The sequence below is a fragment of the Vibrio sp. 1-Bac 57 genome (genome assembly GCF_037546855.1).
In the GTDB taxonomy this organism is placed as follows: Bacteria; Pseudomonadota; Gammaproteobacteria; order Enterobacterales; family Psychromonadaceae; genus Psychromonas.
The window spans coordinates 1-55,957 of record NZ_JALAAC010000026.1 but is presented as its reverse complement, the minus strand read 5'-3'; the positions used below and the strand labels follow the sequence as shown (position 1 = coordinate 55,957).

Below are 55,957 nucleotides of genomic sequence, written 5' to 3'. Positions count from 1 at the left end.
CCCCTATTAACGGGCAAAATACAGTTGGCTAAAATATTTGAGGAACGAAAATAGCCAACTGTATTTTGTCCTGTTAAATGGCTAGTTAAGTGTGAATACAACTATATTAATTTTTGTAGCCATCGTGGTTCTTTACCTTTTAAAAAGTAATGAATCATAGCAATTGCTGCTTGAGGAAATGTTTCACAGTCCTTACTTAAAAACTGGAAAAACAATGACTCTTTATCGATTACTTGTTGATCCATGTTTTTCATGTGGATTGTTGAATCTCTAGCGACTTTTAGATTTTTAAAAGCCTCCCACGGCTTTTTACCTTTTGGTGTAGGTACCCCTTTAATTTGGGGTAATATTATAGATATTTTTTCTTCGGTTGATAATTGCCTTTCAAGCTCTAGAGGCGACAGTGTCACTCTCTTTTTTCTACGCTTTACTTCTATAGCTTCGTTTAATTCTCTCGCAATTGTATGGTTACAAAATACTTCGACGGCCTGAAATGCGAATGTTACGGCTATCATACATTGTTCAAAATAGTCGAATAACGCATCATCATTTTCATGTTTAACAGCAAGACCATCGCCCTGAGGCGTGAGTACTTTTGAATATTCTATTTTTGCTTTACAGCGTTCAGCATTTAACGCTGCGTTTATCGCAATATTTAAAGCCATAGCAGTGGAACTTGGGAGAGTAAAACCAATATTCAGATTATCTTCTGTTTGAACTAAGCAAGATTGAAATAGAGGGGTACCAGCTTTATGAGAAGGTCCGCCTAAAAATGCAGCTGGTACATCAGCGGTAATTGTTGTTACTGCCGCAATTCTCCAATCTCCGAATCCATCTTCCATACTTACTCCGTACATTTAACGAGGCTGTAGAATTTCTCGTTCTCAGCCTGAATTTTAATTATAAAAACACAGTATTTTATATTTACTTGATATTCAAATAGATTATTCACTTTTCAATAAATGATTGATTAAATTGAGTTGTAAGAGCGTTTATGAGGTTGGATTGGTGTGGTTTAAGGGCATAACCCTTGGCTTAATGTAAACTATTCCTTAACTTCTCGTCGTTATAATTAACAGTATGAACAAGGTAAACCACTTGCAATTGCGTATTCACTTTTTCTGGGCTGCGCAGCGTGAACTTATTCAGCTCTTTATTCACCGTAATATTACCGTTCCTGACTTTAAAGAAAGTAGACTCAATAGTCGTTTGTCTTGTTTACTGAGATAGGGCTCGCCTGCCAGGACACTGTCGATTTTAATCCGTATTTTATCGGTATATGAGATAGCTTTTCCTTTAGTATTCGTTTCAAACTTAACCTGCCGCCCTGTTTTGTGGGTTTTATTTTCATGTATTGAGTTTGCAGCAGGAAACACGGCAATCTTTTAAATCCCCTAAGTAGTGAACATAATGTCGATCTGTTGTTTCGACATCTTTAACACTTAACCACATTCCTTACCTGTAGGACAATGGCGAAAACCAAGCACGAAAGTGAGATCATTGATCAAATTGGGAGCCAGTGAACGTTTAGCTATTTCCAGTGCCAGTGAATTTATAAAAAGTAGCAGCAAAGGTTCTTGTCGTAGTTCTAAAACCAAAGGGATCAATATAGCGATCAGTAATGCATTTTTAGCCAGACAAGGTTAGATGTCATTATAAGACTTATGGATTAATATTCACTATTCATCATGAGATGAGCCGTATGCAGGGTGGTGTGGGGCTGAAGCTTAGATACTTCCGGCTACCTGATTAGGCATTTGACTGCTTTAGAATGCGTTTTTCTTCTACCGCATTAACGATTTTCAAATAAGTAAACTGATACGATTTATTCCCCGTATTTATAGCGTCTCGAATTTGTTCAACGAAGTCCCATAGAACTGTTATCCACGCAAAGGAGCTATGATTGAATACATCTTGGGTAATCATAGTCGTAGTTAGGATTGAGTTGTGTAATACACTTATCTGTGTTGGAAAATCTTCTTGGGACTCTATTCCAGTAATTGTAAAATAATCTTGCTGACCATCACAGGACATCGGATGAACATGCATTGAAGCAAGGTCATAACCAAATTTGTACAAAAAATCCATACCCATCTCTTTTGCAACTTGTTCCGCTTTCGGTCTACGCCATTTTGGTTTTTTTTTAAGAAGTAATTTGACTCTTTCCGACATACTTTCAGGAAAAAAATAGACTTGAGATGTTTGCTCAATCGGGAATCTATTATCGCTTTTTGCTAGATTATTAGCTTGGGCTTTTTTATAAATAGACCAGTCATCAAATAATTCAAATTCATCATTTTTAGCTATATGCTCTAAATGAAAAAGTCGATCCATTTGTAACCGGTAAATAGCCCAACAATCCTGATAATTCTGCATACCCCAAAGAGAAAATACACCTTTTAAACTCATTGCCGACTTAGCCAAGAAATTGCGCAAAATGATGTCTTTGGTATCAAGATGATCTTCTTTAGCGAATTCGAATAGTAATAAACCGCATATATTTACTAATGCGTCTTTGATTTCATCGTATTCGTCAATCGTTCTATATTCGCTCATACACTTCCTGATGCCTAACATCTTATTAGATAACAAAATGTCACCTTTCCAGCGGAAAGATGGCAAACATCAAATGATTAATAATAGATTTAGACTACTGCAATTATCATTTTAATCAACAATTTAAAATGAAAGATGAAATATAAGTCATGTAGAAAGATGACAAAATTCAGTATTTACGACGGAAAGATTGCAAAATCCTAGAGTATATAAATAAGCATATGTTTCTTTGTTGTAAAATCAATGAAGCGCTATTCTATTTGATTGAAAAAATTATCCCAAAAAATCGACAAGTCTGCAACTCCTACACCGTAGAGCTTTCCCAAACAATGAATAACTTTCAGCAACAGCAAACAGGACGTTTGCTGTAAGTTCATTTAGCACATGGATGTGCATATGATACTGGCGCGTTAAGAAAGTTATTGATTGGTTGGATTAGAAAACGACTCGGTGTGCCCTTTTCTTTCGTGAGTTTCTTTTGGGCAGCAAAAGAAAGTTACTCGCCGACAGGGCGAAATTAAAGCAAGTAACATTCTAAATGACTCGACGAGCGCAGACGAAGTAAAACTCAACATGGCTACAACTACCCACCGTTGAGCTTTCCCAAACAAGGAATAACTTTCAGCAACAGCAAACAGGACGTTTGCTGTAAGTTCATTTAGCACATGGATGTGCGTATGAACCGGTGCGTTAAGAAAGTGATTGATTGGTTGGATTAGAAAGCGACTCGGTGTGCCTTTTTCTTTGGTTACTTTCTTTTGGGCATGCAAAAGAAAGTAACACGCCGTTAGGGCGGAATACCAAGTGATAAACAAACTTAAAGCCTCGACGAGCGCAGACGAGTTAACCCTCAAGCAACATAACTAAAACCACACCAAACACTTTCTTACAGGTATAAAAAAAGCAAGCCGAAGCTTGCTTAATAATATCTAGATAGTGCTTAGAAAAAATTACTCAGCTGCTGGAGCTGCTTCAACTTTATCTGCTGCTTCTTTCATAGAAAGACGTACGCGACCTTGGCGATCTACTTCTAGTACTTTAACTTTAACTTCTTGACCTTCTTTAAGGTAATCAGATACTTTTTGAACACGCTCTTCACAGATTTGTGAGATGTGAACTAAGCCGTCTTTACCAGGAAGAATGTTAACGAAAGCACCGAAGTCAGCTAGACGTACAACTTTACCGTGGTAGATAGTACCTACTTCAACTTCAGCTGTAAGTGCTTTAATGCGGTTGATTGCATCTTCAGCTTGCTCACCAGAAGTTGCAGCAATTTTAACTGTACCGTCATCTTCGATTTCGATAGTTGTACCTGTTTCTTCACAAAGAGCACGGATAACTGCGCCGCCTTTACCGATAACATCACGGATTTTATCAGTGTTGATTTTCAGTGTGTGAATACGTGGAGCAAACTGAGAAATGTCAGAACGACCTTCAGAAATTGCTTCATCCATTACAGTAAGAATGTGTAAACGTGCAGCTTTTGCTTGGTTTAAAGCAATTTGCATGATTTCACGTGTGATACCTTCAATTTTGATATCCATTTGTAAAGCAGTGATACCGTTAGTTGTACCCGCTACTTTAAAGTCCATATCACCAAGATGATCTTCATCACCTAAGATATCAGAAAGAACAACGAACTCTTCGCCTTCTTTAACTAGACCCATCGCGATACCCGCAACAGATGCTTTAAGTGGAACACCAGCATCCATAAGCGCTAGAGAAGAACCACAAACAGAAGCCATTGAAGATGAACCGTTAGATTCAGTGATTTCCGATACTACACGTACTGTGTATGGGAATTCTTCAACAGAAGGCATTACTGCTAATACACCACGTTTAGCTAGACGACCGTGACCAATTTCACGACGTTTAGGTGAACCAACAAAACCAGTTTCGCCTACACAGTATGGAGGGAAGTTGTAATGTAATAAGAAGTGATCTTTCTTCTCACCCATTAGGCTGTCGATGATTTGTGCATCACGTTGTGTACCAAGCGTAGCTGTCACTAATGCTTGAGTTTCACCACGTGTAAATAAAGCAGAACCGTGAGTACGTGGTAAAACACCAGTACGTACGTCAAGTGCACGGATGCTTTCAGGATCACGACCATCGATACGTGGCTCACCTTTAATGATGCGCGTACGTACAACAGTTTTTTCTAAATCATGTAGGTATTCGCCTACTTGTTTAGCTACTAATGCTTCGTCTTCAGCTAATAATTTTTCTTTAACTTCAGTAGTGATAGCTTTGATTGCGTCGTAACGCTCGCCTTTATCACTGATTTGGTAAGCTTGTTCAAAACGCGCTTGTGCTTCAGTTGCAATCGCAGCATCTAATGCTTCGTTACGAACTGGTGCAGACCAATCCCATTTAGGACGTGCAACTTCTGCAGCGAACTCTTTGATTGCTTCAACAACAACTTGTTGCTCATCGTGACCGTATACTACAGCGCCTAACATTACGTCTTCGCTTAGGATAGCGGCTTCTGATTCAACCATTAATACTGCGTTGTCAGTACCAGATACAACAAGGTTAAGATCACTTGTTTCTAATTCTGTTTTAGTTGGGTTAAGTAGGTATTGACCTTCTTTGTAACCAACACGAGCACAACCGATAGGACCGTTAAAAGGCATACCAGAGATAGACAGTGCCGCAGATGTTGCGATCATAGCAACGATATCTGGGTTAACTTCTGGGTTGATTGAAACAACAGTTGCAATCACTTGTACTTCGTTTTTGAAACCAGCTGGGAAAAGAGGACGAACTGGACGGTCAATAAGACGTGCAATTAACGTTTCTTCTTCAGATGGGCGGCCTTCACGTTTGAAGAAACCACCTGGGATTTTACCAGCAGCGTATGTTTTTTCTTGGTAGTTAACAGTCAGAGGGAAGAAATCACGCTCTTGATCATCTGCATTTTTACCAACAACAGAAACGAATACACAAGTATCGTCCATGCTACACATTACAGCCGCAGTTGCTTGACGTGCAATTACGCCGGTTTCTAGTGTTACCGTATGTTCGCCATACTGGAAACTTTTTACAATAGGAGTCATTTTTTTTCCTTTAATAGTATTATTTTCATTTTGCTTTTTATCGCGCCGACAGTATACGTCAAGCAACGCGCTTTTAAAATTTTTTAGATGAATATTTTAAGATAAACAAACCTATAGAATCAAAAATTAACAGACACGGATTAAATGTATTAAAAAGTGTACAAATAAGTGAATACAACACCGACTTTATTTTTCGATACTAGCTCAGCTAACAGAGTACAGGTAATATATGACCAATTTACGTCTGTTTAATTGAGCCTATTAATGACCACACAATACTCCAACATGCCGATACTTTATTCACTGCAACATTGCCCTTATGCAATGCGTGCACGTATTGCGATTTTTAAATCCAAACAACCAGTATTAATACGCGCGATTAAATTAAACAACAAACCACCTGAAATGCTCGCACTATCAACTAAAGGCACCGTGCCGATGTTGGTTTCTCAAGTAGATGGAATAGACACAGAAGTAGTTGAAGAAAGTCTCGATATTATGTTGAAGGTACTCAAGGACAGCGACCCAAGTCATTTGTTATCCTCTCAAGGTAACGAGCCTCTTGCAGAAGTTATTACAATTATTGATGACTTTGAAAAACACTTTTTTGTAGCGGTTGAGGCCTATAAATTTGCCAAACGTTATCAAGAAACCAATATTGTTGAACGCCGACAAGCCTGTGAAGTGTATTTGCAAAAATTAGAAGTACGTTTATCTCAACACGCTTTTTTAAGCTCTGAGCACGAAGGTTTATTAGATATTGCCTTGATGCCTTTTGTTCGCCAGTTTTCGAAAGTAGAACGTCAATGGTATCAACAATCACCCTACCCCAAACTTCGCGCGTGGTTAAATCAATATTTACAAAGCACGATGTTTACTAAAGTAATGGCAAAGCATGAATTATGGGTTGAGAATCATCGAGATATTATTTTTGGTGATGTGAAGAAGTAAAAGCTCACTATCAATATTTGGACATTGAGCTTAATGTAAAGCGTAAGACCAACACACCTCGACTATGTATTGGTGGCTATTGTTAATGACTGTTTTTTGGTGACTATTATTGAAAATAATTATAGATAGCTATTATTTATAGCAAACATCAAAAAACTGTTTTTCTAATAACACCGCTTGTTGAAAGTAATCTTGCATTGTTTGTTGTTGCTCGACATCTGCATTATTAAATGCAGTATCTAGTTGAGAACGTAAATGCTCAACTACCGATTCAAAATATTCACCAGAATGTAAGGCAACCCATTCTCCAAAATAGAAGGGTAATGTTTTAATCAATTCAGCATAATCTGTACGTTCAAAAACAGGTTGTGCCCAACTTAAGTACACCCACTCGGCAACACACAATACTGCGATCATATTTCCGTATTCACCACTGTTAGCCGCTTTTAGCATTAACGCTTGAAAATCACGGGTTGGTTTTAATGGTTCAGGGGTGACTCGTTCAGATTGAGCAACATCTAAGATATCAAAAGATCGTTGAAAATAGGTATTCTCCGGACCTGCGATATTCCCTAGAAAATGGGCTAATGGCAAACGGTCAGGAAGAGTTGGAGCATGGTGTATAGCAGAAGCCGCTAAGCGTACAAAGTTATCAATGAAAGTATAATCTTGAGCTAAATAAATTTTCATTTTATCTAATGGCAGACTGTCATCTGCAAGTTCAGCACAAAAAGCATGGTTTGTTGCTGCTGACCAATCGTCAATACACGTTTGTTTTAATTGTTCACTTGGGCGCATTACTCTTCCTAATTCAATTTGTAATTATTAAAAGAAACAATATTACTAGTTTCAATTTATTATGTTCATATTATATTTAACCCATTACCTATAAAGTCATTTACCTATAAAGTCATTTACCTATAAAGTCTAAAAATTGAATTTTTGTCGTCACCCTCTCTTTAAACAAGCCTAAGTTTACATAAAGTATATCCCTTGCTTGTTAGCCCTTGTTCTTAGTTACCCTTTGTTGGTTATTATTTAGGTTATCAATTACGTTAATTTTTTAGAAAGTAAATTGTCACTAAGGAGAAAAGTATGTCCATGAACCCAGTCGGTTGGTTTGAAATTTATGTCGATGATTTAACCAGAGCTAAAACATTTTATGAGCCTGTGTTTGAGGTTAATTTAGAAGTACTAGGTGATCCTAATGACTCAAGTATTCAGATGCTGGCTTTCCCTTCTGATATGGAAAAATATGGTGCTACTGGCGCATTAGTTAAAATGGAACATGTTATTGCAGGAGGAGGCGGCACCCTTGTTTATTTTGCATGTGATGATTGTGCTATTGAGGCTGAAAGAGCAAAAGCGGCAGGCGGTTCGATACAACGGCCTAAAATGGATATAGGTGAGTACGGGTTTATTTGTTTAGTGCTAGATTCTGAAGGTAATATGATTGGTTTACATTCAATGAAATAGCTTAACCGTTAACAACAAAGATATTTAACCTCACTTTCAAGTTAGCAAAAGAACATTGGGTTACAAAATAAGCAAGAAAAGCGTAAGTAATGTTTATTAAATCAATTTTTCACTTTAAATTTTTATAAAAAATAACCCTGTGAATCGACAGGGCTATTTTTGTTTATTTAAACGTTAAATCTAAGCATTTTTAGGTGGTGTAAATGCAGTCAACTCTGGTCCTACACCAGTATATTTCTCAATACTGACGAGAGAAGAATTGGCAGCACAACCATTTGCTAAACGAGAAGTTGGAATATCTCTTGTTAATACATTTACTCCGCCGTTTTTACAAAGTCCGTTTTTATCCAAGTCAGGCCATCCACCTTCATGAACACAAACAGTACCTTGCTTAATTCCATCTGAAACCAAGGCCCCTACTAAGATCTGCCCACGGTCGTTGAATGCACGCACCAAATCGCCACTTTTAATGCCACGCATTTTTGCGTCTTCAACATTTATTGAAATAGGTTCACGGTTAGCAATCGCATAATTTTCACGAAGTTTTGCATAGTTGAACTGACTATGTAGTCGATCTGCAGAATGTGATGAAATTAGGGTCAGTTGACCTTTTTTAGCATTACCTGCCCATTCCCCTGGTACTAACCAAGTTGGATGAGGAGGGCAATCATCTAAAGCAAATTTTTCAATCGTTTTAGAATAAATTTCTATTTTCCCCGATGGCGTTCCAAGAGGATTCATTATAGGATCTTTGCGGAATGCTTCATGGCGAACAAATTTAATATTCTTTTTATTCGGTTTCATTTCAATCAACTCATTTTTTTCCCAGAATTGACCAAACTTAGGCATACGAATTCGAAGACGTTTGCCACCTTTTGCAGCTTCATCATAGAAGTATTTAAGCCAATCCATCTCTTCTTTATCTTCAGTAAAGATTGCACGCCCTTTGCCAGGCATTAGCAGCTCAGACATTCTTGCAAACACTTCGAAGTCACTTAAGGATTCAAACTGTGGTTCAACAACTTTCGGCATTGGCACTAATTGAGCATTAGAATAATCGCCTGTCATTGTCATATCATTGCGTTCAAATGATGTTGTAATTGGTAGTACTATATCCGCATGTTTCGCTGCAGCTGTCCAGTATATTTCTGAAACAACAGACAACTGAAGTTTCTGCCATGCTTTAATTAAACGATGTGTATCTTGATGGTGAGTAAAATTACCACCACCGGACCACCAAACCATTTTCAAATTAGGGAAAGTTAATTCATTACCATTATGCATGTATTTCTTGCCCGGATTTTCAATCGCCTCAACAATACGCGCGACAGGAATTGCATTGACTGCTTCTTTTGAACCAGAGTGTGCACCTGATAGTCCTGATTTACCAACAGTTGCTCCCATCGCAGGCAAAACAGCTGCATCACGTGTAGGATTACCACCATTTGAATAATGGTAAGAAAGACCGAAACCACCACCTGGCATACCAATTTGACCAAGCATTGATGCAAGTGTGGCCAGCATCCAATGACGTTGTTCACCATATTGTTGACGCTGCATAGACCAACCAGACATTAATAAAGTTCGATTTGCACTGAATACTTCAGCTAATTGTTCAAGTTGTTTTGCAGGTACACCACAAATTGATTCAGCCCAGGCAGTCGTTTTTTCAACACCATCCGTTTTGCCAAGCAGATAATCTTCAAACTTGTCATAACCCACCGTATATTTATCAAGGAAGGATTTATCGTGTTTACCACTATTAACAAGCGCGTGTGCGACCCCCATCATCATTGCGGTATCTGTATAAGGGTGAGGTGCTATCCATTCTGCTTTATCACCAAAAAATTCAATCGTTTCAGACCGCATAGGATCGATACAAATTAATTTTTTACCTGAATCTTTAAGCTGGCTAAAAAATTCGATGCCGGAGTTTTCGTTAGAGGTCCAAGCGACTTTCAGGGTGTTCATTGGGTTCATTCCCCAAAGCACTACAACATCAGAACTTTCTAATACAACAGGATGCGTTGTTTGTTGTTCGTAAACCTCTATAGATCCCATAACATGTGGCATAATGACTTGGCTTGCCCCAGTAGAGTAATCACCTAAGTGACTTGTATAACCACCAGCTAAACTCATGTAACGACGTAATAACTCACGCCCTTTATGTAAAACACCAGAAGATCGCCAACCATAAGCTCCTGCAAATACTGACTCATTACCAAACTCTCCTCGAATACGGAGATGTTGTTGATGAATCAACTTAAGAGCCTCATCCCATGAGACCCTTACATATTCATCATCACCACGTGGACGAGCAGGATTTTCAGGATTTTCTAAATAACTTTTACGTACCATCGGATATTTAATACGTGCTTTAGTATGCACTTGATCCGGCCCAGTCAGTTGTAGACTGTTAGGAACCGTTTTTGGTAATGCACCTTCAGTAGCGACAAGTTTTCCATCCTTAACTACCGTGTATAAAGGCCCCATACGCGATGCAGTAAGCAAGCCTTTGCCTTGCTTTTTCGCATGTGCTGGAATAGGTATTATAGAATAAATGGCGATAGCTCCCACCATTACAACTGCTTTTTTGAGAAAGCTACGACGATCTAAATCTGTCATAAATATTTCCTTACGATATTGTGATTAATGAGCTCCATCAACCATATCTTTTGCATGGTTTTGGAAGTATTTGGTTAAAACTTCTAGGTCGAAATTAGAGATATCTGTTCGTGCTCCCATCCCTTTTGCTACAGGACCCCAAGCATTAACTGTAAAATGAGCAGCTGGAATTTTGGCGTGGCACGCAGAACAGTAAACATTATTAAGTTCTTCTGCATATCTCCAAAGTGATGTAACAGAAGACAAAACTGGTGCATCAATAAGCGCCGTTATTTCAGCCGTACGCCATTCATTACCGTATTCGTCACTATTAAACTCACCGGTAACTAATTTTTCTTCACCAGAGCTTGTTAAAGAAGCAATAATTGAACGCTTACCTTCATCCATATAGATAACTTGCTCCGCTCCTTTCATTTGATACCCAGCAACCTTGACTTGACGTTTCATATTTTCGAATTTAATAACCTCTAATTTCACTGCGGGTCTAATTGTTCCTAAATCCCCCATCTCAACAGCTTCAACAGTGAAAACTTCCTTAGCTGCTGGCACTGTGTTTTTTGCTTCACTAAGCAGTTTATCAAGGGCTTCAGAATCCATTTCTACAACAGGGGGAAAGTGAGCAACTCCTTTATGGCAGTCGATACAGGTTAAATTGTTTTCTTGTCCATATTTATGCATTTTTACTGCATCTTCTGATTGTTCATAGGTATCCATAGCATCAAATGTATGACATGAACGACAGGTTGCAGAGTCATTATCACGCATGTGCCCCCAAACCATTTCAGCCATTGCTAAACGTTGATTTTCATACTTTTCTTCCGTATCAATTTTTCTTGTAACAAACTCATGATAAACATCTTTTGTGGCACGGATTTTAGTAATCAGATAATCGATAGGTTGTTTGGGAATATGGCAATCTTCACACTCTGCTCTAATTCCTTTAGCATTACTGAAGTGAACTGAGCTTTGGTATTCTTCATAGGGCACTTGCATGGTATGGCATGAAATACAAAACTCTGTCGAAGAGGTTTTACCCATTATGTAAACAGTACCGCTCAAAGAGATCCAACCTACCAAAACCGCTAAGCATAATAAGCCAAACAAATAGCGTTTTTTAATTTGCATTTTCAATCCATATTTTAAGTAAACGACATTGCAATCAGAATAAGTATGAATTGAAATATTAGGTTTGATTTACATCAACATTGATTAGCAAAAAAAAACAGTTGAGATATAAGTTTAAGCTGCCTCACAAAAACCCCTATTAAAAAGTGGTTTTATGAAATTAGCTGGTTATTTTAGATAGTCAATCAATTATCTAATTCATTAGAAATGACTAATTAATTCCTACCCAAATGCTATTCAAGGTGTAAAAATCAATAAACAGTGTGGTAAATATATCCTAAGTAAAAAGTTGAAAATACTATGGTCAAATCGATACTTCACAATCACTTTAAAATAACTTTACAACTACTTTATAAAGACGAAGAAGAGGTCTTCAGTACAATACTATCTGTGGGCAACTAGCAATCTTCTTTAATTGTGATATCAGACTAGATAGTAGAATTTAATAGGAAATAACTATTTCAAGGGGAAGACTTGTTTTTAGACCTATTGATAGGGAATTAACACAATGAATCAAACGAATGTTTATCGCCTTAAATTTTATATCATTGTTCATGTTAACGACTTAATATTATATTTTGATTGGTAGAAAAGTGTCTGCTTATTTAGGATGAGTCAAAACAAAAAAAGAGCCTTGCGGCTCTTTTTTATATCAGTATTAATATTGCTAGACTCAGCGAGTAGTTAAGCACCTAACAATAATTTATCATCATCTAACTCTTCACCATCTGTACGTGCTTGGGCAAATAGATTTAATAAATCTTTCACTTCGTAATTAGCACGTTGTTCGCCAGCTAAATCAAAGATAATTTTGCCTTCATGCAACATGATTGTACGAGAGCCATGGTCTAACGCTTGACGCATTGAATGGGTTACCATCATCACGGTTAATTGCTTTTCAGCAATGATTTGTGAGGTGATATCCATGATTAATGCCGCTGTTTTTGGATCTAATGCTGCGGTGTGTTCGTCTAATAACAGAATAGTGCTTGGCTGTAGAGCCGACATCAATAAGCTCACCGATTGACGTTGACCACCAGATAATAACCCCATCTGACTTTCTAGACGGTCTTCAATGCCTAAATTCAAACGCGCTAACTGTTCACGAAAAATTTCTCGTGTTTTAGTGTTTAGTGCAGGTGAAAGACGTCCTCTTTTGCCGCGGCCATAAGCTAATGCCATGTTTTCTTCAACGGTTAAATCACCACAAGTTCCTGCTAATGGATCTTGAAAAACACGTGCAATATCTGCAGTTCTTCCCGTTGCAGGTACTTTAGTTACATCACGCTCACCAAATAGAATTTGCCCTTTGGTACTATTGATATCACCAGCAATTGTATTTAACAGTGTTGATTTACCAGCACCGTTAGAACCAATAACAGTAACAAATTCACCTTGCGGTATGGTTAAGTCAATACCACGTAATGCTAACTTTTCAGTGGGTAAACCACGATTAAACGTAACGTGTAACTCTTTACAACTAATCATGCTTCTTTCCTCGCTGCTTGTTTAGCTTTCCATTCATTACGTAGCTTAGGAAAGATCAATGCCAAGGCAACCAGTACTGCCGTGATCAAGTTTAAATCTGACGCACTAAAACCTAAGAAATCAGCATTAAGAGCCATAGAAACAGCTAGTCGATACAATACAGAACCAACAATACAGCTTAATACGATCACATACATTGAACGGCTAGCAAACAATGATTGACCAATTATTACTGCGGCTAAACCAACCACGATGGTACCAATACCCATAGTAGAATCGGCAAAGCCATTGGTTTGAGCAAACAATGCGCCAGCTAATCCCACTAATCCATTGGAAAGTGCTAATCCAGCATAAACTTTTTGCTTGACCACAATACCATTGGCTTGTGCCATACGCTTATTAGAGCCTACAGCGCGCATTGCTAATCCATATTGTGTTTTTAAGAACCAAGCGACTAATAACCCGCCAATCAACGCACAAACAGCTACAAATATAACGCGCATATACATATCAGGCAGACCAAATATGCCTTCGAAAGGCGTTAAAATGGTCGGTTCCATGATTAATGCTACGTTTGGTTTCCCCATTACACGTAGGTTAATCGTATACAGAGCTGTCATGGTTAAAATACTGGCTAACAAATGTAGAATATCAAAACGTAAGTTTAACCATGCAGTGACTAACCCTGCACATGCGGCTGCGATGGTGCCAGCAACGGTTGCTAAAAAAACATTAACGCCCATTACAATCAGGGTTGCTGTCACAGCAGCCCCGAGTGTAAAACTACCGTCAACGGTTAGATCTGGAAAATCCAAGATACGAAAAGTAAGGTATACCCCAATGGCAACTAAGCCGTAAATGAGGCCAATTTCTAACGTACCTAAAAATGAAAAAAGTGACATATTGTTCCGTTCTTATTTAATAACTTTAGTTGCACGAGCAAGTACAGCAGTAGGTACTTCTATACCCATTTTTGCAGCCATTTTAGGGTTAACATAAAGGTCAGTTCCTTGCGCCATTTTGACATCAATTGAGCCGGCTTTTTCACCTTTCAGAATACGCACAACGATATCACCCGTTTGACGACCTAAATCGAAGTAGTTGTAACCAACAGCGGCAACAGCACCACGCGCTACGGTATCTGTATCACCAGCAAAAACAGGGATTTGCGCATCGATACCCACTTTAATAACGGATTCAACAGCACTAATAATTGTATTGTCGATTGGGCAGTAAATAGCATCTACTTTACCAACCAGTTGTTTTGTTGCGATCATTACATCCGCAGATTTTGGCGCTGCAGATTCAATCACTTCAATGCCCATTTCCGCTGCTGCAATCTTTAATGCAGCGACACTTGATACTGAATTTGCTTCACCTGGATTGTAAGGTACACCGACTGTTTTTAAGTTAGGTACAAACTCTTTGATCAAGGCTAAATGTTGTCTCACATTCACCATGTCAGATAAACCCGTAACATTACTACCAGGCTGTTTTAAAGTAGGTACTAATTTAGCACCAATCGGATCCGTTACCGCAGAAAATACAACAGGGATATTACGACTTACACTCACAGCTGCTTGCGCTGAAGGTGTTGCAATCGCAACAATCACATCAGGTTCATCACCGACCATTTTACGGGCAATTTGTGCAGCAATAGCAGGTTGACCTTGTGCACTTTCGTAAGTGAATTTTAATTCGTCACCCGTATAGCCATTTTCTTCTAATACTAATTTAACACCGTCTCGAACTGCATCTAGTGCAGGGTGTTCAACAATCGCTGTGGTTGCAACATAAACAGGTTTAGCTTGCAAACCTGTAGAGATGACTGCAGCAGCCAGTAAAGTACTTTTAATAATTGAATTTAGCTTCATAATTTAATCCCTTAGGTAATAGCAACCATAATAAATAAGTATTCTATTTATGACTAGAATCACGTATTTAATATAATCGATATAAGCTTTGTGTATAGAAGAGTTGATGTCATACCAATCAATAAACTTAAGATATTTATTTTCATTTGGCGTTAATATATTGAGCTTAACGGTACCAGTTAACTTCAATATTACCAAGTACCTATTGAAATACCTATGGGTAAAATGGTTAGTAGATCACTGTAATATTCTAATGTTCTTGTTAAGGCTAAGTCGACCATTTTATTGTCTTAATTTAAGATCAAAAATATCTATATTGATCATAAAAAATAGGACTTGAATTTTGTTTATTTGATAACAGGTAAATTTATCTATCAATTTACCTGAACACAAACAAAAAAAGAGCCCTTAGGCTCTTTTTGAAATCAGTGTTTAAGTCGAAATTAACGACGTAGACCTAATTCTGCGATTAATGCTGTGTAAGCTGCAACATTTTTACGCTTTAAGTAGTCAAGTAATTTACGACGTTGACTAACCATGCGTAATAGACCACGACGGCTGTGGTGATCATGGATGTGCTCTTTGAAATGGCCTTGAAGGTGGTTGATTTGTACTGTGTACAATGCAACTTGAACTTCAGGTGAACCAGTATCGCCTTCTGCGCGACCAAATTTTGCTACAATCTCAGCTTTCTGTTCTGCACTTAGTGACATAACGTACTCCGATATTTTGTGGTTATGTGAATAACCTATTTTAATTATTACTGCCGATCACTAATTCAGCAGTAAAGTGAAGGCCGAAGTTTACGGACTTTTCAACTTAGGTGCAACTATAAAACACGCTTATTTTAGTGCAATGATCCTTTATTAAAAAATAACTTCAACTCAATACAATGAAAGCCCTTCATGAAATTAATTTTTGCCGTATTGCTAGAAAAAATGTGCAACTAATCAGCAGCCGACTGGTTGCCAGCGATGATTTTTCTCAGTAATACTTGTACATATAGCCACGCTGTAAATATAACCACACTATAACGCTCATAATGTGGCTATATATTGCACGCTAAACCTATCTTAAAGGTTTCAATAGCTCTTTAATCACTGTACTTAAACTTAAAAATACAATTAATACCGCTAAAAGAGGAAGAGTTAACCACATACACGGATGGAGCTGTATCGGTAATTCAAATCCCCAGGTCATTAAACTTGCTAATATAATCTCTGCAGCAATAGCGGCAACAAAACCAGCACTAACCGCTAACAAACCATATTCAGCCCATAAGGTATGGCTAATACGTTTTTTGCTTGCGCCTAAAGTACGATATAAGGTGATCTCTCTTTTACGTTCGCTCAAGCTTAGACGCAATAAAGTAAAGATTAATAAGATCCCCGCCATCACACCTAAAGCAGCAAGGCCAGTCAAAGACCATGAGATTTGTCTTAATAACCCCTGTATTTTATCGGCCATGGTACGCAGATCTAATAACGTCACCGTTGGGTATGAACGTGCAAGTTCATTAACTAATGGCGTTTGATCTTGTCCGGCTCTAAAGCTCACCATCCACGTAGTTGGCAAATCAGCAATCACATCTTCGCTAAAAATAAACACGAAGTTAGGTTTTAAACTTTGCCACTCCACCGCTCGAATAGAATTAACCGTCGCCGTAAAGGGTTGGCTATTTACTTCAAAAGTAAGCTTATCGCCTAAGGTAACCCCTAACTCACTGGCAACCTCTTGTTCGATAGAAACGGTTTTTTCTCCCGTCCATTCTCCAGCAATCACTTCGTTATAGACCGGTAACTGTTTCGCCCAAGTAAAGTTAATTTCACGTTTTAGAATACGCACATCTTTATTTTGGTAAATAGCGAGCTCGGTAGTGCTGACTTCGTTGATATCCGTAATTCGGCCTCTAATAATTGCAAAAGCTTCACTACGTGGTAATTGTAATTGATCGATCTGTTGTAAGTAACCTTGCTGTTGTTCAGGGCTAATGTTAATAGCAAATACATTAGGTGCATCGGCAGCTAACGTCTGCTCCCAGTCCCCTAATAGGTCACTTTTAATTAACCAGATTAATGCCACCAGCATCAATGAACCCGATAAAGCAGCCAATTGCATCATGCTATTTTTAGGTGAACGGTTGATACGACTTAACGCTAAACTAAATGCAGCACGCCATTTCAATTTACCTAGCGCTTTTAATAACCCGTAACTGAGTGATGCGAGTAAAACAAATAACACCAATAAACCAATTAACACCATCCATACTAATTTATTACTACCGTAAAATACCACCAAGGCAGTGATCGGTAAGAGTAGTAACCACCAACTCGTTTTTGAATAACGTGTGGTCACCTGTTGTTGAATAACATTAATTGCAGGTGCGTCTAACAGACGAGTTAAGGGGATCAATAATGCAGGCAAACCAATACAGAGTGCCACACCGATAGCAAACATAAATGGTTGTAAGCCAACAGTTGGTAATTGTTTAGGTAAAATATCAACCAATGGTAGGCGTAATAAGAACTCTAGTAATAATCCTGCAGCACTACCAACAACAAAAGCAACAACAAACATGATCAGCACTTGTGTACTTAACCACACTCGTAACCAAGCGCGACTAGCCCCCATACTTTTTAACATGGAGACGGTTTCGCTACGATTTCGAGCATAATGTAAACAAGTTAGGATCAAGGTAACGGCAGCCATTAAGATCACCATCAAGATGGTTAATGATAAATACTGCTTAGCTTTTTCCATCAATCCGGCAGCACGACTTTCTTTACTTTGATCAACCCAAGATTCACCTGCTTGTAATTCATAATCCTGTTGCAATTTGGCTAATGTGCTTAAGTCTCCGTTAATAAATAACCGGTAGCGTACACGGCTCCCAACCTGCACTGCACCAGTTTTATCCAGATCGCTGGCATGAATAAATAGATTAGGAATGCTGTTAAAAGGGTTATAAGCTAATTCAGGCTCATCTTTAATTAATCCGGTAATAGTTAAATCTGCATCACCAATGGCTAAGGTCTCACCTATTTCAGCATCTAAAAGAGACAGTAAACGTGGTGCGATCCATAATTCTCCAGGGTTCACATGATGCGAGATATCATTACTTTTATTGGATAAATTTAATACTCCTCGTAGTGGATAACTAGTTTCAACACTTTTAACTGTTACTAGCTGCATCTTCAAATCACTAAATGCCATGGTCTGGAATCGACTTTGCGATGAAACCGTTAATCCTGCTTGCTTGGCCTGTTCTACCAAGGTATCGGGAATAGGATTAGAGGAACGAAATACGAGATCTGCAGCTAATAAAGAGCGACCTTGGTTAGTCATCACTTTTTCAACACGTAGCGCCAGTGTTGATAAAGCAACCACACAGGCAATAATGAGTGTTAATGCCACCATTACTGGCCATAATTGCCCAAACCAGATCTCTCGCCAGCTCCAGCTTATTATCATTTTATTGGTTTTCATTCACTTTCCTGACATTGCCCATCGTTAATAATCAGCGTGCGTTGGCAACGCTTAGCGAGGTTTGCATCGTGGGTCACTAAAATCAGTGTTGTCCCCTGCTCTTGATTCATTTTAAACAACAGCTCAATAATATTTTGTGCGGTTTGTTGGTCTAAATTGCCCGTAGGTTCATCGGCAAAAAGAACTTTAGGCTCCGTGACAAAAGCACGCGCCAAAGCTACACGCTGTTGCTCTCCACCTGAAAGCTGTGTGGGTAAGTGAGTTTCACGACCTGTTAAGCCAACTTCTTTTAAAAGTTGTTTAGCTTTCTGATTATTACTGCTTTCATCTTCACTACCACGTAATACCATCGGTAAAGTGACATTTTGTAATGCATTCAAAGAGGGAATGAGTAAGAAGTTCTGAAACACAAAACCAATTGATTCACTACGAATTTTAGCTCTTTGTTCATCGTCCATAGCTGAAATTTCTGAATCTAAGAGAGTGATCGAACCTGATGTAGGTTGGTCTAGCCCAGCAAGTAAACTCATCAAAGTTGACTTACCTGCACCCGAGGTTCCCATAATAGCAACCGATTCACCGGCATTGATGTTAAAGGAAATCCCCTTTAGGATAGATAGTTCGTTATCATTACTTATTACTGATTTAGTAATATTCTTAACACTTATAATGGATTGACTCATGATTAAACTCGTTTCCTTATTATTCTCATTGCTATTTTCGTCTTTGGTTTACAGTAACACGTTACTGATTGTAGGAGATAGCCTAAGTGCCGGTTACCAAATGCCAGTGGAGAAAAGCTGGCCAGTGTTATTACCTGAACAATTAAAACAAAAAAATCAAGAAATTACCGTTGTAAATGCCAGTATTTCTGGAGATACAAGCGGTAATGGATTAGCACGTATACCGGCTTTATTAAAAAAGCATCAACCTGATTTTGTTTTAATTGAATTGGGAGCAAATGATGGATTACGTGGTTTTTCACCCACTATTGTTAGTAATAATTTAAGCATTATTATTGATAATATCCAAGCACAAAATGCACAACCCATTTTAATGCAAATTCGAGTCCCAACTAATTACGGCAAACGCTATAGTGAGGCTTTTTCTAGTATTTATCCTGCCTTAAGCGAACAGAAAAATGTACCACTGATGCCCTTCTTTTTAGAGCATGTGATCACTAAACCTGAATGGATGATGCGTGATGGTTTACACCCAAAAGTTATTGCTCAACCTTGGATAGCAGAATTTATTGCAACCGAACTAGGCAAAATCATTAAATAATACTCAGCTAGCTAACAATAAGATCACTTAGCTAGCGATATTACTATACCCGTTATCATCCAAGGTGAAAAAATCAGCAAGCCCAAATGTAAAGGTATTATAAATTTGAAAAGAAGTGCTAACGGCTCTTAATAAATAAGTGAAAAAATTTGACTAATCAAAGCACTAAATAAAAGTAACAATAATTTAACAAAAAAGTGTTCAAAATCACAAGGTTGATTTTAAGTTATTCTAAAGTTTAGCTTTTTAAAGTAAAAGTAATTTGAAATTAAAATGAGGCGGGAATAAAAACTTTCAAATTAAAGTCTCTCCGTATTAATACCATCAAATGTCTAACAGAGGCATCCCATAGAGTAACCCGCCATGATCAAAAACCAAAAAACCGCCACGCTATTTGCGCTACTTGCAGTATTGATGTGGTCGACAGTTGCCACTGCGTTTAAGATAACTTTAACTTACTTTAGTGCATTACAAATGCTGCTTGTAGCCAGCTTGGTCAGTAGCTTAGTTTTGCTGTTTATTTGTTACCGACAACATAAAATCACTTTACTTAAAACGAGTTTTTTTAAAAGACCCTATTTCTATCTTTTAATGGGTGCAATTAATCCATTTTTATATTATTTACTGCTTTTCCAAGCCTATGATTTATTGCCTGCGCAACAAGCACAATCACTAAATTATACTTGGGCGATCACCCTCTCGTTATTAGCAGTGCCAGTACTAGGGCAAAAATTACGTAGAAATGACATTATCGCCATTACCTTAGGGTATTTAGGAGCATTGGTTATTGCCACCAAAGGCAATCTATTAGCGCTTGATTTTGAAAGCCCTACGGGTGTTGTTTTAGCTTTATTAAGCACTATCCTGTGGGCCTGTTATTGGATATTTAATAGTAAGAATGATGCTGACTCTATGATTGCTTTATTATTATGCTTTTTATGTAGTTTACCCATGGTATTACTGACAGTAATAATATTCGATGATATCAATATCACTGCTTGGCAAGGTTGGTTGGGGGCAACTTACATCGGTCTATTTGAAATGGGTCTGGCTTTTGTGGCTTGGTTAACCGCACTTAAATACGCAGAAAGCACTAGTAAAATAAGTAATTTAATTTTTATCTCGCCCTTTGTTTCTTTACTGCTATTAAGTCAAATCATTGGAGAAACTATCTATCCTGCAACTATCATTGGGTTAGTCTTGATAATCACAGGGCTACTGATCCAGAAAAAGGCTTAGCCGCGCAAATACATCGCAAAAACTAAGTTTATGTTATGTCTGCCATTAATGTTTTTTTAAGAAACCTCAACACAAAAGAAAAACGGGCTAAAACAAAAAAAGCACCAATCACAAGGATTGATGCTTTTTTAAAAGGCTATTTTATTAAACGACTTAATTACATTAGCTAATAATATCTAATAGTAATAATACCTAAAAATCGATCTAGGCATTGATTAAACATTATTTTTTCGCTTTACGTGATAATGAAAAACCAACTAACGCTAAGCCGAGAATAGCAATAGTGCTTGGTGCAGGCACATCAACAACTAATGATGCGTTATTAAATCCAGCGCCTTGGAAAACAGGCTCTTCACCAAAAAGAACAAAACCATTGTTTTCTGAGTCGCCGTTTACCCAACCTTGGATAATACTAGTAACATCAACACTGTAAGTGCCAAATGAATCTGTTTTAACGTTACCTAGAGCAACAGATTGGCTAGTTGATGAATTTGCGTATTCAAACAAAGGTAAAGAACCAGAAGCATCGCTCCATGCACTTTCAACTTGTCCTAATAAAACACTTAAGTCATTAATAGTGTTAAGACGAGAAACAAAATCAATTTCAAACAATGCAGAGAACGTTGAAGCATTAACGACATCTGACGTTAAGTTACTTAAATCAAAATCAATAAAAGTGGCAATGCGTAAGCCTCCTTGAGATTGATTACCTCGCTCACGTGCAATAATTTCAGTATTAGATAATGAACCACTATTAACAGAACCAGCTGAATTAAGGTCACCGTCTAATGAAACACTAACGATAGTATCTGGTGTTGAAGTAATCAAAGAAGCTTGTGCAGTTGTCGATATTAATGCTGACATTAAGCAAAAACTAGTTGTTACAGCAATCAACAATCTTTTTGAAGTTAACATATTATATTATCCTTTTAATTATTACCGTCATAAGTAGGTAATGCATACACTATTATTAGGCATCTCTAAAGGAGTATTAAGCATAATTCGTGCCGTTATATATATCTGTTTATTTTCAATAAGATAATTAAATTAACTCGTTGAGATCAACTTATATAGTAAAATAATCCGACACCTATTTCGGGCTATTTTTCAATTTTATGCAATAAAAACTATATTAAACCTATTTTAATGTAAAAATAATCGACACTATGTGACTAGATAAAGCAACTGATTAACTACCAACTTACCTTCCAAGCGCTAAAGCCTTGCAAAAAAGAAACCTACACAGCTAAAACCTACAAATTCTAGACATGTCTAATAGCGTATTCTTTATTAAACAATAATTTATTTCACAACACTTATATCAAAGTGTTCTGCTTTGATAAAACAGCCCACTAAATAAAGTCATTAATAACGTCACTAGGGAAAAATACGCTGAAAATCAATTGCTTAACAAAGTAAAAAAACTGATTGAGTTCTATTTAAATAACTCAATCAGGGCATTTAAACCAACAACAACGAATTGAGTTAGATTGATGAGTTATTAATATTATTTAAGGAGCTCAAAATAAGGAAGAGAGTAAAAAAGACAATAAATTAGGATCTTGAATTTTAGATAAAGAAGAAGCTTAAATTTTAGATATAGAAAAATTAGCTTTAAGCTTGTTCTTTTATGAAAATTCTTTCTTGGAATGGACTTGAACCGTCATGACCAGAATTAGATGCGGGGATTTTAATATCAAAGAGCCGATATATTAGAGACTCAAATTTTAGATATAAAAAAACCAGCTATAAGCTGGTTATTTTATGAAATTGGTGCCCGGAGACGGACTTGAACCGCCACGACCAGAATTAGATGCGGGGATTTTAATATCAAAGAGCCGATATATTAGAGACTCAAATTTTAGATATAAAAAAACCAGCTATAAGCTGGTTCTTTTATGAAATTGGTGCCCGGAGACGGACTTGAACCGTCACGACCATAAGTCGAGGGATTTTAAATCCCTTGTGTCTACCGATTTCACCACCCGGGCAAAGATTGTAATGGAGGCGGAACCCGGAGTCGAACCGAGGTGGATGGATTTGCAATCCACTGCATGGCCACTCTGCCATTCCGCCAAAACATTTGGAGCGGTACACGAGACTCGAACTCGTGACCCCGACCTTGGCAAGGTCGTGCTCTACCAACTGAGCTAGTACCGCATCACTATGTTTATCTCAAGAAGAAGCAGTAACTATTTCCCCTCTCGATGTGTGCGCATTCTAATGATTCTTCACAATGAGTCAATAGATATTATCGACTTTTTTACTTCTTTTAGGTTGTTCGACGTTTTTTTAGACGAAGCGTTTAGATATTCAGCAATTTACAGCTCATTACTCTTTTTTAATAAAGGCCATGCCGCTGCAAGATAAACAATCATCGACCATAGCGTTAATGCCGTTGCCACATATAAGAAAGTAAAGCCTACCCATTCCATTTCTATCGAGTGTTGCCAAATTAACAAAAATAACGCTAACATTTGCGATGCGGTTTTAATTTTACCAATAGATGAAACAGCAACACTTGCTCGCTCACCCAATTCAGCCATCCATTCACGTAATGCAGAAATAATAATTTCGCGGCCAATCATAATCATTGCAGGCACCGTTATCCAAATAACTGAGTAGTGCTCAACAATCATCACTAACGCAACGGACACCATGATTTTGTCTGCAACGGGATCTAAAAATGCGCCAAAGGGTGTTTGTTGATTTAAACGACGCGCTAAATAACCATCTAACCAATCTGTTACGCCTGCGAGCCAAAAAATAAAGGTGGCAAGGGGGGCTGACCAAGATATTGGTAGATAAAAGATAACTACAAATACAGGGATCAGAAGAATTCGAAAACAGGTTAATAAATTGGGAATGTTGAGCATTAAAATATCCTTTAAGGTAAGCCTGCTTATTTTTGCATTTTATGGTTTACATTTGCAAATGCTTAACTCATAAAGTAGGCAATTAATAGCAATATATTTCAGCTTACAAAATGAATCACCTCCATCTGCATTGATAAAGAGAGATAGATCAAAAAATACGGTGCATTAAATACATTACAGTAATAATGAAGATCGCACTTCGTATAGGAAATCAATGCCATTATTTTCATTGAAGTGTATCGCGATGATGTTGCAAAATGATGTTCAAAAGTTAAAAGCTCTTGATTAATCGTTAAGAGCTAACCCTACTTAATTTAAAAAACCTTTAACGCTTGTGTCCCTTATGAAAATTCACTATTACGCAATCAATGCTAATGATGCAAAACTTCATGAATCGTTTCGGCCAAACTTTTGCTTATTCCATTTAATTTAGCTAACTCATCAATACTCGCAGATTTCACTCGCTCTGAACCACCGAAATGCTGAATTAAACCGTATAGTTTGGCATTTGGCGGCGTTTCACAGCTATTTACGAATCATGCCTAATGATGCAAAACATCATGAATCGTTTCGGCCAAACTTTTGCTTATACCATTTAACTTAGCTAACTCATCAATACTCGCAGATTTCACTCCCTGTAAACCGCCGAAATGCTGAATTAAACTGTATAGCTTAGCATTTGGCGGCGTTTCACAGCTATTTACGAATCATGCCTAATGATGCAAAACTTCATGAATCGTTTCGGCCAAACTTTTGCTTATTCCATTTAACTTAGCTAACTCATCAATACTCGCAGATTTCACTCCCTGTAAGCCACCGAAATGATTGAGTAACATTTGGCGTCGTTTAGCGCCTACGCCAGCAATTCCTTCTAGCGTACTCGTTCGCCTTACTTTATCTCGTTGCTGACGATGCCCCATGATAGCAAAGCGATGCGACTCATCTCGAATCTGTTGAATCAAGTGTAAGGCAGGAGAAGTACTGTCTATCTCTAATATTTCATGGCTATCAGCCAAAATAAGTGTTTCTTCGCCCGCTTTACGTGCAACACCTTTGGCGATACCAATCAACAGCGGATATTTATCGGGGAAGTTATGCTCCAGTGAGCTAACAATCGTTTCAGCTTGACTCAGTTGCCCTAAACCACCATCAATAAAGATAATATCAGGCGTTGTTTCTGCACTTTGTAAATCTTTAAAGCGACGTGCTAATACTTGCCCCATGGCCGCATAATCATCCCCAGGAGTGATCCCTGTAATATTAAAGCGACGGTAATCAGATTTTTTAGCGCCTTCACGGTTGAAGACAACACAGGAAGCCACTGTTTTTTCACCCATCATATGTGAAATATCGTAACATTCCATACGTTGAATAGGTTCGGTCAGTTCTAGTTTTTCTTCGAGTAAGTTATAACGTTGTAGGATAGATTTTTGCTGACTTAAGTGCGTGCTTAAGGCCACATTCGCATTGGTTTTAGCTAATTTAGTAAAGCGTAAGCGCTCGCCACGCATCACTATTTTAAGTTTAGTTTTATAACCACTATGCTCTGAGAAAAGCTCTTCAAAAATTTCGCGATCACTAAAATCATCACTTAATAATATTTCACGGGGAATAGCGCGACCATTTTGCCCAGATAGGTAAAATTGACTCAAAAAGCTACTAAGCACTTCTTCTTCAGAGCTATTTTTGGGCACTTTAGGAAAGTAATTACGACTACCTAATACACGCCCCTGTCGAACGAATAACATGTGAATACTGGCAACGCCATGCTGATAGCTAAAACCTAATACATCTAATTGTTCAACTTCACCGCTCACCCACTGTTGCTCTTGTACTTTTTTCAGAGATTGAATTTGGTCGCGTCTTACGGCGGCTTTTTCAAACTCTAATGTTTGGCTCGCCACCTCCATTTCATTCACTAATTCTTCAATTACATGCTGACTTTTCCCCTGTAGAAAAGCGGTCGCTAAATCAACCTGATGCGCATACTCCTGCTCAGGCATAGCATTCACACAGGGTCCTAAACAACGCTTTAATTGGTATTGTAAACAAGGTCGAGAACGGTTTTTATAATAGCTATCTTCACATTGACGGATCGGAAATAACTTTTGCATTAAATGCAAACTTTCTCGTACCGCCCCACCGCTTGGATAAGGACCGAAGTAAGTACCTTTACGCTTTTTATTTTGCGAACGCACTAGGGTTAACTGCGGGTGTTTATGGTCACTTAAAAATAGATAGGGATAAGATTTATCATCACGCAGCAACACGTTATATTTAGGTTTATGCTGTTTGATGAAGTTATGCTCAAGAATCAACGCTTCCGTTTCGGTATGCGTGATAGTGACTTCAATACGAACAATATGACTCACTAAAGCCAATGTTTTAGGGTGTTTTTGAGTTAGGCTAAAATAACTGTTTAAACGTTTTTTAAGATTTTTAGCCTTACCAATGTAGATGATTTGATCTTTATCATCGAACATACGGTACACACCAGGCTCAGTGGTCACTGTTTTTAAAAATGCATCTGAATTAAATTTGCTCATAAGCAGAATGTGGCTCACCGGTAAAGTTTAGTCGCTGATTAAGTGTAAACTGAGGATATAAAAAAGCACCTTATATTAAGGTGCTTTTTGAATTTTTTAACAAAGTATCTGTTTATAGTGTATCCGCATCCAGCATTCCATAACGGATAGCCAAATGAGTCAACTCTACATCTCCATGTACTCCTAATTTATCAAATAGACGATAGCGATAACTATTGATAGTTTTAGGGCTGAGACTTAATTGCTCAGAGATATCAACAACACGTTGTCCCTTGGTGATCATGATCATGATCTGTAGTTCGCGTTCAGACAACACACGAAATGGATCTTCATCATTAGGTGACAACTGTGATAATGCCATTTGTTGTGCGATTTCAGGCGTTAAATAACGCTGTCCTGAATGCACGATACGAATTGCATTTAATACTTCTTCAGGGCAAGCCCCCTTACTTAAATAACCAGCTGCACCTGCTTGCATTACTTTGGTTGGAAATGGATTTTCAGTATGCATGGTTAACATAATGATTTTAATATCTTCATTGATGCGCAAAATTTTATGCATCGCATCAAGTCCGCCAATACCTGGCATATTAATATCCATTAAAATTACATCTGGTTCATTACTACGGCACCACTTAACAGCGTCTTCTCCGCTTTCAGCTTCGCCAATTACTTTCATGCCTCGAACATCATCAATGATACGGCTTATCCCTGTACGAACTAATTCATGGTCATCGACCAGCAGGATATTTATCACTAAACTTCTCCGTATGAGTAAAGAATTACTCATGATACTAATATGAGCTAATACTAATTGTAATAATTAAACGTGCTATTTTAGTTGTTAAAATAGCTTAGTTTTTGGTGGTAAGTTAAATAAACGAAATAACCCTTTATAGCAACCTACACCGCAAACTAAACTATCTTTCCGCGTAAAATTTAAAACACATACATAATACAATCGGCATAACACTGATTTAACGTGCGTCATATTACCCAAGCTAAAACATATCGTATAAATAAAATGTACGATTTGTTAACCACTTAACAATTGTTACAATAGACAAGTGGCATTCGCTCCATTATATCAAACGATTTAAAGACTTAACCTGATCTTGCACCATTATGTATGCAGTTATTTTTGTCACTTGATTATTCATCTTTAGGTTCAGGAATAAAACCTAGCGCAAAAATAAACAATCAAAATAGCGCTCATTATTACAGTCTTTAAATCGAATGGTAGCCAATACTACTAGCATAAGATCGCTAAATAAAGCGCTTACCATTTGCTACTTTTTGCTAAAAACCAGCACTTTTTCAGTTAGATAATTTATTATCAGGAAAAAAAAAGGCCGCTCGAAAGCGACCTATCCTATCATAAAATAGGTTATTTACTTATATCGTCAAAAAATGTTTTTAAGCTATTCAAAAAACCTTCTGACTTAGGTTGATGCTTTTTACTACTACCTGAACCCAGTGAGTTTTCAAACTCTTTTAATAATTCACGCTGTTTGCTTGATAATTTAACTGGTGTTTCAATAGTCACTTTACACATTAAATCACCTGTAGAGTGACTACGCACTGATTTAACGCCTTTATTACGCATACGGAACATACGTCCTGTTTGCGTTTCTGCAGGTATTTTCAATTTCACGCGGCCATCTAAAGTAGGGACTTCAATTTCCCCGCCTAACGCCGCCTCTGTAAAGCTAATTGGGACTTCACAATATAAGTCATTACCGTCGCGCTCAAACACATCATGCGGACGTACATTCATCTGTACATACAAGTCACCAGCAGGTGCACCTTGTTCTCCCGCTTCACCTTCGCCGCTTAAACGGATACGGTCGCCAGTATCAACGCCGGCTGGAATTTTAACTGATAAGGTTTTACTGCGCTCGTAACGACCTTCACCGTGACACTTGTTACATGGGTCAGTGATAATTTTACCTTTACCACGACAAGTAGGACACGTTTGATTAACTGCAAAGAAACCTTGACGCATTTGCACTTGGCCTTGGCCATGACAAGTGCCACAAGTCTTAGTATCTGTGCCTTTCTTAGCGCCAGAACCATTACACTGTTCACAATGTACTAATGTTGGAATTTGGATTTCTTTAGAGATACCTTTAACGGCCTCTTCTAATGTTAGCTCCATGTTGTAGCGTAGGTCTGAACCTTGTTGAGGACGCTGCGCTCCGCCACGGCGGCCACCACCAAAAATATCTCCGAAGATATCGTCAAAACCGCCACCGCCGAAACCACCACCGCCTTGACCTTGCTGATTAACACCATCGTGACCATATTGATCAAATGCGGCTTTCTTTTGGGGATCGCTAAGAATTTCGTAAGCTTCTTTTACTTCTTTGAATTTTTCTTCTAGCGCATCATCACCTTTAGTACGATCTGGGTGGTACTTCATCGCTAAGCGTTTATAAGCTTTTTTAACTTCTTTCTCTGACGCATCTCGGCTTAAACCAAGTACCTCATAACAATCTCGTTTAGACATGGTTATTTCTCAAATCTCTGTTTATTGAAAACAAACACGCGGATTATAGATAAATCCATAACCCGCGAGTTGAAACGATCTTACTTATTTAGGGGTTACCTAATTATTTTTTCTCGTCTTTTACTTCTTCAAACTCAGCATCAACGATGTCATCATCTTGCTTAGCTTGTGCTTCTGGTTGTTCTGCACCGGCTTCACCAGCTTGTGCTTTTTGTTGAGCAACTTCAGCTAGTTTTTGTGATGCTTCAGCTAGCGCTTGAGTTTTAGTTTCAATTGCTTCTTTGTCTTCGCTTTTAATTGCAGCTTCAAGTTCAGTCAACGCAGCTTCGATTTTTTCTTTATCGTCAGCTGGTAGTGCGTCGCCTGCTTCTTCAATTTGTTTGCGAGTGCTGTGTACTAATGCATCACCTTGGTTACGTGCAGTTACCATTTCTTCGAACTTTTTATCAGCATCAGCATTTGCTTCTGCGTCATTTACCATTTTTTCAATCTCTTCGTCAGATAGACCTGAGCTTGATTTAATCGTAATTTTTTGTTCTTGGTTTGTATCTTTATCTTTAGCAGATACATGCAAGATACCATCAGCATCCATATCGAATGTTACTTCGATTTGTGGTGCACCACGAGATGCAGCACGAATACCTTCTAGGTTGAATTGACCTAAAGATTTGTTATCCGCAGCACGTTTACGCTCACCTTGAAGAATGTGGATAGTTACCGCACTTTGGTTATCTTCAGCAGTTGAGAATGTTTGTGACTGTTTAGTTGGGATAGTTGTATTTTTATCAATAACTTTCGTTAATACGCCACCCATTGTTTCGATACCTAAAGATAACGGTGTAACGTCTAATAATAATACGTCAGTTTTGTCACCTGAAAGTACAGCACCTTGAATCGCCGCGCCCATTGCAACTGCTTCATCAGGGTTAACATCTTTACGTGCTGCTTTACCAAAGAACTCAGCAACTGCTGCTTGTACTAAAGGCATACGAGTTTGACCACCAACTAAGATAACATCATCGATGTCACCAACAGATAAGTCAGCATCTTTAAGTGCAATACGTAATGGCTCAAGTGTTGCTTTAACCATATCTTCAACTAAAGACTCTAATTTAGAACGAGTTACTTTAATGTTTAAATGTTTAGGACCTGATGCATCTGCAGTGATGTATGGCAGGTTAATATCAGTTTGTTGTGCAGAAGAAAGCTCGATTTTTGCTTTTTCAGCAGCTTCTTTAACACGTTGCATCGCTAATGGATCTTTAGTTAGATCGAAGTTCTGGTCTTTTTGGAACTCTTTAACTAAGAAGTTGATTAGACGGTTATCGAAATCTTCACCACCTAAGTGCGTATCACCATTAGTTGCTAATACTTCAAATGTTTTTTCGCCATCTACTTCATCGATTTCAATGATTGAAATATCGAAAGTACCACCACCTAAATCGTATACAGCAACAACGCTGTCGCCTTTAGAATTGTTAACACCGTAAGCAAATGCAGCAGCCGTTGGCTCATTGATGATACGTTTAACATCTAGACCCGCGATACGACCAGCATCTTTAGTTGCTTGACGTTGCGCATCGTTAAAGTAAGCAGGTACTGTAATTACAGCGCCAGATACTTTTTCACCTAGGTAATCTTCTGCTGTTTTTTTCATTTTTTTCAAAACTTCAGCAGAGATTTGTGGAGGCGCCATTTTATTGCCACGTGCTTCAACCCATGCATCACCGTTATCAGCTTTTACAATTTCGTAAGGCATAATTTTGATATCGCGTTGTACTTCTTCATCTTCAAAGCGACGACCGATAAGACGTTTGATAGCAAATAAAGTATTTGTTGGGTTAGTTACAGACTGACGTTTAGCAGGTTGACCTACTAAGATTTCGCCATCTTCTGCATAAGCAATGATTGAAGGAGTAGTACGTTCGCCTTCTGCATTTTCAATGATTTTAGCTACATCGCCATCCAGTACAGAAACACATGAATTCGTAGTACCTAAATCAATACCGATAATTTTACCCATTTTAACTCTCTCCACACTTGTTAATGTTGTTACTTGTTTAGTTGACTAACTGCACGTTGGCAGTGTCTGTTCGATACTTTATATATAAGGGGCTATTTTTTTGTTTCAAGGGCTACAAGCAAAAAAAATGACTTTTTTTTAAATAATGCTTATTGCAGTAAATCACTAAGCTGCCCTATTGTTTAAAAACAATGATTAAAGCGCTACATTTTTATAAAGCAACAAACAACCGCTCACTTGTCTTTAGGCATAATATTGATTTAATCAATATTATTTAAAGCAATGCCTTTAACCGCTCCTGCCTAACATTTAATAGTTAGGGCGATGTAGTCATAAAAAAAGGTGCTAAAGCACCTTTTTATTCATTTTTATTTTAGCCAATACTTTTACAAGCTTTTAGCTTTCAAAAAAATTATTCTGCAGCTTTTGAAACCACAACCATTGCTGGACGAATAACTTGACCGCCATTTAACTCATAACCTTTTTGCATAACAGCAACAACTTGGTTAGGCGCAACACCTTCAACCACTTGCATACTCATTGCTTGATGCTTTTCAGGGTTTAATGTTTCACCAATTGGATCGATTTGTTGAATACCGATGCTTGCAATCGCTTTCAATAGTTCAGTTAAAGTCATTTCAACGCCATCAACCATAGGTTTTAAGGTTTCATTCTCTTTATCTGCGTGTTGAATTGCTAGTTCTAAGTGATCAACAACTGGCGTTAATGCATTAGCAAATGTTCTTAAAACAGATTTACGACGGTTTTCAGCGTCAATACCTGCTTTACGGATTTCATTTTGAGAGAAAGCTTGAGCACGGATCACAAGATCTTTTTGCTCTGATAATGCTTCTTCAGCCAACGCTAATTTTTTAGTTAACGTTTCAATTTGAAGAGCTTGCTCATCAACAACTTCGACAGCAACATCTTCAGTTATTGTTTCTGCATTTTGCTCGGCAGCTTCTTCGCCTAAAACAGTTTCAATTGCTTCTTCAACAGTCTTTTTTTGTTCTTCGCTCATAATTCAATCCTACTTAATATTATTTGGGTCAGTTTTATAAGCTCTATTATGGGGATAGTAATAATAGTTTCAAGCCTGTTAATAAAAACATTTATAACAGGTATACTGAAAGTCATCATTTTTTCGCAAGTAGGCATTCTATGAGTCTGGATAATCAGCAACAATCTGAATTTAAAACCATTGGGTTAATCGGCAAACCACAACACACTGAAGCACTACAGACACTAACTAGCCTGTACTATTTTTTAGAAGCTCGTGGCCATTCAATCATTGTTGACCTGCGTTTAGCAGAGGATTTAGACCTACCACAAATACGCTATGAAGATTTAGTGGGGATTGGCCAAAAATGTGATTTAGCGATAGTCGTTGGTGGTGATGGATATATGTTAGGCGCTGCTAGAGTGCTAGCACGATTCGATATTTCAGTGATTGGTGTAAATAGAGGTAACTTAGGTTTTTTAACGGATTTAGACCCTGATAACTTTGAACAACCACTTAGTGAGGTATTAGAAGGTAACTATCAAACTGAACATCGTTTTTTATTAGAAGCGCAAGTACATAGCCACGGCCATATGAAAAGCAGTAGTACAGCGGTTAATGAAGCAGTGTTACATCCCGATAAAATTGCACATATGATCGAATTTGAAGTGTATGTTAATGATAACTTTATGATCAACCAACGTGCAGATGGTTTGATCCTATCTACACCAACCGGTTCGACGGCTTATTCTCTGTCAGGAGGCGGCCCAATTTTAACGCCAAAACTGGATGCAATTAGTTTACTGCCGATGTTTCCTCACACCCTTAACAGCCGCCCTATTGTTATTGATGCCAATAGTATTGTGCGATTAAAAATGGCACAGTCTAATACGATAGAAATGCAAATCAGCTGCGACAGTCATGTTAATTTATCAGTGTTACCTGGCGATGAAGTAATTATTAAAAAGACGCAGCATAAATTGCACTTGGTGCACCCTCATAATTACAACTACTTTAACGTGCTTCAAACTAAATTTGGTTGGGGTAATAAACTGTTTTAATACATTTAACTGACTAAAAACCAGTACAGGCTACCCAAGGTTTGTACTGGTTTAAGTGATCCCCTAACCATTACCATTCAATCTCCCCTTTCAACACGTATTTGTTATTAACCAAAACAACATTTCTATATCAATAAGAAAGTGAACAGCATTAAAAAATTAACGAAAATTAGACAAACAGCACTTTACTGTTTAAAAAAACAGTATTAAACTGCAACCACAAACTGTTTATTTAAACAGTACTTTTAAACGAGTGTTTTTAAACTACTGCTTTTAACTAATGGTCATTTCGTTGTTAATATAATCGTTAAGATAATCATAGGATATCTATTTTATGCTAAGCCAATTAACTGTTCAGAACTTTGCAATTGTGAAATTTCTAGAGCTTGATTTTCACCAAGGTATGACCACAATCACAGGTGAAACAGGTGCAGGTAAATCAATTGCTATCGATGCATTAGGCCTATGTCTTGGTGACCGCGCGGATGCAAGCATGATCCGCCAAGGTACAGATAAAGCAGAAGTGAGCGCTCGCTTTAACCTGAGTGACACACCAAATGCACTTGCATGGTTAAGTAATAATGATTTAGAAAATAGCCTGAGCGATAACCCTAACGAATGTTTATTACGCCGAATTATTACCAAAGAAGGACGTTCGCGTGCTTACGTTAATGCAACCCCTGTACCGCTTTCTCAGTTAAAAAGTTTAGGCCAGCTATTAGTTAACATTCACGGTCAACATGCACACCAAAGTTTATTACGTCCTGATATACAGCTATCGATTATTGATGAATATGCCAACCATCAACAACTAGTACAAAAAGTAAAAGACACTTACCAAGGCTGCCACTTTCTAAAAAAACAATTACAGCAACAACAGTTAAGTCAGCAAGAAAAACAAGCACGTAAACAGTTATTGGAATACCAAATCATTGAATTAGATGAGTTTGCATTAGCAGAGGACGAGTTTACAGAAATAGAGTCCGAGCATAAAAAATTAGCCAACAGTGGCGCGCTCTTAGAGAACACACAAATCAGTTTAAGTTTATTAACGGATTCAGACGACGTTGATGCACTAACACTATTACAGAAAAGTATTTCATTACTTGAATCACAAGTTCAGCACGATAGTAAGCTTGAAAGCATTGTCACTTCGTTACAAGAAGCCGTGATTCAAATTGAAGAAGCAGGCTACGAATTACGCCAATACAGTGAACAACTAGAACTGGACCCAGAACAATTTGAGCAATTGGAATCACGTTTAAGCCAAGCGCTGACATTAGCAAGAAAGCACCAAGTTCAACCAGAAATGTTATATACGTTCCACCAAAAACTTAGCAAAGAATATCAACAACTTAATAATAGCGAAGCACAAATAGAGAAACTGACGATTGATCTTGATAGCGCAAAACAAGACTATATTAAACATGCACAAAAACTCAGTCAAAGCCGTCAGCGTTACGCAAAAGAATTAAGTAAAAAGATTACTCAAAGCATCCAAAAGCTTAATATGGAAGATGGCCAGTTTGAAGTTGCAATGACTCAACACGGTGCTGATAGCCTTAGCCCTCTTGGTATTGATGGCATCGAATTCCAAGTTGCTGCAAATGCAGGGCAAGGGTTACAAAATTTAGGTAAAGTTGCGTCGGGTGGGGAATTATCACGTATCAGCTTAGCGATTCAAGTGATCATCAGCCAACGCGTTTCAACACCAACGCTAATTTTTGATGAAGTTGATGTAGGTATCAGTGGCGCAACTGCCGCAGTAGTTGGTAATTTATTACGTCAATTAGGTGAAAGTACACAAATATTTTGTGTTACGCATTTACCGCAAGTAGCAGGTAACGGTCATCAACATATGATTGTTAATAAACATAGTGACGGTAAAAGTACCAATACTAATATGCAATTATTAGATGAGTCAGAACGTATTCATGAACTCGCAAGGCTATTAGGCGGAGATAGTATTACCGAACATACATTAGCCAACGCAAAAGAATTACTAATTTCATAAATGAGTTAATTGGTTAATTGGTTAATTGCCCGCCCCCATTACCAATCAAAATGCATTACTCACTCAGGGTAATGCATCACCTACCACCTAACTATTAAACATTTAAGCGTTGTTCCGCTTTCACTTATTTTTGCAATAACAACTAATTAAGTCCAGCGAGTAGGTAATATCAATTATAACGCTGATTATGGAAACTAAGTGTAATGATACTGCGCAGATCAATGAAACCACGCAAAGCAATAACCTACCTCACAAAACAAAGCGGCGCTAAATAATCTATTAAATGTTTAATGCGGTTAGTGAGACAAAACCAAAAGAACAAAGCGGTCACTAAAATAGTTTGATATATTAAAACCACTTTTCTCGACTGGCTTTAGCAATGAAAAAATTACTTTCACTGATATTTATTATTACCCTCTCTGGTTGTTCTCAATTTAATAACTCAGATTCTGAAGACAATACGCTATTAACAAATCAGACTTGGGAACAGCAAAAGCAAGCATTACAACAACTTGATCACTGGACACTCACCGGTAAGCTGGCTATTTTTCTTGAGTCGGATCGCCAAAGTGCCAATATTTATTGGCAACAACAAGGTGATTATTATTCAATTCAACTCACTACTTTTATCGGTACTCGTATTCTACAAGTCACTAAAAATGAACAAGGTGTTGAGATTATCAACAATGATGATGAAGTATTTACAGGACAAAATGCCAACACTTTAATTAAACAACTCTCCCCTGGTTTAGATCTTCCTATTGCTGCGTTACAACAATGGATCAAAGGTAATCCTGCGAATGCCTCTTACCAACTCAATGATCAACAGCAAGTCAGTGAACTAGTGGGTTTAGATGCAAGCCAAAATCTTTGGGAAGTTGACTTCCAACAATACCAAGTTTTCTCTGGCACCGTTTTACCCACCAAAGTAAATCTTAAGCGCGATGATATCCGCGTCAAAATAGCTATTAATCAATGGAAAGTAACAAACTAATCGAGTTTATTATGCAAACTGAATCTATTCGCTGGCCTGCACCTGCGAAATTAAATCTTTTTTTATATATCACCGGACAACGTGCCGATGGTTACCACGAATTACAAACCTTGTTTCAGTTTATTGATCGCTGTGATCACCTCACCATAACTGCGAATAACAGTGGCAACATTAGCATCAGTCCTGCTATTGAAGGTGTGCCACTGGAAAGTAACCTTATCTATAAAGCTGCGGTGTTATTAAAACAACATACAGGTTGCTCATTGGGTGCACATATTGATTTAGAGAAAAACCTCCCGATGGGTGGTGGCTTAGGCGGCGGTTCATCAGATGCAGCGACAACATTAGTCGCACTCAATTACCATTGGGATTTAGAGTTAAGTGAACAGACCTTAGCTGAGCTAGGTAAATCATTGGGCGCAGATGTACCTATTTTTATTCATGGAAAAGCTGCAATTGCAGAAGGCGTGGGCGAAATTTTGCATTCCGTTCAGCCGAAACAAGCTCATTATTTAGTAGCGGTACCAGATTGTCACATATCTACCCCTGAAGTATTTAAAAATCCATATTTAAAAAGGGATACAAAAAAGCTTCAACATGAGCAACTTATGAGCAATAAATGGACAAATGATTGCGAGCCTTGCGTCAAAAAACACTATCCGGTGGTTGCTAATACCATCGACTGGTTGCTAGAATACGCCCCGACTCAAATGACTGGGACAGGGGCATGTGTGTTTAGCACATTTGACCATGCTAATGAAGCTGAGTTATTAGCACAACAAACGCCAAAATGGTTGAATTGCTTCACCGCGGAAGGCTTAAATACTTCACCTCTACGTGAATTATTATCTACAAAAAAATCAGACTAATTAGTTGAAATTTCAACTAATTACACTTGTTAATGACATTGCGTCATTGACTAAATCAACAGGATGAAAGAGGTCCTCAAAGTGCCAAACATGAAACTATTTGCAGGTAACGCAACACCCGATCTAGCTCAGAAAATAGCAGATCGTCTTTTCATCAAATTAGGAAGCGCAGACGTAGGTCGTTTTAGTGATGGCGAAATTCACGTGCAAATTAATGAGAATGTTCGTGGTGATGATATTTTCATCGTGCAATCTACTTGTGCACCAACGAACGACAACTTAATGGAATTGATTGTAATGATCGATGCACTTCGTCGCGCATCAGCTGGTCGTATTACAGCTGTAATCCCATACTTTGGTTACGCTCGCCAAGATCGCCGTGTTCGTTCAAGCCGTGTTCCAATTACTGCTAAAGTAGTTGCTGACTTCCTTTCAAATGTTGGCGTTGACCGTGTAATGACTGTTGATTTACATGCTGAACAAATTCAAGGTTTCTTCGATGTACCTGTTGATAACGTATTTGGCAGCTCAGTGCTATTAGAAGATATGTTAGAGAAAAAACTAGAAAACCCAATGATTGTTTCTCCAGATATCGGTGGTGTAGTTCGTGCTCGTGCACACGCTAAACTATTAGATGATGCTGATCTAGCAATCATTGACAAACGTCGCCCTAAAGCAAATGTTGCTCAAGTTATGCATTTGATTGGTGATGTTGAAGGCCGTAACTGTATTATCGTTGATGACATGATCGATACCGGTGGTACATTATGTCAAGCAGCTGCTGCACTAAAAGAACGTGGCGCACTATCTGTTTATGCTTATGCTACTCACGCTGTATTCTCTGGTTCTGCTGTTGATAACATCAAAAACTCTGTAATTGATGAGTTTATCGTAACGGATTCTATCCCATTAACAGATGAAATCCTTGCGACTGGTAAAGTTAAGCAACTGACTTTAAGCGGAATGTTAGCTGAAGCTATTCGCCGCGTGAGCAACGAAGAATCAATTTCTGCGATGTTCCATTACTAGGTTTCATATTTTACTTTTATAACTAAGGAAACAACGAGATAGTTACCCTCTCTTTGTGTTCTATTTTGAGAAGCGCTTATTTGTTATAAATAAGCGCTTTTTTTATGCATTTAATTTGTACAAAAGCGTTTACTGAGTTACTATGGCGCGCCTTTTTTATACACCCTAACGGGGAAAAAGGCGGTTATCGCTGGTCGCAAACGATAATCTATTTTAATTTGAAAAGACATTTTGTTTTTTCAACAATGGAGTTTTACCATGTCAATTACATTAGTAGCAACAAGCCGTACAGATTTAGGGAAAGGTGCGAGCCGCCGCCTACGTCACACAAACCAAACACCTGGTGTTGTATACGGTTCAGGAAAAGATCCTGTATCTCTGACTTTCGAACACAAAGAATTAATGAAAGTTGAATCTATTGAAGCATTTTACTCTTCAGTATTGAACTTAGAAATTGATGGTGTTTCTGAGCAAGTATTGCTTAAAGCTATTCAACGTCACTCTTTCAAAGAGCGTATCCAACATTTAGATCTTTTACGTGTTGATGCAACACATAAATTACAAACAACTGTACCGCTGCACTTCTTAAACGAAGAAACTGCTACAGCTGTTAAAAATGGTGGCGTTATTGCTCACTTAGCAAATGAGTTAGAAGTAACTTGTTTACCAGCTGATTTACCTGCGTTCATCGAAGTTGATATCGCAAATGTTGAAATTGGTGGAACAGTTCACATCTCTGATATCACATTACCTAAAGGTGTTGAGTCTGCTGAGCTTGCTAAAGGCGAAGAGCATGATTTACCAGTACTAGCTATCACAGCTAAGAAAGTAGCTGCTGAAGGCGAAGAAGAAGAAGCAACAGAAGCAGCTGACGCTGCTGAGTAATCGTGTCAACTACGATTAAATTGCTTGTGGGCCTGGCTAATCCAGGCCCCGAATATGCAAATACTCGACACAATGCCGGACAATGGTACATACAACAACTCGCCTCACAAGAAAACATTCAGCTAAAACCTGAAGCAAAGTTTTTTGGTCTTACCGGTCGTATTCAGTTTGCGGGTAACGACATTCGTTTATTAGTTCCAACTACCTTTATGAATCTTAGTGGTAAAGCTGTTATCGCAATGGCAAAATTCTACCAAATTAAACCAGAAGAGATTTTAGTAGCCCATGACGAGTTAGACATTTCCCCAGGAGTAGCAAAGTTTAAACTGGGTGGCGGTCATGGTGGGCATAATGGCTTGCGAGATATCATTTCCAAGTTAGGCAATAATAAAAATTTCTACCGTTTACGTATCGGCATCGGCCATCCGGGCGATAAAAGTCGTGTTAGCGGTTATGTACTTGGTAAAGCAACAAGTACTGAACAGAATTTGATCGAGCAAAGTATCGATGAAGCTGCCCGTTGCACACACATTTTAGGTGTTGACGGCATAGAAAAAGCGATGAATCGCTTACATAGTTTCAAAGCACAATAACAGTTAATTAATAGGATAAAATCATGGGTTTTAAATGTGGTATCGTTGGTTTACCCAATGTTGGTAAATCGACCCTTTTTAATGCATTAACAAAAGCAGGCATTGAAGCGGCTAACTTTCCTTTTTGTACAATCGAGCCAAATACTGGCATCGTTCCTGTACCTGATCCACGTTTAGATCAACTGGCTGCGATTGTAAATCCGCAGAAAGTTTTACCAACGACCATGGAATTTGTTGATATCGCCGGTTTAGTTGAAGGCGCATCAAAAGGTGAAGGTCTTGGTAATAAATTCCTAGCAAACATTCGTGAAACAGATGCTATCGGACACGTTGTGCGTTGTTTCCAAGATGACAATATCGTTCATGTTGCGGGTAAAATAGACCCACAGGAAGATATTGACATCATCAACACTGAATTAGCACTAGCCGACTTAGAAAGTTGTGACCGCGCTATTTTACGCTTAGGTAAAAAAGCCAAAGGCGGCGATAAAGACGCTAAATTCGAATTACCTATTCTAGAACGTATCAAAGCACATTTAGAAGCTGACGGTATGGTTCGTGGTTTAGAACTTGAAAAAGAAGAACGTGCAGCAATAGACTACCTAAGCTTTTTAACGCTTAAACCGACTATGTACATTGCTAACGTTGCTGAAGATGGTTTTGAAGATAACCCATTCTTAGACAAAGTACGTGAAATTGCAGAGAAAGAAGGCGCGGTAGTTGTACCTGTTTGTGCTGCGATTGAATCTGAAATTGCAGAATTAGATGATGAAGACAAAGCTGAGTTTTTAGAAGGTATTGGTCAAAGCGAACCAGGTCTTAATCGAGTTATCTACAGCGGTTACGAGCTATTACACCTACAAACTTACTTCACAGCTGGTGTTAAAGAAGTACGTGCTTGGACAGTGCCTGTTGGCGCAACTGCACCGCAAGCAGCTGGTAAAATTCATACTGATTTTGAACGTGGTTTCATCCGCGCTGAAATTATTAGTTTTGATGACTTTGTTGAATTTAAAGGCGAAGCCGGCGCAAAAGAAGCAGGTAAATGGCGTTTAGAAGGTAAATCTTACGTCACTAAAGACGGCGATGTGATTCACTTCCGCTTTAATGTTTAAAGGCTAATCTGCTTACTAAATATCAAAAGGCAACTTCGGTTGCCTTTTTTGTTTTTACTTTTTAGCTTTTTTCTTTTTTCTTTTTTCTTTTTTCTTTTTTCTTTTTTCCCTGCACAGTTAAAAACGATAAGCTAAGAAAAACCTAAATTAAGCAATTTCTAACCTGTTTCTACCATTCTTTTTCGCCTCATATAAAGCATCATCGGCACGTTTTAAAAAGCGTCCAAAATTTTCATCTTGCTCTGATATTTTTGCCATACCGATACTGATAGTGACATTAATATTGTGCGGGTTAAGTGATTCAATCGCATCCAATAAACCCACGGCTTTATTAAATGCCTCTTCATCTTCACAGGGATCAAATAGGATCACAAACTCTTCACCACCGGAGCGAGCAATCAAATCTTGATCGCTACAATCCTGCGCTAATGTTTCTGCTACTGCTTGTAAAACAACGTCACCCACTGCATGGCCATGGGTATCATTGATCTTTTTAAAATGATCAATATCTATCATTAAGACCCAAAGTGCAAAGTGATGACGTTTTGCAGTCAACACCTCTCTTTCTGCAATATCCATTAAATAATGACGATTATATAATCCAGTTAATTGATCATGAAAAGCCATTTGGTTGAGCTTATCTCGTTGCAATTTAAGCGTTAAATGTGTTTTAACACGAGCGACCACAATTGCAGGTCGAACCGGTTTAGTAATGTAATCAACGGCGCCAATTAATAAACCTCTTTCCTCATCTTTCTCTGCGTCTAAACCAGTAAGAAAGATCACAGGGATCGCAGCAGTCAGGGGGTTTTTCTTAAGCTGCTCGCAGACTTCATAACCATCCATATCCGGCATAGTGACATCTAATAAAATAAGATCAGGTTGAGGATGTATTTGAGCTATTTGCAAACATGCTGCACCATTAGTCGCAATTTTAACTTGATGCAAATCTTTTAGACATGAGGCTAATATTTTTAAGGTGACATGTGAATCATCAACAATCAACACCGATTCATTTTTAGACATAACTTTCTAAACTTCCCTATGTTTCGAATGCTGTTTACTATTATTCGCTTAAAAATATAGCATTTTGACTTTATTCTATTTACCTAATATTCCAGTGACTCATATTTCATTGGCTAATATTGCAGTTTATTAGCCTGTATAGCGTAGCTAACTTGGTATTGTTTGCAACTCATCGAGGTTAATCAGCGCAAATTTTAATATCAATCCCCTGCTCTGAAAATAAGGCTAATAGCTTAGGGTCTGAGCTTGAATCTGTTACTAGGCAATCAATTTTGTGCGCATCACAAACTTTATGCGTCGCCATTTTACCTAATTTCAAATAGGACGCTAAAGTCACCACTTGCTCTGATTGCTCAATAATAGTGGATAATGTTTCCGCTTCATCAATATGATTAATGCTTAACCCTTGGCTTGGATGTAACGCACACACCCCTAAAAAACTACAATCAAAATGAATCTTTCTTAACATAGCATTAGTAGTTGCACCAAGCGCCATCACTGAAGGTTTGAATATTTTTCCACCTAACAAAATCAACTCGATATTATTATGGTGGATAAGCTTAGTGGCCACCAGCGGACTTGGCGTAACCACGGTAAAATTAAAATGCGTCGGTAAATTCATTGCAAGTTGTAGGCAAGTACTTCCCGAATCAATCAGAATCGTTTGCCCCTCTTTAATTAACGGAATAGCAGCTAGTGCAACACGTTGCTTTAAGGGGTCGATTTCTTCATGTCGTTGGCGATACTCTTGGCTTTCATGCTGCAAAGGCAAAGCGCCACCATGCACACGACGTAATTGCTTAAGTTCATCTAATAACTTTAAATCTCGGCGTACCGTATCTTCAGACACACCTAATTGCAGGCTCAATTCAGTTGCATAAACACGGCCCAATTGACTTAATAATTCAAGAATTTTGCTGTGCCTTTGTTGTTGTAACATATTATCCCCTGCGGTTTTTTTCATGATCTTACTTGATTATGCCGTAATATCTATTAATTATTCAGTGTGTTGTGCGCGAAAATACCTGCTTAAACCGTTAAAGCGCACTTTGTTTGTATTGGCGCATCACCGTTAGATCTTTAGTTTATGCCTACAACCTTTTATCTAACGGATGTCCTGCACCTTTTACGTACCAACTGAATCATCCGCAGCATTTGAATCTGCGGAAGCAGTACTACCAATAAAATGATATTCAGGGGCTAATTGACTAAATCCGGCTGACGCACCTTTGGTCACGTGTATTTGATGATTAATACGCTCTTTTAATGCATCCACATGGGAAATAATACCAATCAACTTTCCAGAGGCATTAAGTCTTTCAAGCGCCTCTAAAGCAACTTCTAAGGTGTTTCCATCAAGGGTGCCAAACCCTTCATCTAAAAATAACGATTCTATCTGTGTTTTATGGCTCACCAAGTTTGATAATGCTAGCGCTAACCCTAAGCTTACTAAAAAGCTTTCACCTCCCGACAATGTTTTCACATCTCGCACTGTATTTGCTTGCCATAAATCCACTACTTGTAACGCTAATTTGTCTTCTTGATTACGCTTTAATTGATAACGCTGGTGTAAATTTCCCATCTCTTGATTAGCTAATTGCACTAGGTTATCTAAAGTTAGCCCCTGCACAAACTCTCGATATTTATTGCCATCTGCAGCACCGATCATCGTATTTAAGAGTTGCCAATATTCCGCATGTTCCTTACGTTTTTGTTGCTCCGCAATAATGCCAGCTTGCTTATGTTGATTCACTTTATCGTTACTGAGCGTTGCTTTATCCGTTAACCATTGCTGATTAATCTCTTCATTTTGCTGCATATAAGTCGCGAGTTTTAACTCTAATTCAGTGAGCGAGTCTTTACTCACTTGCTGTTTAAGATGCGCTTGATGGCGCTCAGTTAAAGCGGCTAATTTACTTCTATCACTTATTAGCTGTTCATTGAGTGTCGCTTGTAATGTCTGTAGCTGATTGATTTCTAATTCTGTTAACATCGCACTCTGCAACGCTTTTTGGTCATCAAAATCACTGGCTGCAAGTTTTTCAGCAAACAGCGTTTGTTGACGTTCCTTTTCTAACTGTTGTTCTTCAAGTTGCGTGTTAAGCGATGATAGCTGACCAGATGATTCATTTTGCTTGTTCAATAATGTTTGTTGCACAGACAACGCCTGATCGCGCTGTAGTTCCGCAGCAACTTGCGCTTGCTTGATTTCATCCACTAATACTTGCTGTGGTTTATCACCAAACTGCTCAAGACGTTGTTGTTTATCTTTTGATAACTGCTCATCAATCAAGGTCAACGCAGCACTTAATTCACTTGAAGTCGCTTTAATTTGATTTAACGCTTGCTCCTTTAACAACACACTTTGATTAAGTTGCTGTATCTCTTCAGATAAGGTTTTTACCTGTTGTTTATCCTGTTCAAATTCATTGATTTTTTGTTGTTGCGTGGTTAACCAAGTTTGCGGTGCGGCAAATAATTGTTTCGCCTCTTCTTCGCTCAATAAGGCAGTGATACTTTGTTTTTGCGCCGCTAATAACTCATCCTCTTGTGCTAATAGATGTGCATTGGCATTAATATCAGCTTTTGCACTGGCGATGTTTTGCTCACAACTGTTGAGCTTTTGCTGCTGCGCACTTAGCTGTTGCTGTAACTGCTGCGCTTCATTCTGTGCTTTTTGTAATTGTTCATTAAATTGTTGTAACGAAGTTTGCACATCGCTAAGTTTCTCTAGCTTTTGTTTTAGCTCCGGCAATTGCTCACGTAATTGATTTAAACTTTGCTCAAGGTAAGGTTGCTGATAGCCAGTTTGCCACTCTGCTAATAAAGCTTGTTTCGCTGTGGTCAGTTCCTCTAATTCATTAGTTAAATTAGAAAGTTGCACTTGTTGCGCTTTATAATCTGATTGTATTCCCGCGTAATCACTACGTGCAGTAATTAACTCTTCTTCTTTATTTTGCAAACGCCTTTCAGTATTACCATCATCCACAGGTTGATAGTTTTCTAGCGCGGGATGATCTAATGATCCGCATAAAGGACAAGCTTGATCAGGTTGAACTTGTTGCTGTAAGCCCGCCAAGCTTAAGATAATTTGTTCCTGTTTAAGCAAACGCTTTAAATCAGCAACATTCTGCTTAAGGATTAATCCTTTATCTTTTAAGCCCTGTAACGTCATCGCCGTTTGCTGGTGTTGCGACTTTAATAGGTTAACCGCCTGCGTTTTCTTTGCATTAGCGTCATCATTCAACTGAATTTTTTCTGCTAGTTGAATTTGCAAAGAAACAGTCTGTTGTTCATTGTATAACTGATTAATAGCACTATTAAGTTGGCTTGAATCAGTTAACTGATGCGCTAAGAATAATTGTTCAATCTGTTGTTTTTTATCGTTAACCAACTGCTCCGCTTGTGACTGCTGTTGTACTAATAAAGCGCCTTTTTTTTGCTCTTCAGAGTGCAGGTTCTGCTGCGTAGTTAAATGCTCAGCTAATTTTTTATCTTTATTGTTAAGCGTTAATTGATTGTGTTGATGCTTGATGAAATCACTTATCTGATGCTCAACTAAAGGCAAGTTCTTCTGTAACTGCTCAAGCGCTGGCTGTGCAGCATTTTTCAACTCCAGAGCTGTTAATGTTTTCTGCTTACCGCTTAAACTCGATTGTTCTGCTAGCAATGCGCTTTGCTTTTCGTCTATCTGCTTAGCCAATAATGTAGCGTCATGCTTTTTGTCTACTAAGCTTTGCTGCGTTGATTTAATGCTCAGATCCAGCGGGATCAACGACTTATTAATCTCAGAGAGCTGTTTTTCACTACTTGTAAAAACCTTCTCTTTTACTTCAGAAAGGTCAGAAACCTTAAGCGCTTGTAACTTTATTTCTTCTGCTAATTGATCCGCTTGTTGCTGTCTAGTAGTGAGCGTACTTTGTAACTGCAGGCATTTTTCAGTCACTGCCTGCAAATATTCAAAGCTTTGTTTTAAACGTTGTGCTTTTTCAGCTAACTGCAAACGCGCTTTATCTACTTCAAAATCATTCACCGCTGTTTGCGCAGAATCGAATTGTAGTTGTTGCACGGTTAACTCATCGGCTAATGACTGCGCCATTTGGTGCCAACGAATAGCCAACTCTAATGCTTTAACGGATTTATCATTCTCTGATTTTTTAGTCTCTAATAATTCAATATTTTCCTGTAACTGGGTAATCTCTTCTTCACCGAGCAAGGTCAATACTTGAGACTGGGCACTTAACACTTTCAACTCTGCTTGCACGATTTTATTTTGCTCAAAAACTTGCCTTGAGATTTGCGCGTAAATTTCTGTGCCCGTTAACTCTTCTAATAATTCGCCACGCTCCTTGGCCGGTGCATTTAAAAAAGCAGCAAATCCACCTTGTGCTAACAACATAGACTTTGTGAAACGAGAGAAATCTAATCCAGTTATTTCTACTACTTGCTTTAAAACGTCACTGACTTTACTAGCAATAATTTTTCCGTTGTCATCGGCTAACTCAGCAAAGGGAGGTTGTAACTTACCTAAAGCACTTTTTCTAGCTCGGCTTTGCCCCCAAAAAACACGATACTTTTTACCTTTAACGGCAAACTCAACCTCTGCTTCACAATCCCCTGTGCCACGAGTCATTAGCTCATTTTTACTGTGCGTTATTTTATCTAAGCGCGGAGTTTGTTGGTATAAAGCCAAACATAGCGCATCTAAAATAGTACTTTTACCCGCGCCCGTTTGCCCAGTAATAACAAATAACCCATTATCGACAAAAGCTTGCGATTGAAAATCTATTTTCCAATGGCCCTTTAATGAATTTAAGTTTTTAAAGCGTAAGCTACAAATTCTCATGATTGCGCCTCCACATCCGCTAACACTTGTTTGTATAACAAGGTTAATTGTTCTTGCTGAACGTCGCTGAGATGATCTTCGCTGCTTAACCGGTATTCAAATAACTGCGTAGGTGTTAACGTTTCAAGCGTCACCCCTTGCTGTTCACTCCATTGGCTGGACTCATTCACCTGCGGACTACTCACTTTTAAAATCTCAATACCACTATCAACCACAATTTCATTCAATACCGACTGTAAATCTATTTCCACATAAGCTTGCTTTAATTTCACTTCAGCCCAAATTTCATCATCCTTTGACTCATTAACTAGCGCCGTTAATTGCTCACTTACTTGCTTTAAATCCCCCGTGATCACAATCAATGGCTGAAAACAAGGAATTGGATATTCATTAACTGTTAACTCTTCCCCATCAGCTTCAATAATAACCACTTGTTTTTGGTGCTTACTTTCATCAAAACTTAAAGGGATAGGTGAACCTGAATAACGAACCGTATTATTTTTTTGCACCATTTGAGAACGATGAAGATGACCAAGCGCAATATAATCAAAGGCAGGAAATAAGGTTGATGGAAAAGCCGTTAAGGTACCGATATAAATATCGCGAACAGACTCAGTAACGGAACACCCGACAGCGGTTAAATGACCAGTTGCCATTACTAGTTGATGTTGCTCAGTTTGTTTTTGTTTTGCTAACTGATAAATGTCTTCATAGGTTTGTGCGATACCCTGTTGAAGATTCATCTGCTTTTGTTTGGCAGATAAACCATGCTCGCCACTCATCACATCCGTTGCGCGTAAAAAAGGTAAAGCACAAACCAACCCTTTCTCACCTTTACTGTTACTTATTTCAATTATATGGTCGTTTAAATTTTCACTTAAACCAGCAAGCACAGCGACATTTAACGCGTTTAATAAAGATTTACTTTCATTTAACACCGCAACGCTGTCATGGTTACCTGAAACAATCACTAACTGTGAACAATAACTCTGCTGTAATTGCACCACAAAGTCTGCATACAACTTACGCGCATAAGAAGCAGGCGAAGCACTATCGAAAATATCACCCGCGACAATCACAGCATCTACCTTTTGGTCATTCACTGTTTCAATTAACCAGGATAAAAATTGCTGATGTTCTTTTTCACGCGTTTTCATCATAAAATACTGGCCAAGGTGCCAATCTGAGGTGTGTAATATTTTCATGTTTCACTTTTCTTGAATTAAATGAGAGCCAGTTTATCTTTTTCAGCCATATAAAACTCTATTCAGCGTTGTTTTTGATTATGTTTGCACAAAATAAAAACAACTTGATTAGCAATTAAGCAAAAAAACAAAAAAACGTTTTTTTTATTAAAAAATAGTTGACGAGGTTCACTGATATCCGCATAATGCGCCCCATCGAAACGACGTACTGTTCTGCAGCGGTTGTTAAGATTAAAGTAAAAAATGGCTACATAGCTCAGCTGGTTAGAGCACATCACTCATAATGATGGGGTCCCAGGTTCAAATCCCGGTGTAGCCACCATTTACTTTACGCGGAAGTGGCGGAATTGGTAGACGCGCTAGATTTAGGTTCTAGTATCGTAAGGTGTGAGAGTTCAAGTCTCTCCTTCCGCACCATTCTTTATTCAATAAAGAATCCAATCAGAGAAGTTCAACTCTTTAAAAAAACAATTCGGCGCAAGCCAAGAGATTAAACTCTTAAAAATAGTAATTGGGATATCGCCAAGCGGTAAGGCACCGGGTTTTGATCTCGGCATTCAGAGGTTCAAATCCTCTTATCCCAGCCACATTCTCTAATTCGTTTTTAACGGATTGGAATCCTTGAAGAAGGCTAAACTTGAAAGAGAATAAACTCTCTAAAATTTACAACTGGGATATCGCCAAGCGGTAAGGCACCGGGTTTTGATCTCGGCATTCAGAGGTTCAAATCCTCTTATCCCAGCCAAATTTTGCGGAAGTGGCGGAATTGGTAGACGCGCTAGATTTAGGTTCTAGTATCGTAAGGTGTGAGAGTTCAAGTCTCTCCTTCCGCACCATTCTTAACCACACCAGTTAAGAAATAAATTAACCAGCTGATTGCTGGTTTTTTTATGTCTGAAATTTGAGTTTGCATAACTTCACTTAAACTCCCTTATCCTAACCACATTTACGAAAGCGGTAAACTGGTAGACGCGCTAGATTTAGGTTCAGCTACTCCCAAAGAATGCGTAAGGTCTGAGAGCTCAAGTCTCTTCATTCCGCACCATTCTTAACCACACCAGTTAAGAAATAAATTAACCAGCTTATTAGCTGGTTTTTTTATGCCTAAAATTTGAGGAGACGCACCAAAATTAGGTTCAGCTATTAAGGTAACTAAATTTTTTCAACTTCGTGATTAAAGCGCTTTTGACCTAACCTTCTTAACCCCTCGTGCCTTCGTGGTTAAACGGCTTTTGATTTTAAAAGATATTAAGCAACCACGAAGCCGCTACGCTGCACGAAGGACACGAAGAAAATACAAGTAATGCTTTAACAGACCATAGGGTAAGCTATTGTCTGTTACTTAAATGCTCAAAATGCAAGGTTTCCCCCTATTCAAAATCAAAACTAATACATTCCATATTGCTGTTGTTAATACGGAACTATTTTATCTATTCACATGATTAAAGTTTTAGTTACGACTTTAACAAGTTGATTTATTTGGAAAGGAAGGTATTGTTCATCAAATTTAAATAAATTAGATGATTCTGTATAACAGACAAAATACGGATGAATCTACTTAGTTACGCTGTTAAATTTCTAAAGGGGAAGTCAGTGGCAAACGGTGAGTTTGGACTAGAACGGGAATTCAAAATAATTAAAAGCGAAATTAGAAAGGTTTTTACTCCTCACATTCCTGTTGATGAAATCGAACATTTTTTTGGTCGAGAAGAAGAGGCTACAAGACTTGTTAGTGTTATCAACTCTCCTGGACAGCATATTTTAGTTTATGGCGATAGAGGTGTCGGTAAAACTTCACTGGCGAAAACTACTTGTAAAATACTTTTACACAAATTACAAAGAGGCCTTTTTTTTGAAAAAAGCTGTGATTCGAGAGATACTTTTGCATCTATTTTTGAGGAACCATTAGAGGCCTCTGGGGTTGATTTTTCTATTAAAGAAAAAACTCAAACACATAATGAGGGAGGTGGAGCAGGTATCAATTTCGGAGTTGCAAAAGTTGATATTTCATCAAAACGAGAAATAAAAACGACTACTTCAGCCATTTTCAAACCGGACTCGCCTTCTTGGGTTGCTAGTCAGTTAAAAAACATGTCAGGTGTTTTTTTGATTGACGAGGCGGACTCTATACAATCCGATGATGATAAGAAGAAAATAGCTGAACTTATTAAATTGTTAAGTGACAGCAATTCAGAATTTAAACTAGTTGTTGTAGGTATAGCGGCAACTGGAGAAGAGTTAACTGCAGGGCATCCATCTGTTGAAAGGTGCCTTAAAGAAGTATCACTTCAAAGAATGTGTAATGATGATCTTAAGAAGATTATCTTAAATGGAATGAAAAAATTGAATTTAATACCAGATGATTATGTTGTAAATAAAATCGTCGATATTAGTGCTGGTTATCCCCATTTTACTCATTTAGTTAGCCTCAAATGTGGCGAGCATGCGATTGCAAATAATGAGCGACACATAACTAAAGAAACACTTGTAGTTGCTTTAAGTGATGCTGTAAAAGATTCTGAAGGTGCTCTCCAGAGAATGTTAGAAACTACATTAAGAGTTTTAAATAAGCCAAATGAGTATAAGTTTCTTTTGTTAACTGCTGCGTACTGTAAAACGCCTGAATTTCGAAGTGTGGAATTAAGAGAAAAGCTGCTTTCCAAGTTTGGTATTAAAATTGAACCACAAGCACTAAGCAGACGGTTAACCTTATTGACTAAAGGTGATAAAAAAACAATTTTGCATAAACCTGCTAGAGGGTGTTTTCAATTTACAGATCCACGAATGCCGAGTTTTTTGAAAATGGCACTAAATTCAGATGATAACGAAATTTAATCGGGTAGCCGGGGGCATCTAACCTCCAGCACCCTGTATGCGGCTCCGCACAGGGCGCTTCATCTTATGATGAATAGTGAATCTTAATCCACAAATCCTTTAATAAAATCAAACCTTGTCTGGCTAAAAGCTCATTACTGATCGCTATATTGATCCCTTTGGTTTTCGAACTACGACAAGGTCCTTTGCTGGTACTTTTTATAAAAACACAGACACAGGAAATAGATAAACGTTCACTGAATCCAAGTTATGTTTTATTACATGGTTCATTTTTACTGATTATTTATCTGTGTTTTTTTGGCGGCCTGAAACCTGTAGGCTAATTTTTTAAAATAGTCTTCGCACAAAATCACAATAAGCTACCCCTTGTTTAAATACTGAAATGTATAAAATTGAACAATATTTTCACTAAAATCTCGTTATGATCTATTTAAATCTTTTTGCAATTTCAAACATACAGATTGCTGTCGATATTATTTACAATTATTACTATTCCCACAGCCAAGGTTAATGATAAGCATATAATAAATATGAAATTATAGTCACTGGATCATAATATGCATTGTGTTTAGTCTCACAAAGGTGAAGTTTATTAAAATTTCACGAATTAATAGGGAGATTAAAATGAAAAAAATTATACAAGGGATTTTGGTAACAGGGACTATATTGGCTGCTAGTTCTTCTGCCTTAGCAGTTCCGGTAGCCTGGACTGATTGGACAAACGTTAGTGGAAATACTGCCACAGGTACGATAGATGGCATTGCCGTCACGGTAACCGGCACTGCAGCTTTAAATGGTTTATCTCAAACAGGTACCGGTACCAATTTCTGGACGGAGCCAGATGTTACTGACCTAGCCTATACTGGAGGCACAATTGATAATGCCCCAACAGCAAGTGAGCAAATTGGACTAAACACAGCTAACAGTATTACTGTAACTTTCGGATCTGCGATTAATAATCTGTACATGGCATTACTGAGTGTTGGTCAGCCTAACTATACTGTCACTTACGATTTCGATCAGTCTTTCACAATTGACAGTGAAGGTCGCGGATACTGGGGTAATGATGTAACCAATGGTGTGCTTGGTGCCAACGATACTCTGGCAATGCAGGAATTTCACGGCACGTTACTATTCGATGCACCAGTCACAACGATGACTTTCGACACTAATCCTGGGGAATATTGGCATGCATTCACTTTCGGTAAAGCGACGAGTGTTCCTGAGCCCGGCTCATTTATATTACTAGGCCTCGGCTTAGCTAGCCTTGGCTTCAGTCGTCGTAAAGCAAAAGTGCTGAAAACTGACAAACTTTAATCAATATTTATACTTTACTAATAACGACTTAACGTCGTATGAAGTTAAGTACTTAACCTTCCTCACCCTTTGTTGTTGCTTTGACTTTAAAAATTAAAGCAACCACGAAGCGCTACGCTTCACGAAGAACACGAAGTAAAAACCTTAAGGTGCAAAAATAACTATTTTGACCTTACCTTCCCCCCTCTTCCTGCCTTCGTGGTTAAACCGCTTTTGACTTTAAAAATCAAGCGACCGCAAAACGCTACGCTTCACGAAGAATACGAAGTAAAGACTTAAAAAATGCAAAGATAATTATTTTTATCTGGCATTAAAGTGCTGCATTCACAAACTTTAAGCTACTTTTATACTTTGCTAATAACGACTCAACATCGCATGAAGTTAAATGCTTAACCTTCTTCGCTCATAAAAAAGCAGTCAAACGATGATTGAATGCTTGAGCATCAGTCAAAAAGGGAGCATGTCCTTTTCCTAAAAAAATATCGAACTGCGTGTTAGGAATCATTTCAGCCAAATACAATCCCGCACCTAAAGAACAAACAGCATCATCTTCTCCTTGCAAGATGAGAGTAGGAACCTGAATTTGATTGAGCATAGGCCTTAAATCTGTAGAACCAATATTACCTATACTTTCCAATGCAATAGAAACAGTCGTTTGCTGTGAAATAGCATGTATTTCATTTTTTAATTGTTCGCTATTTATTTCTGGAAACATCATTTCAACAAAGCCTCTTGAACCAACACTGAAATCATTATGTAGAGCGGTAAGAAGATATTCAGCGCTTTCTGGTGGTATAGCAGGTTCAAAATCTTCTGGAGGAGCAACGAGAAGCGCGGTACTTCCAACCAGCACCATCTTCGATAAAGCCTCTGGTCTGCTTACTGCATAGCTAATGCCAATAGCACCTCCCATAGACCAACCAATTAAAATAGGTTTCTTTATATTTAGATGTTCAATAAGCAGGTCGATATCATCTAGCCAAATATCTGGAGTGTAAGTTATATCATTCGGTTTAGCTGATTGACCAAACCCAGTAAGATCAAAAGTAACTACTCGCCTATTCTTTGAAAAATGGGATACCTGCTCTCGCCACACAGAACTACTAGCCATCCAACCGTGCACAAATAAGAGAGTCGGCTCTCCACTTTGTTCCACTCCTATATCGTCATAATATAATTTTTTACCCGCATTCTCTAAGAACATAGTACCTTTATTTCCATATTTAAAAATTTACATTTTTTCTAAAATTGAATTGATTGTGCTTCCTACGCTCTAGTCTAACCAAATAACAGCGTTTCTGATTAACAACCAGAATCAGGGATAACCGTTTTACCAACTTATAAAAATTAATTAAATAGAACAACTATTAACCTAACTTCTGGAACTTAGCTAGCCTATACCCAACCTGAAAAAGTATCTTAAACTAGTATTAAGTAAGGTTTATTTGATTAAGAATTTAATATAAAAACTCACAAACTAATTAACACGTTAAATAAAATTACCTTTGAAATTTCAAAGTGTCAACTTTTTAAATCCTCATAATAAATCTTAAAATTTAAAATTATTTTTTAATGTCACTGATAAATAAACAGTAACTCCCACACAAAAAATAGACAATTAAAGAACAAAAAAAATTAGTTAAAGTTTAAACTTACTTTTTAAAGCATTTCTATTTTAAATATAAAATTACTATTTATATTTTTAAAAAAGGACAAAGATCACAATAAAAAACCAAACGAAATGCTTACAACATAATTAACGCGATATGTATTTTCAATAAGTGTGAGGTTTATCATTAATACTTTTATCTCAATGCCTATATGATCTGAACTTACTTTTACCTAATAAGAGCAGATCCTCTAGAATAAATTGCAGCGCTACTATTATTTACCTTCAGAAACAATTATTTTGACAATACTAAAAGTAGGATAGGCACTATTGAACTGCTCGATGGGGTTATTGGCGTTTATTACAAAGGATGGGGAATATCTGACATTTTACTCTTCGAGTATTCTTAGTTAGTCTGATTTTTTATTTTAAAAGCGATGGTAAAAGTAGCAGGTAACGTGCAGGGCAACACCCACAAACTTTAATCAACATTTATACCTTACTAATAACGACTTAAAGTCGCTGAAGTTAAGTACTTAACCTTCCTCGCCCTTCGTGGTTAAATCGCCTTTGACTATAAAAACTCAAGCAACCACGAAGCGCTGCGCTTCACGAAGAACACGAAGTAAAAACCTTAAGGTGCAAAAAATAACTATTTTGACCTTACCTTCCCCCCTCTTCGTGCCTTCGTGGTTAAACAGCTTTTGACTTTAAAAATCAAGCAACCACGAAGCGCTAAGCTTCACGAAGAACACAAAGTAAAAACTTTAAAAATATGTAAAGTTATTGTTATGACCTAACCTTCTTACCCTTCGCACCTTTCTGGTTAAAGGGCTTTTGACTTTATCTTTCTCAACCTTCAAACCTTCCTAGTTAATCAGCTTGTGATTTTAAAAGTGCAAAACCCAACAACGTTACTTTTTCACAATTGGAAGCTGTGATAATAAAATTAAGGTCGCAGAGTCATAGTCTGTTTCTGCTGTTATCTCTGGCAATGGTTTAGCTTCTGTATTATTCATTCTGGCTTCTGTGAGGGTTTTAATCGCCTGTATTCCACTATTAGCCGTTTGCAATGAAGCTTGGCCTGTTAGTAAGTTCATCGACGCAGGTAAAGGATTCTTAGCCCAAAAATTCATAAATGGAGTCATTAATTGTGCTTGATAATCTTGCGCTAACATTAGATAAAGCGGTAATCGACTCGCATTATCTCCATATTCAGCAGAGATAGCACCTTGTAAGCTTGCTTTGTTCTCTGACAGAATCATCCAATCTGCAGGTAAGTTCCAACCACCAAAGCGAGCTTTTTCCAACAGTGATGTTCCTGATTTATAGACTTCAGCCCAAATAGGATCGCCTGTTACTTCAGTAAATAGATTTAAAGCGGGGAATACCCAGTAGGATAAATTGAGCTGAATGCTGTCAGCGGGTAATTCAAAATCTGTTTCACTTGGTAAGATCAGCTGATAACCGAATTTTTGACGAATAAGTTTAGTTTTAATAGCATCTAACACTCGCAACCCTTCAACAAGATAAATTTGACGATCCCATTTATTTTCTGCCGCTAATAAAGCCCACGCAATAATGATATCGCCATTGCTTGCATTGCTTTGAGCAGAGATACATTGATTATCACACAGCCCTTTTTCGGTAGCCGTATATTGTTGGCGGAATAAGTGATCTTCGCGCTGCATATTTTTTTGTGTCCATGCCCACATCTCTTGAAACTGATCTCTATCATTAGAAAATACGGCAAACAATAATGCAAAACCCTGCCCTTCGCTGCTTGATATATTATTGATCTCACCATCAAGCACTCGTCCGGACTCGATGAATTGTTGTTTGTAAGTAATCCAATTTTTTTGAAATGGCGTTCGCTCAAAAGAAAGAAATTTTGGTAAAAATGATATTGCAATCAACGACACAATTATTGCGATGAATATAGTTTTCTTCATTTTCCGAGGGTTCCTTAGGCTTTTTTAAGATAATGCGGTATAGAAAAACAAGTCGCCATGATAAAGCTGAACATAATAAAAAGCACCCATAATAAAAACCTTCCCCACCCTTCGAGTCTTGGCGGTTAACACGCTTTTGACTTTAAAAACTCAAGCAACCACGAAGCGCTACGCTTCACGAAGAGCACGAAGGAAAAATCTAGAAAATAATTATTTTTATCTTACCTTCTTCATCCTCCGTGCCTTCGTGGTTAAATCGCCTTTGATTTTAAAAAAATAAGCAACCACGAAGCGCTGCGCTTCACGAAGAGCACGAAGGAAAAACCTAGAAAATAATTATTTTTATCTTACCTTCTCCACCCTGCATGCCTTCGTGGTTAACCCGCTTTTGACTTTAAAAACTCAAGCAACCACGAAGCGCTGCGCTTCACGAAGAGCACGAAGGAAAAACCTAGAAAATAATTATTTTGATCTTACCTTCTCCACCCTG

The 55,957-nt window shown here is 38.0% G+C and carries 42 protein-coding genes and 8 tRNA genes; 20 read left to right on the top strand and 30 right to left on the bottom strand.

Annotated features, from left to right (window positions below):
• Window positions 1-101 precede the first annotated feature (101 nt).
• Entirely contained in the window at window positions 102-842 is a 741-nt protein-coding gene (locus MT391_RS15325) for a hypothetical protein (protein ID WP_499498849.1), read from the bottom strand.
• Window positions 843-1,500: 658 nt separating this feature from the next.
• Between MT391_RS15325 and MT391_RS15320 the strand changes: the two genes are divergently transcribed.
• Window positions 1,501-1,647, top strand: coding sequence for a hypothetical protein (locus MT391_RS15320; RefSeq protein WP_499498847.1), 147 nt, complete (start codon window positions 1,501-1,503; stop codon window positions 1,645-1,647).
• Between the two features lie 102 nt (window positions 1,648-1,749).
• Here MT391_RS15320 and MT391_RS15315 read toward each other — a convergent pair whose 3' ends face one another.
• Entirely contained in the window at window positions 1,750-2,556 is an 807-nt protein-coding gene (locus MT391_RS15315; protein WP_499498845.1) for a DUF5677 domain-containing protein, read from the bottom strand.
• 950 nt (window positions 2,557-3,506) lie between these two features.
• The gene (gene pnp / locus MT391_RS15310; protein ID WP_166372194.1) at window positions 3,507-5,615 is read right to left on the bottom strand and encodes a polyribonucleotide nucleotidyltransferase; all 2,109 of its coding nucleotides are present in this window, start codon (window positions 5,613-5,615) and stop codon (window positions 3,507-3,509) included.
• Window positions 5,616-5,879: 264 nt separating this feature from the next.
• Between pnp and MT391_RS15305 the strand changes: the two genes are divergently transcribed.
• Window positions 5,880-6,566, top strand: coding sequence for a glutathione S-transferase (locus MT391_RS15305; RefSeq protein WP_499498843.1), 687 nt, complete (start codon window positions 5,880-5,882; stop codon window positions 6,564-6,566).
• Between the two features lie 132 nt (window positions 6,567-6,698).
• On the opposite strand, the gene MT391_RS15300 is transcribed toward MT391_RS15305, so the two are convergent.
• The gene (locus MT391_RS15300) at window positions 6,699-7,364 is read right to left on the bottom strand and encodes a TenA family protein (protein ID WP_499498841.1); all 666 of its coding nucleotides are present in this window, start codon (window positions 7,362-7,364) and stop codon (window positions 6,699-6,701) included.
• A 297-nt stretch (window positions 7,365-7,661) separates the two neighbouring features.
• Between MT391_RS15300 and MT391_RS15295 the strand changes: the two genes are divergently transcribed.
• Window positions 7,662-8,042, top strand: coding sequence for a VOC family protein (locus MT391_RS15295; RefSeq protein WP_499498840.1), 381 nt, complete (start codon window positions 7,662-7,664; stop codon window positions 8,040-8,042).
• A gap of 180 nt (window positions 8,043-8,222) precedes the next feature.
• Here MT391_RS15295 and MT391_RS15290 read toward each other — a convergent pair whose 3' ends face one another.
• The 8 genes from MT391_RS15290 to MT391_RS15255 form a co-directional block, all read right to left on the bottom strand.
• Entirely contained in the window at window positions 8,223-10,667 is a 2,445-nt protein-coding gene (locus MT391_RS15290; RefSeq protein ID WP_499498838.1) for a molybdopterin guanine dinucleotide-containing S/N-oxide reductase, read from the bottom strand.
• Between the two features lie 24 nt (window positions 10,668-10,691).
• On the bottom strand, window positions 10,692-11,792 hold the full coding sequence (locus tag MT391_RS15285; RefSeq protein ID WP_499498836.1) for a NapC/NirT family cytochrome c: 1,101 nt from the start codon (window positions 11,790-11,792) through the stop codon (window positions 10,692-10,694).
• A gap of 684 nt (window positions 11,793-12,476) precedes the next feature.
• Window positions 12,477-13,280, bottom strand: coding sequence for an ABC transporter ATP-binding protein (locus MT391_RS15280; protein WP_166372190.1), 804 nt, complete (start codon window positions 13,278-13,280; stop codon window positions 12,477-12,479).
• Window positions 13,277-14,182 (bottom strand): ABC transporter permease, encoded by a 906-nt coding sequence (locus tag MT391_RS15275; protein WP_166372189.1) that lies wholly within the window; start codon window positions 14,180-14,182, stop codon window positions 13,277-13,279. The genes MT391_RS15280 and MT391_RS15275 overlap by 4 nt, the downstream gene beginning before the upstream one ends.
• 12 nt (window positions 14,183-14,194) lie before the next feature.
• A complete protein-coding gene (locus tag MT391_RS15270) occupies window positions 14,195-15,154 on the bottom strand; it encodes an ABC transporter substrate-binding protein (protein ID WP_499498833.1) in 960 nt (319 codons plus the stop codon).
• Between the two features lie 443 nt (window positions 15,155-15,597).
• Window positions 15,598-15,867, bottom strand: a complete 270-nt coding sequence (rpsO, locus tag MT391_RS15265; protein ID WP_028870486.1) for a 30S ribosomal protein S15 — start codon at window positions 15,865-15,867, stop codon at window positions 15,598-15,600.
• A gap of 355 nt (window positions 15,868-16,222) precedes the next feature.
• Entirely contained in the window at window positions 16,223-18,640 is a 2,418-nt protein-coding gene (locus tag MT391_RS15260) for an ABC transporter permease (protein ID WP_499498831.1), read from the bottom strand.
• Window positions 18,637-19,323 carry an ABC transporter ATP-binding protein gene (locus tag MT391_RS15255; RefSeq protein WP_499442102.1) on the bottom strand — a complete coding sequence of 229 codons (687 nt, stop codon included), beginning with the start codon at window positions 19,321-19,323 and terminating at the stop codon, window positions 18,637-18,639. Before MT391_RS15255 ends, MT391_RS15260 begins: the two co-directional genes overlap by 4 nt.
• Between MT391_RS15255 and tesA the strand changes: the two genes are divergently transcribed.
• Window positions 19,322-19,924 (top strand): multifunctional acyl-CoA thioesterase I/protease I/lysophospholipase L1, encoded by a 603-nt coding sequence (gene tesA, locus MT391_RS15250; protein WP_499442100.1) that lies wholly within the window; start codon window positions 19,322-19,324, stop codon window positions 19,922-19,924. The genes MT391_RS15255 and tesA overlap by 2 nt on opposite strands.
• A 363-nt stretch (window positions 19,925-20,287) precedes the next feature.
• Window positions 20,288-21,163: a DMT family transporter gene (locus MT391_RS15245; protein ID WP_499442099.1), complete on the top strand. Its 876-nt coding sequence runs from the start codon at window positions 20,288-20,290 to the stop codon at window positions 21,161-21,163.
• Between the two features lie 222 nt (window positions 21,164-21,385).
• Here MT391_RS15245 and MT391_RS15240 read toward each other — a convergent pair whose 3' ends face one another.
• The 12 genes from MT391_RS15240 to grpE all read right to left on the bottom strand — a co-directional run bounded on the left by MT391_RS15240 (window position 21,386) and on the right by grpE (window position 32,138).
• Window positions 21,386-22,078 carry a PEP-CTERM sorting domain-containing protein gene (locus MT391_RS15240; RefSeq protein ID WP_499442098.1) on the bottom strand — a complete coding sequence of 231 codons (693 nt, stop codon included), beginning with the start codon at window positions 22,076-22,078 and terminating at the stop codon, window positions 21,386-21,388.
• 990 nt (window positions 22,079-23,068) lie between these two features.
• Window positions 23,069-23,154, bottom strand: a tRNA-Leu gene (locus MT391_RS15235).
• Between the two features lie 11 nt (window positions 23,155-23,165).
• Window positions 23,166-23,239 (bottom strand) — tRNA-Cys (locus MT391_RS15230).
• 8 nt (window positions 23,240-23,247) lie between these two features.
• Window positions 23,248-23,323: transfer RNA gene (locus tag MT391_RS15225), tRNA-Gly, on the bottom strand.
• 161 nt (window positions 23,324-23,484) lie between these two features.
• Window positions 23,485-24,039: a CDP-diacylglycerol--glycerol-3-phosphate 3-phosphatidyltransferase gene (pgsA, locus tag MT391_RS15220; protein WP_166372184.1), complete on the bottom strand. Its 555-nt coding sequence runs from the start codon at window positions 24,037-24,039 to the stop codon at window positions 23,485-23,487.
• A 371-nt stretch (window positions 24,040-24,410) separates the two neighbouring features.
• Complete coding sequence (locus tag MT391_RS15215) at window positions 24,411-24,500, bottom strand: hypothetical protein (RefSeq protein WP_499442097.1); 90 nt, start codon at window positions 24,498-24,500, stop codon at window positions 24,411-24,413.
• An 81-nt stretch (window positions 24,501-24,581) separates the two neighbouring features.
• On the bottom strand, window positions 24,582-24,671 hold the full coding sequence (locus MT391_RS15210; RefSeq protein ID WP_166372183.1) for a hypothetical protein: 90 nt from the start codon (window positions 24,669-24,671) through the stop codon (window positions 24,582-24,584).
• An 81-nt stretch (window positions 24,672-24,752) separates the two neighbouring features.
• Complete coding sequence (gene uvrC, locus MT391_RS15205) at window positions 24,753-26,585, bottom strand: excinuclease ABC subunit UvrC (RefSeq protein ID WP_499498829.1); 1,833 nt, start codon at window positions 26,583-26,585, stop codon at window positions 24,753-24,755.
• A 112-nt stretch (window positions 26,586-26,697) separates the two neighbouring features.
• Window positions 26,698-27,342, bottom strand: coding sequence for a UvrY/SirA/GacA family response regulator transcription factor (uvrY, locus tag MT391_RS15200; RefSeq protein ID WP_028868868.1), 645 nt, complete (start codon window positions 27,340-27,342; stop codon window positions 26,698-26,700).
• A gap of 630 nt (window positions 27,343-27,972) precedes the next feature.
• Window positions 27,973-29,094 (bottom strand): molecular chaperone DnaJ, encoded by a 1,122-nt coding sequence (gene dnaJ / locus MT391_RS15195; RefSeq protein ID WP_166372181.1) that lies wholly within the window; start codon window positions 29,092-29,094, stop codon window positions 27,973-27,975.
• A gap of 103 nt (window positions 29,095-29,197) precedes the next feature.
• The gene (dnaK, locus tag MT391_RS15190) at window positions 29,198-31,117 is read right to left on the bottom strand and encodes a molecular chaperone DnaK (protein WP_499498827.1); all 1,920 of its coding nucleotides are present in this window, start codon (window positions 31,115-31,117) and stop codon (window positions 29,198-29,200) included.
• Between the two features lie 412 nt (window positions 31,118-31,529).
• Complete coding sequence (gene grpE, locus MT391_RS15185; protein ID WP_166372179.1) at window positions 31,530-32,138, bottom strand: nucleotide exchange factor GrpE; 609 nt, start codon at window positions 32,136-32,138, stop codon at window positions 31,530-31,532.
• Window positions 32,139-32,278: 140 nt separating this feature from the next.
• On the opposite strand from grpE, the gene nadK reads away from it, so the two are divergent.
• The 8 genes from nadK (at window position 32,279) to ychF (ending at window position 40,677) form a co-directional block, all read left to right on the top strand.
• On the top strand, window positions 32,279-33,178 hold the full coding sequence (nadK, locus tag MT391_RS15180; protein ID WP_499498825.1) for an NAD(+) kinase: 900 nt from the start codon (window positions 32,279-32,281) through the stop codon (window positions 33,176-33,178).
• Between the two features lie 334 nt (window positions 33,179-33,512).
• Window positions 33,513-35,192, top strand: a complete 1,680-nt coding sequence (gene recN / locus MT391_RS15175) for a DNA repair protein RecN (RefSeq protein ID WP_166372177.1) — start codon at window positions 33,513-33,515, stop codon at window positions 35,190-35,192.
• A 379-nt stretch (window positions 35,193-35,571) separates the two neighbouring features.
• Window positions 35,572-36,186 (top strand): lipoprotein insertase outer membrane protein LolB, encoded by a 615-nt coding sequence (gene lolB / locus MT391_RS15170; protein WP_499498823.1) that lies wholly within the window; start codon window positions 35,572-35,574, stop codon window positions 36,184-36,186.
• A gap of 11 nt (window positions 36,187-36,197) precedes the next feature.
• The gene (gene ispE, locus MT391_RS15165) at window positions 36,198-37,055 is read left to right on the top strand and encodes a 4-(cytidine 5'-diphospho)-2-C-methyl-D-erythritol kinase (RefSeq protein WP_499498821.1); all 858 of its coding nucleotides are present in this window, start codon (window positions 36,198-36,200) and stop codon (window positions 37,053-37,055) included.
• An 81-nt stretch (window positions 37,056-37,136) separates the two neighbouring features.
• Window positions 37,137-38,084: a ribose-phosphate pyrophosphokinase gene (locus tag MT391_RS15160; protein ID WP_299668834.1), complete on the top strand. Its 948-nt coding sequence runs from the start codon at window positions 37,137-37,139 to the stop codon at window positions 38,082-38,084.
• A gap of 258 nt (window positions 38,085-38,342) precedes the next feature.
• A complete protein-coding gene (locus MT391_RS15155) occupies window positions 38,343-38,969 on the top strand; it encodes a 50S ribosomal protein L25/general stress protein Ctc (RefSeq protein WP_166372173.1) in 627 nt (208 codons plus the stop codon).
• Between the two features lie 2 nt (window positions 38,970-38,971).
• Entirely contained in the window at window positions 38,972-39,562 is a 591-nt protein-coding gene (pth, locus tag MT391_RS15150; protein WP_028866982.1) for an aminoacyl-tRNA hydrolase, read from the top strand.
• Window positions 39,563-39,585: 23 nt separating this feature from the next.
• Window positions 39,586-40,677 (top strand): redox-regulated ATPase YchF, encoded by a 1,092-nt coding sequence (gene ychF, locus MT391_RS15145; protein WP_166372172.1) that lies wholly within the window; start codon window positions 39,586-39,588, stop codon window positions 40,675-40,677.
• Window positions 40,678-40,824: 147 nt separating this feature from the next.
• Here the strand turns inward: ychF and MT391_RS15140 are convergent, their stop codons facing one another.
• The 4 genes from MT391_RS15140 to sbcD form a co-directional block, all read right to left on the bottom strand.
• The gene (locus tag MT391_RS15140; protein WP_166372171.1) at window positions 40,825-41,703 is read right to left on the bottom strand and encodes a GGDEF domain-containing response regulator; all 879 of its coding nucleotides are present in this window, start codon (window positions 41,701-41,703) and stop codon (window positions 40,825-40,827) included.
• A gap of 178 nt (window positions 41,704-41,881) precedes the next feature.
• Window positions 41,882-42,667 carry a DeoR/GlpR family DNA-binding transcription regulator gene (locus MT391_RS15135; protein WP_240923655.1) on the bottom strand — a complete coding sequence of 262 codons (786 nt, stop codon included), beginning with the start codon at window positions 42,665-42,667 and terminating at the stop codon, window positions 41,882-41,884.
• A 162-nt stretch (window positions 42,668-42,829) separates the two neighbouring features.
• On the bottom strand, window positions 42,830-46,549 hold the full coding sequence (locus MT391_RS15130; protein ID WP_499498818.1) for an AAA family ATPase: 3,720 nt from the start codon (window positions 46,547-46,549) through the stop codon (window positions 42,830-42,832).
• Window positions 46,546-47,754: an exonuclease subunit SbcD gene (gene sbcD / locus MT391_RS15125; protein WP_499498816.1), complete on the bottom strand. Its 1,209-nt coding sequence runs from the start codon at window positions 47,752-47,754 to the stop codon at window positions 46,546-46,548. The genes MT391_RS15130 and sbcD overlap by 4 nt, the downstream gene beginning before the upstream one ends.
• 245 nt (window positions 47,755-47,999) lie before the next feature.
• Between sbcD and MT391_RS15120 the strand changes: the two genes are divergently transcribed.
• The 7 genes from MT391_RS15120 (at window position 48,000) to MT391_RS15090 (ending at window position 51,906) form a co-directional block, all read left to right on the top strand.
• Window positions 48,000-48,076: transfer RNA gene (locus MT391_RS15120), tRNA-Met, on the top strand.
• A 10-nt stretch (window positions 48,077-48,086) separates the two neighbouring features.
• Window positions 48,087-48,171: transfer RNA gene (locus tag MT391_RS15115), tRNA-Leu, on the top strand.
• A gap of 95 nt (window positions 48,172-48,266) precedes the next feature.
• Window positions 48,267-48,341 (top strand) — tRNA-Gln (locus tag MT391_RS15110).
• Window positions 48,342-48,424: 83 nt separating this feature from the next.
• A tRNA-Gln gene (locus tag MT391_RS15105) sits at window positions 48,425-48,499 on the top strand.
• Between the two features lie 6 nt (window positions 48,500-48,505).
• A tRNA-Leu gene (locus MT391_RS15100) sits at window positions 48,506-48,590 on the top strand.
• A 757-nt stretch (window positions 48,591-49,347) separates the two neighbouring features.
• A complete protein-coding gene (locus MT391_RS15095) occupies window positions 49,348-50,589 on the top strand; it encodes an nSTAND1 domain-containing NTPase (RefSeq protein WP_499498815.1) in 1,242 nt (413 codons plus the stop codon).
• Window positions 50,590-51,255: 666 nt separating this feature from the next.
• Complete coding sequence (locus MT391_RS15090) at window positions 51,256-51,906, top strand: PEP-CTERM sorting domain-containing protein (RefSeq protein WP_499498813.1); 651 nt, start codon at window positions 51,256-51,258, stop codon at window positions 51,904-51,906.
• Window positions 51,907-52,309: 403 nt separating this feature from the next.
• Here MT391_RS15090 and MT391_RS15085 read toward each other — a convergent pair whose 3' ends face one another.
• Together MT391_RS15085 and MT391_RS15080 are read right to left on the bottom strand one after the other, a co-directional pair.
• Complete coding sequence (locus MT391_RS15085) at window positions 52,310-53,110, bottom strand: alpha/beta fold hydrolase (RefSeq protein WP_499498811.1); 801 nt, start codon at window positions 53,108-53,110, stop codon at window positions 52,310-52,312.
• 1,319 nt (window positions 53,111-54,429) lie between these two features.
• Entirely contained in the window at window positions 54,430-55,467 is a 1,038-nt protein-coding gene (locus MT391_RS15080) for a family 8 glycosyl hydrolase (protein WP_499498809.1), read from the bottom strand.
• Between the last annotated feature and the right edge of the window lie 490 nt (window positions 55,468-55,957).

Excerpts from the sequence above, each read along its gene's own strand:
- MT391_RS15325 (WP_499498849.1), bottom strand. The coding sequence starts at position 842 with ATGGAAGATGGATTCGGAGATTGGAGAATTGCGGCAGTAACAACAATT.
- MT391_RS15315 (WP_499498845.1), bottom strand. The coding sequence starts at position 2,556 with ATGAGCGAATATAGAACGATTGACGAATACGATGAAATCAAAGACGCA.
- pnp (WP_166372194.1), bottom strand. The coding sequence starts at position 5,615 with ATGACTCCTATTGTAAAAAGTTTCCAGTATGGCGAACATACGGTAACA.
- MT391_RS15305 (WP_499498843.1), top strand. The coding sequence starts at position 5,880 with ATGACCACACAATACTCCAACATGCCGATACTTTATTCACTGCAACAT.
- MT391_RS15300 (WP_499498841.1), bottom strand. The coding sequence starts at position 7,364 with ATGCGCCCAAGTGAACAATTAAAACAAACGTGTATTGACGATTGGTCA.
- MT391_RS15295 (WP_499498840.1), top strand. The coding sequence starts at position 7,662 with ATGTCCATGAACCCAGTCGGTTGGTTTGAAATTTATGTCGATGATTTA.
- MT391_RS15290 (WP_499498838.1), bottom strand. The coding sequence starts at position 10,667 with ATGACAGATTTAGATCGTCGTAGCTTTCTCAAAAAAGCAGTTGTAATG.
- MT391_RS15285 (WP_499498836.1), bottom strand. The coding sequence starts at position 11,792 with ATGCAAATTAAAAAACGCTATTTGTTTGGCTTATTATGCTTAGCGGTT.
- MT391_RS15280 (WP_166372190.1), bottom strand. The coding sequence starts at position 13,280 with ATGATTAGTTGTAAAGAGTTACACGTTACGTTTAATCGTGGTTTACCC.
- MT391_RS15275 (WP_166372189.1), bottom strand. The coding sequence starts at position 14,182 with ATGTCACTTTTTTCATTTTTAGGTACGTTAGAAATTGGCCTCATTTAC.
- MT391_RS15270 (WP_499498833.1), bottom strand. The coding sequence starts at position 15,154 with ATGAAGCTAAATTCAATTATTAAAAGTACTTTACTGGCTGCTGCAGTC.
- rpsO (WP_028870486.1), bottom strand. The coding sequence starts at position 15,867 with ATGTCACTAAGTGCAGAACAGAAAGCTGAGATTGTAGCAAAATTTGGT.
- MT391_RS15260 (WP_499498831.1), bottom strand. The coding sequence starts at position 18,640 with ATGAAAACCAATAAAATGATAATAAGCTGGAGCTGGCGAGAGATCTGG.
- tesA (WP_499442100.1), top strand. The coding sequence starts at position 19,322 with ATGATTAAACTCGTTTCCTTATTATTCTCATTGCTATTTTCGTCTTTG.
- MT391_RS15255 (WP_499442102.1), bottom strand. The coding sequence starts at position 19,323 with ATGAGTCAATCCATTATAAGTGTTAAGAATATTACTAAATCAGTAATA.
- MT391_RS15245 (WP_499442099.1), top strand. The coding sequence starts at position 20,288 with ATGATCAAAAACCAAAAAACCGCCACGCTATTTGCGCTACTTGCAGTA.
- MT391_RS15240 (WP_499442098.1), bottom strand. The coding sequence starts at position 22,078 with ATGTTAACTTCAAAAAGATTGTTGATTGCTGTAACAACTAGTTTTTGC.
- pgsA (WP_166372184.1), bottom strand. The coding sequence starts at position 24,039 with ATGCTCAACATTCCCAATTTATTAACCTGTTTTCGAATTCTTCTGATC.
- uvrC (WP_499498829.1), bottom strand. The coding sequence starts at position 26,585 with ATGAGCAAATTTAATTCAGATGCATTTTTAAAAACAGTGACCACTGAG.
- dnaJ (WP_166372181.1), bottom strand. The coding sequence starts at position 29,094 with ATGTCTAAACGAGATTGTTATGAGGTACTTGGTTTAAGCCGAGATGCG.
- dnaK (WP_499498827.1), bottom strand. The coding sequence starts at position 31,117 with ATGGGTAAAATTATCGGTATTGATTTAGGTACTACGAATTCATGTGTT.
- grpE (WP_166372179.1), bottom strand. The coding sequence starts at position 32,138 with ATGAGCGAAGAACAAAAAAAGACTGTTGAAGAAGCAATTGAAACTGTT.
- nadK (WP_499498825.1), top strand. The coding sequence starts at position 32,279 with ATGAGTCTGGATAATCAGCAACAATCTGAATTTAAAACCATTGGGTTA.
- recN (WP_166372177.1), top strand. The coding sequence starts at position 33,513 with ATGCTAAGCCAATTAACTGTTCAGAACTTTGCAATTGTGAAATTTCTA.
- lolB (WP_499498823.1), top strand. The coding sequence starts at position 35,572 with ATGAAAAAATTACTTTCACTGATATTTATTATTACCCTCTCTGGTTGT.
- ispE (WP_499498821.1), top strand. The coding sequence starts at position 36,198 with ATGCAAACTGAATCTATTCGCTGGCCTGCACCTGCGAAATTAAATCTT.
- MT391_RS15155 (WP_166372173.1), top strand. The coding sequence starts at position 38,343 with ATGTCAATTACATTAGTAGCAACAAGCCGTACAGATTTAGGGAAAGGT.
- ychF (WP_166372172.1), top strand. The coding sequence starts at position 39,586 with ATGGGTTTTAAATGTGGTATCGTTGGTTTACCCAATGTTGGTAAATCG.
- MT391_RS15140 (WP_166372171.1), bottom strand. The coding sequence starts at position 41,703 with ATGTCTAAAAATGAATCGGTGTTGATTGTTGATGATTCACATGTCACC.
- MT391_RS15135 (WP_240923655.1), bottom strand. The coding sequence starts at position 42,667 with ATGAAAAAAACCGCAGGGGATAATATGTTACAACAACAAAGGCACAGC.
- MT391_RS15130 (WP_499498818.1), bottom strand. The coding sequence starts at position 46,549 with ATGAGAATTTGTAGCTTACGCTTTAAAAACTTAAATTCATTAAAGGGC.
- sbcD (WP_499498816.1), bottom strand. The coding sequence starts at position 47,754 with ATGAAAATATTACACACCTCAGATTGGCACCTTGGCCAGTATTTTATG.
- MT391_RS15085 (WP_499498811.1), bottom strand. The coding sequence starts at position 53,110 with ATGTTCTTAGAGAATGCGGGTAAAAAATTATATTATGACGATATAGGA.
- MT391_RS15080 (WP_499498809.1), bottom strand. The coding sequence starts at position 55,467 with ATGAAGAAAACTATATTCATCGCAATAATTGTGTCGTTGATTGCAATA.